51 protein-coding genes (2 of these 51 running past the window's edge) are annotated in these 57,671 nt (G+C 73.2%); 18 read left to right on the plus strand and 33 right to left on the minus strand.

All coding sequences use genetic code 11. From position 1 onward, the window contains the following. A protein-coding gene (locus O7611_RS18815) for a TetR/AcrR family transcriptional regulator (protein ID WP_194803169.1) crosses the window boundary here: on the plus strand, positions 1-2 show a 2-nt sliver of it. Its footprint begins 592 nt before the window's first position; a 2-nt sliver of its 594-nt coding sequence is all that appears in the window; its start codon lies off the left edge, out of view; the stop codon is cut by the window's left edge — 2 of its three bases fall inside, at positions 1-2. A gap of 28 nt (positions 3-30) precedes the next feature. On the opposite strand, the gene O7611_RS18820 is transcribed toward O7611_RS18815, so the two are convergent. The 3 genes from O7611_RS18820 to O7611_RS18830 form a co-directional block, all read right to left on the minus strand. Beyond that, a complete protein-coding gene (locus O7611_RS18820; RefSeq protein ID WP_269697322.1) occupies positions 31-945 on the minus strand; it encodes an ATP-grasp domain-containing protein in 915 nt (304 codons plus the stop codon). A 10-nt stretch (positions 946-955) separates the two neighbouring features. Continuing rightward, on the minus strand, positions 956-1,288 hold the full coding sequence (locus O7611_RS18825) for a hypothetical protein (protein WP_013287454.1): 333 nt from the start codon (positions 1,286-1,288) through the stop codon (positions 956-958). Positions 1,289-1,507: 219 nt separating this feature from the next. Continuing rightward, on the minus strand, positions 1,508-2,467 hold the full coding sequence (locus O7611_RS18830) for a heme o synthase (protein ID WP_194803171.1): 960 nt from the start codon (positions 2,465-2,467) through the stop codon (positions 1,508-1,510). A gap of 263 nt (positions 2,468-2,730) precedes the next feature. On the opposite strand from O7611_RS18830, the gene tkt reads away from it, so the two are divergent. The 6 genes from tkt to pgl all read left to right on the plus strand — a co-directional run bounded on the left by tkt (position 2,731) and on the right by pgl (position 11,188). Next, complete coding sequence (gene tkt / locus O7611_RS18835; protein ID WP_194803172.1) at positions 2,731-4,869, plus strand: transketolase; 2,139 nt, start codon at positions 2,731-2,733, stop codon at positions 4,867-4,869. A gap of 16 nt (positions 4,870-4,885) precedes the next feature. Further along, positions 4,886-6,064: a transaldolase gene (tal, locus tag O7611_RS18840; RefSeq protein WP_194803173.1), complete on the plus strand. Its 1,179-nt coding sequence runs from the start codon at positions 4,886-4,888 to the stop codon at positions 6,062-6,064. 99 nt (positions 6,065-6,163) lie between these two features. Further along, a complete protein-coding gene (locus O7611_RS18845; protein ID WP_194803174.1) occupies positions 6,164-7,735 on the plus strand; it encodes a glucose-6-phosphate isomerase in 1,572 nt (523 codons plus the stop codon). A gap of 50 nt (positions 7,736-7,785) precedes the next feature. Continuing rightward, positions 7,786-9,300, plus strand: a complete 1,515-nt coding sequence (gene zwf, locus O7611_RS18850) for a glucose-6-phosphate dehydrogenase (protein WP_194803175.1) — start codon at positions 7,786-7,788, stop codon at positions 9,298-9,300. A 31-nt stretch (positions 9,301-9,331) separates the two neighbouring features. After that, the gene (locus tag O7611_RS18855; RefSeq protein WP_194803176.1) at positions 9,332-10,348 is read left to right on the plus strand and encodes a glucose-6-phosphate dehydrogenase assembly protein OpcA; all 1,017 of its coding nucleotides are present in this window, start codon (positions 9,332-9,334) and stop codon (positions 10,346-10,348) included. A 69-nt stretch (positions 10,349-10,417) separates the two neighbouring features. Beyond that, positions 10,418-11,188 carry a 6-phosphogluconolactonase gene (pgl, locus tag O7611_RS18860; RefSeq protein WP_269697323.1) on the plus strand — a complete coding sequence of 257 codons (771 nt, stop codon included), beginning with the start codon at positions 10,418-10,420 and terminating at the stop codon, positions 11,186-11,188. Between the two features lie 133 nt (positions 11,189-11,321). Here pgl and O7611_RS18865 read toward each other — a convergent pair whose 3' ends face one another. From O7611_RS18865 to rapZ, 8 genes are all read right to left on the minus strand, one after another. Beyond that, entirely contained in the window at positions 11,322-11,666 is a 345-nt protein-coding gene (locus tag O7611_RS18865) for an RNA polymerase-binding protein RbpA (protein ID WP_018788218.1), read from the minus strand. 130 nt (positions 11,667-11,796) lie between these two features. Then, positions 11,797-12,057: a preprotein translocase subunit SecG gene (secG, locus tag O7611_RS18870; protein ID WP_091420428.1), complete on the minus strand. Its 261-nt coding sequence runs from the start codon at positions 12,055-12,057 to the stop codon at positions 11,797-11,799. Between the two features lie 95 nt (positions 12,058-12,152). Further along, positions 12,153-12,944, minus strand: a complete 792-nt coding sequence (gene tpiA, locus O7611_RS18875; RefSeq protein WP_135241179.1) for a triose-phosphate isomerase — start codon at positions 12,942-12,944, stop codon at positions 12,153-12,155. Next, complete coding sequence (locus O7611_RS18880) at positions 12,945-14,144, minus strand: phosphoglycerate kinase (protein WP_194803178.1); 1,200 nt, start codon at positions 14,142-14,144, stop codon at positions 12,945-12,947. Positions 14,145-14,196: 52 nt separating this feature from the next. Next, positions 14,197-15,201, minus strand: a complete 1,005-nt coding sequence (gene gap / locus O7611_RS18885) for a type I glyceraldehyde-3-phosphate dehydrogenase (protein ID WP_013287466.1) — start codon at positions 15,199-15,201, stop codon at positions 14,197-14,199. A 264-nt stretch (positions 15,202-15,465) separates the two neighbouring features. Beyond that, positions 15,466-16,446, minus strand: coding sequence for a DNA-binding protein WhiA (whiA, locus tag O7611_RS18890; RefSeq protein ID WP_018788213.1), 981 nt, complete (start codon positions 16,444-16,446; stop codon positions 15,466-15,468). A gap of 54 nt (positions 16,447-16,500) precedes the next feature. Beyond that, on the minus strand, positions 16,501-17,505 hold the full coding sequence (locus O7611_RS18895) for a gluconeogenesis factor YvcK family protein (protein WP_135241181.1): 1,005 nt from the start codon (positions 17,503-17,505) through the stop codon (positions 16,501-16,503). Continuing rightward, positions 17,502-18,398, minus strand: coding sequence for an RNase adapter RapZ (gene rapZ, locus O7611_RS18900; RefSeq protein ID WP_135244018.1), 897 nt, complete (start codon positions 18,396-18,398; stop codon positions 17,502-17,504). Before rapZ ends, O7611_RS18895 begins: the two co-directional genes overlap by 4 nt. Before the next feature lie 198 nt (positions 18,399-18,596). On the opposite strand from rapZ, the gene recQ reads away from it, so the two are divergent. Next, positions 18,597-20,468: a DNA helicase RecQ gene (gene recQ, locus O7611_RS18905; protein WP_194803180.1), complete on the plus strand. Its 1,872-nt coding sequence runs from the start codon at positions 18,597-18,599 to the stop codon at positions 20,466-20,468. Positions 20,469-20,566: 98 nt separating this feature from the next. On the opposite strand, the gene O7611_RS18910 is transcribed toward recQ, so the two are convergent. The 5 genes from O7611_RS18910 to rsgA form a co-directional block, all read right to left on the minus strand. Then, positions 20,567-21,223 (minus strand): C39 family peptidase, encoded by a 657-nt coding sequence (locus O7611_RS18910; protein ID WP_194803181.1) that lies wholly within the window; start codon positions 21,221-21,223, stop codon positions 20,567-20,569. Positions 21,224-21,905: 682 nt separating this feature from the next. Continuing rightward, on the minus strand, positions 21,906-23,858 hold the full coding sequence (uvrC, locus tag O7611_RS18915) for an excinuclease ABC subunit UvrC (protein ID WP_194803182.1): 1,953 nt from the start codon (positions 23,856-23,858) through the stop codon (positions 21,906-21,908). Positions 23,859-23,941: 83 nt separating this feature from the next. Beyond that, entirely contained in the window at positions 23,942-24,430 is a 489-nt protein-coding gene (locus O7611_RS18920) for a Rieske (2Fe-2S) protein (protein WP_194803183.1), read from the minus strand. Positions 24,431-24,530: 100 nt separating this feature from the next. Beyond that, complete coding sequence (gene uvrA, locus O7611_RS18925; protein ID WP_194803184.1) at positions 24,531-27,473, minus strand: excinuclease ABC subunit UvrA; 2,943 nt, start codon at positions 27,471-27,473, stop codon at positions 24,531-24,533. Positions 27,474-27,682: 209 nt separating this feature from the next. Then, positions 27,683-28,762, minus strand: coding sequence for a ribosome small subunit-dependent GTPase A (gene rsgA / locus O7611_RS18930; RefSeq protein ID WP_194803185.1), 1,080 nt, complete (start codon positions 28,760-28,762; stop codon positions 27,683-27,685). A 238-nt stretch (positions 28,763-29,000) separates the two neighbouring features. On the opposite strand from rsgA, the gene O7611_RS18935 reads away from it, so the two are divergent. Both O7611_RS18935 and O7611_RS18940 read left to right on the plus strand, forming a co-directional pair. Further along, on the plus strand, positions 29,001-29,717 hold the full coding sequence (locus O7611_RS18935) for a maleylpyruvate isomerase family mycothiol-dependent enzyme (protein ID WP_269697324.1): 717 nt from the start codon (positions 29,001-29,003) through the stop codon (positions 29,715-29,717). A gap of 8 nt (positions 29,718-29,725) precedes the next feature. Then, positions 29,726-30,379: an MBL fold metallo-hydrolase gene (locus tag O7611_RS18940; protein ID WP_269697325.1), complete on the plus strand. Its 654-nt coding sequence runs from the start codon at positions 29,726-29,728 to the stop codon at positions 30,377-30,379. Positions 30,380-30,424: 45 nt separating this feature from the next. Here the strand turns inward: O7611_RS18940 and O7611_RS18945 are convergent, their stop codons facing one another. Beyond that, entirely contained in the window at positions 30,425-31,033 is a 609-nt protein-coding gene (locus O7611_RS18945; protein ID WP_194803188.1) for a DedA family protein, read from the minus strand. Positions 31,034-31,131: 98 nt separating this feature from the next. Next, complete coding sequence (locus tag O7611_RS18950) at positions 31,132-31,806, minus strand: class I SAM-dependent methyltransferase (protein WP_194803189.1); 675 nt, start codon at positions 31,804-31,806, stop codon at positions 31,132-31,134. 181 nt (positions 31,807-31,987) lie between these two features. Between O7611_RS18950 and O7611_RS18955 the strand changes: the two genes are divergently transcribed. Beyond that, positions 31,988-32,191 (plus strand): cold-shock protein, encoded by a 204-nt coding sequence (locus O7611_RS18955; protein ID WP_013287480.1) that lies wholly within the window; start codon positions 31,988-31,990, stop codon positions 32,189-32,191. Positions 32,192-32,240: 49 nt separating this feature from the next. Here the strand turns inward: O7611_RS18955 and O7611_RS18960 are convergent, their stop codons facing one another. From O7611_RS18960 to O7611_RS18980, 5 genes are all read right to left on the minus strand, one after another. After that, positions 32,241-33,515, minus strand: a complete 1,275-nt coding sequence (locus O7611_RS18960; protein WP_194803190.1) for an MFS transporter — start codon at positions 33,513-33,515, stop codon at positions 32,241-32,243. Further along, positions 33,512-34,084, minus strand: a complete 573-nt coding sequence (locus tag O7611_RS18965; RefSeq protein WP_269697326.1) for an ArsR/SmtB family transcription factor — start codon at positions 34,082-34,084, stop codon at positions 33,512-33,514. Before O7611_RS18965 ends, O7611_RS18960 begins: the two co-directional genes overlap by 4 nt. Positions 34,085-34,181: 97 nt before the next feature. Beyond that, positions 34,182-35,090 (minus strand): hypothetical protein, encoded by a 909-nt coding sequence (locus O7611_RS18970; RefSeq protein ID WP_194803192.1) that lies wholly within the window; start codon positions 35,088-35,090, stop codon positions 34,182-34,184. 170 nt (positions 35,091-35,260) lie between these two features. Next, positions 35,261-36,916: a CocE/NonD family hydrolase gene (locus O7611_RS18975; RefSeq protein WP_194803201.1), complete on the minus strand. Its 1,656-nt coding sequence runs from the start codon at positions 36,914-36,916 to the stop codon at positions 35,261-35,263. Beyond that, positions 36,913-37,428, minus strand: a complete 516-nt coding sequence (locus tag O7611_RS18980; RefSeq protein ID WP_194803202.1) for a MarR family winged helix-turn-helix transcriptional regulator — start codon at positions 37,426-37,428, stop codon at positions 36,913-36,915. Before O7611_RS18980 ends, O7611_RS18975 begins: the two co-directional genes overlap by 4 nt. Positions 37,429-37,566: 138 nt before the next feature. On the opposite strand from O7611_RS18980, the gene O7611_RS18985 reads away from it, so the two are divergent. Next, a complete protein-coding gene (locus O7611_RS18985; RefSeq protein WP_194803193.1) occupies positions 37,567-39,693 on the plus strand; it encodes an MMPL family transporter in 2,127 nt (708 codons plus the stop codon). Positions 39,694-39,763: 70 nt separating this feature from the next. Here O7611_RS18985 and O7611_RS18990 read toward each other — a convergent pair whose 3' ends face one another. Then, the gene (locus O7611_RS18990; RefSeq protein WP_194803194.1) at positions 39,764-40,633 is read right to left on the minus strand and encodes a lytic transglycosylase domain-containing protein; all 870 of its coding nucleotides are present in this window, start codon (positions 40,631-40,633) and stop codon (positions 39,764-39,766) included. Between the two features lie 32 nt (positions 40,634-40,665). Next, positions 40,666-42,111: a DedA family protein gene (locus tag O7611_RS18995; RefSeq protein WP_269697327.1), complete on the minus strand. Its 1,446-nt coding sequence runs from the start codon at positions 42,109-42,111 to the stop codon at positions 40,666-40,668. Between the two features lie 131 nt (positions 42,112-42,242). Between O7611_RS18995 and typA the strand changes: the two genes are divergently transcribed. Continuing rightward, complete coding sequence (typA, locus tag O7611_RS19000; RefSeq protein ID WP_269697328.1) at positions 42,243-44,111, plus strand: translational GTPase TypA; 1,869 nt, start codon at positions 42,243-42,245, stop codon at positions 44,109-44,111. Positions 44,112-44,396: 285 nt separating this feature from the next. On the opposite strand, the gene O7611_RS19005 is transcribed toward typA, so the two are convergent. After that, positions 44,397-45,062 carry a class I SAM-dependent methyltransferase gene (locus O7611_RS19005; RefSeq protein ID WP_269697329.1) on the minus strand — a complete coding sequence of 222 codons (666 nt, stop codon included), beginning with the start codon at positions 45,060-45,062 and terminating at the stop codon, positions 44,397-44,399. Positions 45,063-45,134: 72 nt separating this feature from the next. Between O7611_RS19005 and O7611_RS19010 the strand changes: the two genes are divergently transcribed. Beyond that, positions 45,135-46,001, plus strand: a complete 867-nt coding sequence (locus tag O7611_RS19010) for a serine hydrolase (RefSeq protein WP_194803507.1) — start codon at positions 45,135-45,137, stop codon at positions 45,999-46,001. 5 nt (positions 46,002-46,006) lie between these two features. Here the strand turns inward: O7611_RS19010 and O7611_RS19015 are convergent, their stop codons facing one another. After that, positions 46,007-46,804 (minus strand): tyrosine-protein phosphatase, encoded by a 798-nt coding sequence (locus O7611_RS19015; RefSeq protein ID WP_194803508.1) that lies wholly within the window; start codon positions 46,802-46,804, stop codon positions 46,007-46,009. Positions 46,805-46,848: 44 nt separating this feature from the next. On the opposite strand from O7611_RS19015, the gene O7611_RS19020 reads away from it, so the two are divergent. Both O7611_RS19020 and O7611_RS19025 read left to right on the plus strand, forming a co-directional pair. Continuing rightward, entirely contained in the window at positions 46,849-47,946 is a 1,098-nt protein-coding gene (locus O7611_RS19020) for a mandelate racemase/muconate lactonizing enzyme family protein (RefSeq protein ID WP_194803509.1), read from the plus strand. A 57-nt stretch (positions 47,947-48,003) separates the two neighbouring features. Then, entirely contained in the window at positions 48,004-49,065 is a 1,062-nt protein-coding gene (locus O7611_RS19025) for a C40 family peptidase (protein ID WP_194803510.1), read from the plus strand. A gap of 57 nt (positions 49,066-49,122) precedes the next feature. Here the strand turns inward: O7611_RS19025 and O7611_RS19030 are convergent, their stop codons facing one another. Next, positions 49,123-50,121 carry a TerC family protein gene (locus O7611_RS19030; protein ID WP_194803519.1) on the minus strand — a complete coding sequence of 333 codons (999 nt, stop codon included), beginning with the start codon at positions 50,119-50,121 and terminating at the stop codon, positions 49,123-49,125. A 390-nt stretch (positions 50,122-50,511) separates the two neighbouring features. Between O7611_RS19030 and O7611_RS19035 the strand changes: the two genes are divergently transcribed. Beyond that, positions 50,512-50,805: an antibiotic biosynthesis monooxygenase family protein gene (locus tag O7611_RS19035; protein WP_013287496.1), complete on the plus strand. Its 294-nt coding sequence runs from the start codon at positions 50,512-50,514 to the stop codon at positions 50,803-50,805. 109 nt (positions 50,806-50,914) lie between these two features. Here O7611_RS19035 and O7611_RS19040 read toward each other — a convergent pair whose 3' ends face one another. The 4 genes from O7611_RS19040 to uvrB all read right to left on the minus strand — a co-directional run bounded on the left by O7611_RS19040 (position 50,915) and on the right by uvrB (position 55,262). Continuing rightward, positions 50,915-51,814, minus strand: a complete 900-nt coding sequence (locus O7611_RS19040; RefSeq protein WP_194803511.1) for a DUF5753 domain-containing protein — start codon at positions 51,812-51,814, stop codon at positions 50,915-50,917. Between the two features lie 86 nt (positions 51,815-51,900). Next, the gene (locus O7611_RS19045; RefSeq protein ID WP_269697330.1) at positions 51,901-52,269 is read right to left on the minus strand and encodes a VOC family protein; all 369 of its coding nucleotides are present in this window, start codon (positions 52,267-52,269) and stop codon (positions 51,901-51,903) included. A 25-nt stretch (positions 52,270-52,294) separates the two neighbouring features. After that, positions 52,295-53,131 (minus strand): helix-turn-helix transcriptional regulator, encoded by an 837-nt coding sequence (locus tag O7611_RS19050; RefSeq protein WP_269697331.1) that lies wholly within the window; start codon positions 53,129-53,131, stop codon positions 52,295-52,297. Between the two features lie 25 nt (positions 53,132-53,156). Continuing rightward, entirely contained in the window at positions 53,157-55,262 is a 2,106-nt protein-coding gene (uvrB, locus tag O7611_RS19055; RefSeq protein WP_187690918.1) for an excinuclease ABC subunit UvrB, read from the minus strand. Positions 55,263-55,645: 383 nt separating this feature from the next. On the opposite strand from uvrB, the gene O7611_RS19060 reads away from it, so the two are divergent. After that, the gene (locus O7611_RS19060; protein WP_269697332.1) at positions 55,646-57,184 is read left to right on the plus strand and encodes a hypothetical protein; all 1,539 of its coding nucleotides are present in this window, start codon (positions 55,646-55,648) and stop codon (positions 57,182-57,184) included. Positions 57,185-57,209: 25 nt separating this feature from the next. On the opposite strand, the gene coaE is transcribed toward O7611_RS19060, so the two are convergent. Further along, positions 57,210-57,671, minus strand: partial view of a dephospho-CoA kinase gene (gene coaE, locus O7611_RS19065; protein WP_269697333.1) — the final stretch only. 717 nt of this gene lie beyond the right edge of the window; 462 of the gene's 1,179 nt are visible here — the last part of the coding sequence; the start codon falls outside the window, past its right edge — the gene reads right to left on this strand; its stop codon occupies positions 57,210-57,212.

The raw sequence follows: 57,671 nt of genomic DNA on the forward strand, positions 1-57,671 counted from the left end.
AGCCAGCCGGGCTCCCCCGGCCGATCCAGGTCAGTGGCGGGCCAGGTGGGTGAGCACCGCGTCGGCGAGCCGGTCCGGGGCGCCGTCGGCGTACCCGACGAACAGACTCGGCTCGGTCAGCTCCAGCTCGACCAGCACGGGCTCGCCGTCCGGGCCGGGGATCAGGTCGACGCGGGCGTAGAGCAGGCGGTCCGGGCCGCCGGGCACCACCGCGAGCACCTTCTCGGCCACCGCGCGCTGCTCCGCCGTGGCGACGCGGGCGTCGATCCGCTCCTCCTTGTAGAGCGCGGCCTCGCCCAGGTCCGGCCCGGTCAGCATCGGACCCTTGCGGATCGCGTGGCTGAACGCCAGGCCGCCGGGACCGGCCAGGAACAGCAGCGCGGTCTCCCCGGCGGTGTCCACCGCGTCGAGGTACGGCTGCACCATCGTGACCCGCCCGGCGTCGGAGAGCCGCCGCACGTGGGCCGGCGCCAGCTCGCGGTGCTCCGGGTCGGTCAGGTCGTAGCGGCCGGTGTCCTGGCTGCCGGCGCTGACCGCCGGCTTGATCACGTACTCGCCGCCGGCCGGTGGGGTCCACTCCCGCCCGGGCTCGACCCACTCGGTCGGGACGGTGGGCACTCCGGCTGCGGACAGCTCGGACAGGTAGCGCTTGTCGGTGTTCCAGGCGACCACGTCGGCCGGGTTGACCAGGGCCGGCACGGTACGCGCCCAGGCCACGAACTCGTCCCGCCGCAGCACGTAGTCCCACGGGGAGCGGAGCACGACCAGGTCGTACCCGGACCAGTCGACTGCCGGGTCGTCCCAGACGGCGATCTCGGCGGTGACGCCGCGGGCGGCGAGCGGGCCGAGCGCGAGCCGGTCGTCCGGGTCGAGGTCGGGCAGTTCGGCGCAGGTGACGAAAGCGACCCGGGGTCTCCCCCGGGTCGACTGGTGGTGGTCGGTCATTCGGTATATGTCAACGGGCCATCGTGCGCCGGGCCATCGACCGCCACAGGTCGTTGCTCGGACGCATCTGGTCCATCAGTTCACGCTCCCAGGCGTTCTCGACGTCGACCCCGGCCTTGGCGCAGGCCTGCCGCGCGACGTCCGTGCCGTCGGCGAACTGGTCCGCCCATACCCCGTCGGAACCCACGAGGACGATCCGTGCGCCGCGCTTGCCGACGTACTCGATGACCGCCTTCGCGCCGCCGTGTCCGGCGGCGAACGACTTGATGCCCGCGACCAGGCCGTTGGGGGCCTGCTCGGCGGTCTTGTCAGCCGTCAGCGTCGTATCGGAACCATCTGCCATGACGCGAAGCCTAAGCAGAGTTCCACCCGGATGTGCGAGAACCATGAACTGAATGTGATGCCAATTACCCATCGGTTTAAGAAGAACCACAGGTAATTCGCCCGTACATGTCGCTTATATCTGGGCGAAGCGGGCGGGCTGGATCGTCACAATCTGTCCGGGTTGAACACGTCCGGGGAAGCCCGAAAAAAATTTCTGATGAACCGCCGGACGGGCGGGTCAGAGCAGCGCGTCGAGCGCGACGGCCGCGAAGAGAATCGTGAGGTACGTGGTGGACCAGTGGAACAGCCGCATCGGCTTGACCGCCTCGCCACGCGTCGCGCGCCGGCACAGCTTGTGCGCCTCGACGAGGAAGATCCCGCCGACCACGAGCGCGGTGACGCCGTAGATCGGGCTCATCCCGAGCGGCCACACCGCCAGCGAGGAGAGCACCGTCAGCCAGGAGAAGCCGATGATCTCCGCGTTCACCCGCCGGACCGAGGCCACCACCGGCAGCATCGGCACCCCGGCGCGGGCGTAGTCGGCCTTGTACTTGATGGCCAGCGCGTAGAAGTGCGGCATCTGCCAGAAGAAGACCACAGCGAACAGGCCCCACGCGGCCGGCGCCAGCGTGCCGGTGACAGCGGCCCAGCCGATCAGCACCGGCGCGGCGCCGCAGATGCCGCCCCAGAACGTGTTCGCGGCCGTGGTCCGCTTCAGCCACAGCGTGTAGACCAGGTCGTAGTAGGCGATCGCGGCCAGCGTCAGCACCGTCGCCAGCCAGTTCGTCGCCACCGCCATCAGCGCCACCGACACGACCGCCAGCACCAGGCCGAAGACCAGCGCGCTGCGCGGCGACACGGTGTGCGCGGGCAGCGGGCGGCGCTTGGTACGCCGCATGAGCTGGTCGATGTCGCGGTCGATGTAGCAGTTGATGACGCTCGCCGCGCCGGCCGCGAGCGACCCGCCGACCAGCACCACGGCGACCAGCCACAGCGACGGCATCCCGCCGTGGGCGAGCATCATCGCCGGCACGGTGGTGACCAGCAGCAGCTCGACGATCCGCGGCTTGGTCAGCGTCACGTACGCCGCCACCACGGCGCGTACGTCCCGCCGGCCGCTCGCCGGCGCCTCCGCCACCGCGCCCACCGGCGACTGCCCGGCAGGGTTGCTGACGGGGCGCTCGGTGATCATGCTCACGGATTGCCACCTTCCGGCATCGGCGGGGGAGGTCGTTCGGCCCGGACCGCTGCGGGTCCACACACCGCCCCACACACTACGCGGCGTCGTTTTCGCTGCCCCGTGGACCCGGCAACGGTGCGAGCCGTCACACCTGCGGTTGAACGACCGGACGTCCGCGATCCGTACAGAACAGCATGCTGAGATCCCCGGGCGGACGTTTAGCGCCGCTCGATAGGGTCATCAGTGAGGGTTCCGCCCATCTGCCGAGGAGCACAACCATCGTGGCTGCCAACCGACCCGAGCTTCCCGCTCTCAACTGGTCCGACCTCGACCGCAGGGCCGTCGACACGGTCCGCGTGCTGGCCATGGACGCCGTGGAGAAATCCGGCAACGGCCACCCGGGGACGGCGATGAGCCTCGCCCCGGTGGCGTACCTGCTCTTCAACCGGGTCATGCGGCACAACCCCGCCGACCCGAACTGGGCCGGACGCGACCGGTTCGTGCTGTCGGCCGGGCACTCCAGCCTGACGCTCTACATCCAGCTCTTCCTCTCCGGCTACCCGCTGGCGCTGGACGACCTCAAGGCGCTGCGCCAGTGGGGCTCGCTCACCCCGGGCCACCCGGAGCACGGCCACACCCCGGGCGTGGAGACCACCACCGGTCCGCTCGGCCAGGGCCTCGGCAACGCGGTCGGCATGGCGATGGCGGCCCGCCGCGAGCGCGGCCTGTTCGACAGCGAGCCGGACCGCGCCGACTCGCCGTTCCGGCACGACATCTGGTGCATCGCCTCCGACGGTGACATCGAGGAGGGCATCACCCACGAGGCCAGCGCGCTCGCCGGTCACCAGCAGCTCGGCAACCTCTGCGTGATCTACGACGACAACGAGATCTCGATCGAGGACGACACCCGCATCGCCAAGAGCGAGGACGTCGCGGCCCGCTACGAGGCGTACGGCTGGCACGTGCAGACCGTCGACTGGCGCCGCGGCGACGCCGACCAGGGCGACTACCACGAGGACGTGGAGGCGCTGTACCAGGCGCTGCTGGCCGCCAAGGCGGAGACCGGCCGGCCGTCGTTCATCGCGCTGCGCACGATCATCGGCTGGCCCGCGCCGAACAAGAAGAACACCGGCAAGATCCACGGCTCGGCGCTCGGCGCGGACGAGGTCAAGGCCACCAAGGAGATCCTCGGCTTCGACCCGCAGCGCACCTTCGAGGTCGACGAGGAGGTGCTCAAGCACGCCCGTCAGGTGCTGGAGCGCGGCGCGCAGGAGCAGGCCGAGTGGACCACCGGATTCGACGCGTGGGCGCAGGCCAACCCGGAGCGCAAGGCGCTGTGGGACCGGATGGCCACCCGTACGCTGCCGACCGGCTGGACCGACGCGCTGCCGACCTTCCCGGCGGACGCCAAGGGCGTCGCCACCCGGGCCGCATCCGGCAAGATCCTGGAGGCCCTGGCGCCGGTGCTGCCGGAGCTGTGGGGCGGCTCGGCCGACCTGGCCGAGAGCAACAACACCACGATGAAGGGCGAGCCGTCGTTCGTCCCGGCTGCGCACGCCACCAAGGACTTCCCGGGCGACGAGTACGGCCGCACGCTGCACTTCGGCATCCGCGAGCACGCCATGGGCTCGATCCTCAACGGCATCGCCCTGCACGGCGGCACCCGCCCGTACGGCGGCACGTTCCTGGTGTTCAGCGACTACATGCGCCCGGCGGTACGGCTGGCCGCGCTGATGAAGCTGCCGGTGACGTACGTCTGGACGCACGACTCGATCGGCCTCGGCGAGGACGGCCCGACGCACCAGCCGATCGAGCACCTGACCGCGCTGCGGGCCATCCCCGGCCTGGACGTGGTCCGCCCGGCCGACGCCAACGAGACGGTCTGGGCCTGGCGGCAGGCGCTGGAGCACACCGACCGGCCGACCGCGCTGGCGCTCAGCCGCCAGGCGCTGCCGACGTTCGACCGCACCGACCTGGCCGGCGCCGAGGGCGTCGCCAAGGGCGGTTACGTGCTGGCCGAGGCGTCGAACGGCAAGCCGCAGGTGATTCTCGTCGGCACCGGGTCGGAGGTGCAGCTCTGCCTCACCGCGCGGGAGCGGCTGGAGGCCGACGGCACCCCCACCCGGGTCGTCTCCATGCCCTGCCAGGAGTGGTTCTTCGCCCAGGACGAGGCGTACCGGGAGTCGGTGCTGCCTCGCGGGGTAAAGGCACGGGTGAGCGTGGAGGCGGGCATCGCGATGTCGTGGCGCGCGATCGTCGGCGACAGCGGCGAGTGCGTGAGCATCGAGCACTACGGCGCCAGCGCGCCGCACACCGTGCTCTTCGAGCAGTTCGGCTTCACCCCCGACCGGATCGTGGCCGCCGCGCACGCGGCGCTGACCCGGGTGGGCGACATCACCGGTTTCACGACCGGCAACTGAGGGGAGCGTGGACGGCATGACGGACAGGCTGAAGGACCTCCAGGGCGCCGGTGTGGCGATCTGGCTCGACGATCTCTCCCGGGTACGGCTGACCTCCGGCGGGCTGGACAAGCTGCGCCGGGAGAGCCACGTAGCCGGGGTGACCACCAACCCGACGATCTTCGCCAAGGCGCTGAGCGACGCCGACGAGTACGACTGGCAGCTTCGTGACCTCGCCGTACGCGGCGTGGACGTCGAGGAGGCGGTCCGCATGCTCACCACGTACGACGTGCGGTGGGCCTGCGACGTGATGCGCCCGTCGTACGACGTCAGCGGCGGCGTGGACGGCCGGGTGTCGATCGAGGTGGACCCGCGCTCGGCGCACGACGCGGCGAAGACCGTCGCCGAGGCCAAGGCGCTGTGGTGGCTGGTCGACCGGCCGAACCTGTTCATCAAGATCCCGGCCACCGAGGAGGGCCTGCCCGCGATCACCGCGACCCTGGCCGAGGGGATCAGCGTCAACGTCACGCTGATCTTCGGCCTGGACCGGTACTCGCAGGTGATGGACGCCTTCCTGGCCGGCCTGGAACAGGCGAAGGCCAACGGGCACGACCTGTCGAAGATCGGCTCGGTCGCCTCGTTCTTCGTCTCCCGGGTCGACACCGAGGTGGACAAGCGGCTGGAGAAGATCGGGTCGGACCAGGCCAAGGCGCTGCGCGGCAAGGCCGCTGTCGCCAACGCCCGGCTGGCGTACGAGCGCTACGGCGAGGTGTTCTCCTCGGCGCGCTGGCAGAAGCTGGCCGACGCGGGCGCCCACCCGCAGCGCCCGCTGTGGGCCTCCACCTCGACGAAGAACCCGGACTACCGGGACGTCATCTACGTCGAGGAGCTGATCGCGCCCGGCACCGTCAACACCATGCCGGAGCCGGTCATCCACGCCTACGCCGAGCACGGCGAGACGAAGGCGGACACCGTCACCGTCGCGTACGACGACGCCCGCCAGGTCTTCGACGACCTGCTGGCGGTGGGCGTGGACCTGTCCGACGTGATCGCCACGCTGGAGCGCGAGGGCGTGGAGAAGTTCGAGGCGAGCTGGGTGGAGCTGCTGGAGGGGGTCAAGAAGTCCCTCGCCGAGGCGGCCAAGGGCTCGGGCAGCCCGCACCGGGCCGCCGGGAAGAACGCGCAGGCGGCGCAGCAGGCCGGCGGCAACGCGTGACAGACGGCGTCCGACGCGTCCCGGGGCCCGGCCCCGGGACGCGTCGCGCCGTACCGTGGAAGCGGTGAGGGGGCGCTGTGTGGAAGCCGAGGTGGCGCCGTGAGTGACCTGCTGGCCGGGCGGGCGGACATGGCCGCCGGCCTGGCCGTGCGCGGAGCCGACGCCCTCGGTGCGTCCACCCGCGCCACGCTCGTCTCCCATGACGTCCCGGCCCGGCTCGCCGCCGCCGACCCGGCCCTCTGGGGACCCGCCGCCGAGCCGGCGGCCCTCGACGGGCTGGGCTGGCTGCACGCCCACCGGCGCAGCCGGGACCTGCTCCCCCAGCTCGCCGAACTGGCCGCCGAGCTGGGCGACCTGGACCACGTGGTGCTGGCCGGCGCCCGCGACGACACGCTCGCCGCGGAGGTGCTGGCCGAGTGCCTGGGCCGGCCGCTGACGGTGCTCGACACCGCCGACCCGGGACCGGTCCGGGCCGCGCTCGCCGACCGCCCGGCGCGGACCCTCCTGGTGCTCGCCGCCCGGCGCGGCCTCGACCGGACCACCGACGCCCACCTGCGGGTCTACCGGCAGGCGTGGGCGGACGAGGGCCCCGACGCCGCCCGGCACGTCGTGGTGGTCACCGAACCCGGCTCCGACCTCGCGGCGCGCGCCGACGAGCTGGGCGCGATGGTCATCCCGGCCGAGTCCGGCGTGGCCGGGCCGTGGGCCGCGCTCACCGCGTCCGGTCTGGTCCCGGCGGCGCTGGCCGGCGCGGCGGTGGCCGAGGCGCTGGACGAGGCGGAGGCGCTCACCGGCGTGCTGGACCGGGACCGGGACAACCCGGCCCTGGCGCTCGGCGCGGCCCTGGGCGCGGCGCCCGGCGCCGGACGGGACACGATCGCGCTGGTCCCGGACGGCACCGGCCTCGACGGCCTGGGCCGCTGGGCCGGCGCGCTGCTCGCCCGGGCCACCGGTGGACGGCTGCTGCCGGTGGTCGCGGAGTCCCCCGACTCCCCCGGCGCCACCGGGCCGGGCGTGCTCACAGTCGGTCTCGGCGGCGCCCTCGGCGCCGGCGTCGGGCCGGGCGTGGCGGCCGACGTGGCCGTCAACGGCCCGCTCGGCGCGCACCTGCTCACCTGGGCCTACGCGGCCGCCACCGCCGCGGTGACGCTGCGGGCCGACCCGTTCGCCGCGCCGCCGGACCCGGTGGGCGACGACGCGGCGCCGGAGAGCGGGCCGCCGTCGTCGGTCGAGGGCGCGATCGAGGTGTACGCCCCGAGCGGCGCGCCCGCCGACCTGACCGGCGCGCTGCGCTGGCTGCTCGACGGGCTGGGCGAACGGGAGCACCTCGTGGTGACCGCGTACCTCGACCGGCACGCCGACGCGTCGGTCGCCGGGCTGCGCCCGCTGCTGGCGCGGGCCGCCGGCCGTCCGGTCACCTTCGGCTGGGGACCGCGCCGGGCCGAACACACCGACCCGCACGGCCGGTACCTCCAGATCACCGGTGCGGTCACCGATGATCTGGACGTGCCCGGTCGTCCGTACACCTTCGCGCAGCTCCAGGCGGCCCAGGCCGCCGGCGACCGGCGGGCCCTGGCCGGCCGGGAGCGACCGGTGCTGCGCCTGCACCTGACCGAGCGGGCGGCGGGTGCCGCCCAGCTCCTGGAAACGGCCGGACGGACACGCACGTGACGATCAACGACCTGGAATCAGCGGACCGAGACGCAGGAGGAGGTGGCCCGGTGAACCCGCTGCGCGATCCGCAGGACCGGCGACTACCCCGGATCCCCGAGCCGTGTGCCCTGGTGATCTTCGGGGTGACCGGCGACCTGGCCCGCAAGAAGCTGCTGCCGGCGGTCTACGACCTGGCCAACCGAGGGCTCCTGCCGCCCGGCTTCGTGGTCCTGGGCTTCGCCCGCCGGGACTGGGGCGACGGCGACTTCGAGTCGGTGGCGCACGACGCGGCCAAGAAGCACGCCCGCACCCCGTGGCGGGAGGAGGTGTGGGCCCGCCTCGCCGGCAACATCAAGTTCGTCGGCGGCTCGTTCGACGACGACGCGGCGTTCGACCACCTCGCCGCCACACTCGACGAGCTGCGCGACTCGCACGGCATCGCCGGCAACGCGGCCTTCTACTTCTCCATCCCCCCGGCGGCCTTCCCGGTGGTGCTCAAGCAGCTCGCCCGCACCGGCATGGCCGACAACGCCAAGTCCGGCGGCTGGCGGCGCGTGGTGGTGGAGAAGCCGTTCGGCAACGACCTGCCGTCGGCGAAGGCGCTCAACGACCTGGTCGACGACGTCTTCACCAGCAAGGACGTGTTCCGGATCGACCACTACCTGGGCAAGGAGACGGTCCAGAACATCCTGGCGCTGCGCTTCGCGAACAACCTGTTCGAGCCGCTGTGGAACTCCAAGTACGTCGACTCGGTGCAGATCACCATGGCCGAGGACGTCGGCATCGGCACCCGCGCGGCCTTCTACGACTCCGTGGGCACCGCCCGCGACGTGCTCCAGAACCACCTGCTCCAGCTGCTCGCCCTGGTCGCGATGGAGGAGCCGACGAGCTTCGACGCCGACGAGATCCGGGCCGAGAAGCTCAAGGTGCTCAAGGCGATCACCGTGCCGCGGGACGTCACCGAGGACACCGTGCGCGGCCAGTACCTGCCCGGCTGGGTGGGCGGCGAGCGCGCCAAGGGCTACCTGGAGGAGGAGGGCGTCCCGGAGGGCTCCACCACCGAGACGTACGTGGCGGTGAAGCTGGGCATCCAGAACCGCCGCTGGGCCGGGGTGCCGTTCTACATCCGGGCCGGCAAGCGGCTGCCCCGGCGGGTCACCGAGGTGGCCATCATGTTCAAGAAGGCGCCGCACCTGCCGTTCAACGCCGCCGACATGGAGTCGCTCGGCCCCAACCAGCTCGTCATCCGGGTGCAGCCGGACGAGGGCGTGGTGCTCAAGTTCGGCTCCAAGGTGCCGGGCACCACGATGGAGGTCCGCGACATCGCGATGGACTTCCAGTACGGCGAGGCGTTCACCGAGTCCAGCCCCGAGGCGTACGAGCGGCTGGTGCTGGACGTGCTGATCGGCGACCGGACGCTGTTCCCGGACGCCGCCGAGGTGGAGCAGAGCTGGCAGGTCGTCGACCCGCTGGAGCACGCCTGGGAGGGCACGACCCCGGAGCCGTACCGGGCCGGTGAGTGGGGGCCCCGGGCCGCCGACGAGATGCTGGCCCGCGAGGGCCGGGCTTGGCGGAGAGCGTGAGCGAGCACTGCGAGCGAACCAGGAGGCTCCATTGATCGGGCTGTGGGACACCACCGGCAACGAGGTGGTCAAGGCGCTGGCCGCGGAACGGCGCAGCGCGGGCGGGGTCGCCAGTGGCATGGCGCTCACGCTGATCGTGGTGGTGGACGAGAAGCGGGTACGCGAGGCCGAGGCGGCGGCCACCATCGCCGCCGCGGCGCACCCGTGCCGGCTGCTCGTGGTGGTCCGCTCCGACGTCGAGCGGGACCGCAACCGGCTGGACGCGGAGATCGTCGTGGGTGGCCGGCTCGGGCCGTGCGAGGCGGTGGTGACCCGGATGTACGGGCGGCTCGCGCTGCACGCCGAATCCGTGGTGATGCCGCTGCTGGTGCCGGACGTACCGGTGGTGACGTGGTGGCACGGCGAGCCGCCGGAGGAGATCGCCACCGACTTCCTCGGTGTGGTCGCGGACCGGCGGATCACCGACTCGGCGCAGGCCGCCGACCCGATCGCCGCGCTGCGGCAGCGGGCGCACGACTACGCCCCGGGCGACACCGACCTGGCGTGGACCCGGATCACCCCGTGGCGCACGCTCGTGGCGGGCGCGTTCGACACCACCCAGGCCCGGGTCACCGAGGCGAGCGTGGTGGCGCCCCCGTCGGATCCGACGGCGGCACTGATGCGCGGCTGGCTCAACGCCCGGCTCGGCATCGACCCGATCCTGACCGCCACCGAGGAGTTCCCGCGGATGCGTCAGGTGCAGCTGCGCTGCGCCAACGGCGACGAGCTGACGCTCACCCGGGACGACAGCATCGCGGTGTTCCGGCGTACCGGGCAGGAGGACCGCACGCTGCCGCTGGTGCGCCGGCCGCTCGGTGACGAGCTGGCCGAGGAGCTGCGCCGCCTCGACGCCGACCAGGTGTACGCGGAGGCGCTCGGCGCTGCGGCCGGGATCACCGGGCTCGACCAGCGCCCCGCCCAGCGGGTGCACGTGTGGAAGGATCCGGCGACCGCCCAGCGGGCCGAGGCCGGCGTGACCGCGCACGCGGGCGCGACCGCGAACGAGTGACCACCCGGACCGGGTGGTCGGAGGCACAGTTGACCGCCGGTGGGCGGTCGGAACACGAGGGCTCGACGGATGACTGAGGCGAGTGTCGCCGTACACGCCGACCCCGACCTGCTGGCGCAGGCGGTGGCGGCCCGGTTGGTGGTGAAGCTGCTCGACGCGCAGGCCGAGCGCGGCCAGGCGTCGGTGGTGCTGACCGGAGGGCGGATCGCCGCGGCGGTGCACCGGGCGGTCGGGCAGCTGCCCGCCCGGGACGCCGTCGACTGGTCCCGGGTCGACGTGTGGTGGGGCGACGAGCGGTTCCTGCCCGCCGGTGACCCGGAGCGCAACGAGACGCAGGCCCGGGCGGCGCTGCTGGACACGGTGCCGCTGGACCCGGCCCGGGTGCACCCGATGCCGGCGTCGGACGGCCCCGCGGGTGACGACCCGGAGGCGGCTGCCGCCGGGTACGCGCGGGAGCTGGCCGCCGCCGCCCGGCCCGGGAACGCGATCGTGCCGCACTTCGACGTGCTGATGCTCGGCGTCGGCGAGGACGGGCACGTGGCCTCGGTGTTCCCGGAGCACCCGGTGCACCACGACAAGCGGCCGGTCAGCGCGGTACGGGGCAGCCCGAAGCCGCCGCCGGTGCGGACCACGCTGACGCTGCCGACGATCAACACGGCCGAGGAGGTGTGGCTGATCGCCGCCGGGGCGGACAAGGCCGGGGCGGTGGGCATGGCGCTGGCCGGGGCCGGGCCGGTGCAGCTTCCTGCCGCCGGGGTGCGGGGCGTCTCGCGTACCCTTTGGCTGCTCGACCGGGCCGCCGCGGCGAACGTGCCGCCGCGGCTGCGCAGCCTCCGCTGATCCCGGTCGTGGTCGGGCCCCTGCCGGGGCCCGTCCACGATCTGGCGATCGACGACACCAGCTCGCCGGCATCCGGGGCACCCCGACACGACCACCACCCCGATCTGGCGATCGGCGACGCCAACTCGCCGGCTCAGGCGCGGCCGCGGCGCCGCCGCAGCGCGTCGAGGGCCTCGGCGAGCAACGCCTCCCCCTCCTCCGGCGTGCGCCGCTCCTGCACGTACGCCAGGTGGGTCTTGTAGGGCTCGGCGCGCTGGCGGCCCGGCGGGTCGCCCGGGTCGGGGCCGGCCGGCTCGCCGCAGCGCGGGCACTCCCAGGTCGCGGGCGTCTCCGCCTCGGCGGCGATCAGGAACTCGACCCGGTGCCCGTGGCGGCACCAGTAGACGACCGGGCGGCGCGGCGCGGGCTCCACCCGCTGGTCGAACCGCTCGGGGGCGGACCCGATCCGGGTGCCGCGGATGACGTTGTTGCTGGGCACGGTTGCTCGCTCCCTGTCGTCGGAGGGGACCGCCGCCGGAGGGGGTGGGCGACGGACGACGTGCGGAGAAACAAAACTGCGCGCGGTCCGTGACGGACCGCGCGCAGATTGTACGCTTCTCAGCGCCGACTCAGGTGCCGCTGGCCATCTGCAGCCGCAGCCAGAGTCCGAGCCCGACGATGCACGCGAACCAGACGATTCCCACCAGAACGGTGTAGCGGTCGAGGTTCTTCTCGGCCACCGACGAACCGGCCAGGCTGGAGCTGACGCCGCCGCCGAACATGCTCGACAACCCGCCGCCCTTACCGCGGTGCAGGAGGATCAGCAGGGTGAGCAGGACGCTCGTGATGACCAGCAACGTGATCATCGTGTAGGCGAACCAGATCGGCATGGCGGGGGTCAGTCCTCTCGTTGCGATCACTGCCCGGACCTGTCGGGCACTGCGGCACCGACCGGTGGACGGGCAGCGTCAAGGATAGCGAGCGATCAGCGGGTGATGTGCTCCGGGAACCGGCAGATCTGCGCGAACTCCTCCGCGTCCAGGCTGGCGCCCCCGACCAGAGCCCCGTCCACGTCCGGCTGCGCCATGATCGCGGCGACGTTCGACGCCTTGACCGACCCGCCGTACAGGATCCGGACCTGCTCGGCGGTGCCCTCGTCGTAGGTCTCGGCGATGCGCTTACGCACCGCGCCGCAGACCTCCTGGGCGTCGTCCGGGGTCGCCGTCTTGCCGGTGCCGATCGCCCAGACCGGCTCGTACGCGACGACGACCTTGGTGACCTGCTCGGCGGTGAGCCCCTTCAGCGCGCCGTCGAGCTGGTCGCAGCAGTGCCGCACCTGACCCGACTGCTCCCGGACCTCCAGGCCCTCACCGATGCAGAGGATCGGGGTGAGCCCGTTCGCCAGCGCCGCCGACACCTTCGCGTTGACGAGCGCGTCGTCCTCGTGGTGGTACTGCCGCCGCTCGGAGTGCCCGACCACCACGTAACCGCAGCCCAGCTTGGCGAGCATCGGACCGGCGATGTCACCGGTGTACGCGCCGGACGGGTGCGGCGACAGGTCCTGCGCGCCGTAGCCGATCAGCAGCTTGTCGCCGTCCACCGCGGTCTGCACGGTACGCAGATCGGTGAAGGGCGGCAGTACCACGCACTCGACGTCGGTGAGCTGCTTCTCGTTCAGGCTCGCGGCCAGCTTCTGCACCAGCAGGTTGGCCTCGAGGTGGTTCAGGTTCATCTTCCAGTTGCCGGCCATCAGCGGCCGGCGGGTCGTGCTCGCCATTCAGTTCTCCAGGGCCGCGATGCCGGGGAGGGTCTTGCCCTCCAGGTATTCCAGGGAGGCGCCACCACCGGTGGAGATGTGCCCGAAGGAGGACTCGTCCAGGCCCAGCGCGCGCACCGCCGCGGCCGAGTCGCCGCCGCCGACCACGCTGAACGCGTCGGCCTTGGTGATCGCCTCGGCCACTCCCCGGGTGCCGTTGGCGAACGCCGCCATCTCGAACACGCCCATCGGGCCGTTCCAGAAGACGGTCTTCGCCTGCGACAGCGCGGCGGCGAAGCCGGCCACCGTCTCCGGGCCGATGTCCAGGCCCAGCCGGTGGCTGGGGATGCCGTCGGCGGGCACGGTGTCGTGCGCGGCATCAGGCGCGAACGCGTCGGCCACCACCACGTCGACCGGGAGCAGGATCTTGCCCGGCGCGCGCTCCATCAGGTTGCGGCAGGTCTCGACCATGTCCTTCTCCAGCAGCGACGTGCCCACCTCGTGGCCCTGGGCCTTGAGGAAGGTGAAGCACATCCCGCCGCCGATGAGCAGCCGGTCCACGGTCGGCAGCAGCGCCTCGATCACTGCGAGCTTGTCGGAGACCTTCGAGCCGCCCAGCACCACCACGTACGGCCGCTCCGGCTCGCCGGTGAGGCGGCTGAGCACCTCGACCTCGCGCAGCACCAGCCGGCCCGCGAAGTGCGGCAGCCGGGCCGGTACGTCGTGCACGCTGGCGTGCTTGCGGTGCACCGCGCCGAACGCGTCGTCCACGTAGGCGTCACCGAGCGCGGCGAGCTGGTCGGCGAACGCGCCCCGCTCCGCGTCGTCCTTGCTGGTCTCGCCCTTGTTGAACCGCAGGTTCTCCAGCAGCGCGACCTGACCGTCGGCGAGGTCGGCCACGGTGGACCGCGCCGAGTCGCCGACGGTGTCCTCGGCGAAGTGCACCGGGGCGCCGAGCAGCTCACCGAGCCGCCCGGCGACCGGGCGGAGGCTGAACTGCGGGTCCGGCGCGCCCTTCGGGCGGCCCAGGTGCGAGCAGACGACCACCTTCGCGCCGGCCTGCACCAGCGCGCTCAGCGTCGGCAGGACGGCCCGGATCCGGCCGTCGTCCGTGATGTCCCCGGTCTGCTTGTCGAGCGGGACGTTCAGGTCGGCGCGCACCAGCACGCGCCGACCCGACACCCCCTCGGCGAGCAGGTCGTCGAGGTTGCGGATGCTCACAGAGCTAGCCCTCCGTTCGTGACTGCGGGGCTCGCAAGCTCGCTCCTCGCACTCACAGGGACTGACCCACCAGCTTGACCAGGTCGACGAGGCGGTTCGAGTAGCCCCACTCGTTGTCGTACCAGCCGACGACCTTGACCTGGTTGCCGATCACCTTGGTCAGCGGCGCGTCGAAGATGCACGACGCCGGGTCGGTCACGATGTCGGCGGAGACGATCGGGTCCTCGTTGTAGGTGAGGATGCCCCGCAGCGGGCCCTCGGCGGCGGCCTTGAGCGCGGCGTTGACCTCGTCCACAGTGGTCTCCCGGCCGACCTCCACGGTCAGGTCGGTGGCCGAGCCGGTCGGGATCGGCACACGCAGCGCGTAGCCGTCCAGCTTGCCCTTGAGCTCCGGCAGCACCAGGCCGATCGCCTTCGCGGCACCGGTCGAGGTCGGCACGATGTTGAGCGCGGCGGCCCGGGCCCGGCGCAGGTCCTTGTGCGGCGCGTCCTGCAGGTTCTGGTCCTGCGTGTACGCGTGGATGGTGGTCATCAGACCCTGCTTGATGCCGAACGTGTCCTGCAGGACCTTCGCCATCGGCGCGAGGCAGTTGGTGGTGCAGGAGGCGTTCGAGATGATGTTGTGCTTGGCCGGGTCGTACTGGTCCTGGTTGACGCCCATGACCACGGTGACGTCCTCGTTCTTCGCCGGCGCGGAGATGATGACCTTCTTGGCCCCGCCGTCGAGGTGCGCCTTCGCCTTGGTGCCGTCGGTGAAGAAGCCGGTGGACTCGATGACCACGTCGGCGCCGACCTCGCCCCACGGCAGCTTCGCCGGGTCCTTCTCGGCGTACGCCTTGATGGTCTTGCCGCCCACGGTGATCTCGTCGGCGGTGGCCTTCACCTCGTGCGGGAGGCGGCCCAGGATGCTGTCGTACTTGACAAGGTGGGCGAGCGTCGCGTTGTCGGTCAGGTCGTTGACCGCCACGACCTCGATGTCAGCGCCGGACGCCAGCACTGCCCGGAAGAAGTTGCGGCCGATCCGGCCGAAGCCGTTGATGCCAACCCGGATGGTCACAGGTCCCATCTCCTCGCGTTCTGGTCCGCCGGCGCCAGACCGGGGCCGGCGGAGGTGTGTGCGCCGACCGTTGGAGCCGGCCGTCGACATGTCATCTCGGCCACCCCGCCGCGGTCACGGAGACCTGACCGCCCGAGGCGGTGAGCACGGCGAGGAGCGCCTGTTCCGGCCCCCTTGCCGTACGCAGCGACCATATCCGAGCGCGCGGCGTCGCGCTGCGGCGGGTGGTGATCCCGCACGCGGTGCGCTGCCGCCCGAGTCCTATCAGACCACGAGCATGTCCGGCGTGACTGCCGCTTCCGTATCCGGGATGCCCAGGTCACGGGCACGCTTGTCGGCCAGCGCGAGCAGCCGGCGGATCCGGCCGGCGATGGCGTCCTTGGTCAGCGGCGGCTCGGCGAGCGCGCCCAGTTCCTCCAGCGAGGCCTGACGGTGCTCCAGGCGCAGCCGCCCGGCCGAGGTCAGATGGTTCGGCGCGTCGTCGGCGAGGATCTCCAGCGCGCGGGTCACCCGGGCGGCGGCGGCCACCGCGGCACGGGCGGAACGGCGCAGGTTGGCGTCGTCGAAGTTGGCCAGCCGGTTCGCGGTGGCGCGCACCTCCCGGCGTACCCTCCGCTCCTCCCAGGCCAGCACGCTGGAGTGCGCGCCTATGCGGGTGAGCAGCGCGGCGATCGCGTCACCGTCCTTGACCACCACCCGGTCCACGCCGCGCACCTCGCGGTTCTTGGCGGTGATACCGATCCGGCGGGCGGCGCCGACGAGCGCCAGCGCCGACTCCGGGCCGGGGCAGGTGATCTCCAGCGCGCTGGAACGGCCCGGCTCGGTGAGCGAGCCGTGCGCCATGAACGCGCCCCGCCACGCCGACACGGCACAGCAGACGTTCGCGGCCACCACATGCGGCGGCAGGCCGCGCACCGGGCGGCCCCGCACGTCGAGCAGGCCGGTCTGCCGGGCGAGCGCCTCGCCGTCCTTGACCACCCGCACGATGAAGTGGCTGCCCTTGCGCAGCCCGCCGGAGGCGAGCACGTGGATCTCGCTCGGGTAGCCGTACACCTCGGCGATCTCCCGCCGCAGCCGGCGCGCGACCGCGCCGGTGTCCAGCTCCGCCTCGACCACGACGCGGCCCGACACGATGTGCAGGCCGCCGGCGAAACGCAGCAGGGCGGCCATCTCCGCCCGCCGACAGCAGGGCTTGGGCACGTCGACCCGACTCAGCTCGTCCTTGACCGCAGCCGTCATCGCCATAGTGCGCCCCCTCACGGACCGGTTCCGGCGTGTCGCCGGTGATTACGTACGTGTCTAACGATCGGCGCGCAGGACAGGCACCAGCGCGGCGCCCAGTGCGGCTGGATCATGACGGGGCGTGCCGTCGAGGACGGCGACGGGAGCGAGGACCAGCCGGGCACCAAGCGATTCTGCCGCACGTTCGACCGCCGCGGGATCACCCACCGCCGTGGAGTCGGCGAGCACCCGGTCCACCTTCAGCTCGGGCAGATAGCGCCGCAGGGTGTCCAGATGGTCGGGCAGGGAGAGCCCCGAGGTCTCCTTCTCGGCCACCAGGTTGAGCGTCACCAGCCGCCGCGCCGGGCTGGACACGATCGCGTCCGCAAGCCCCGGCACCAGCAGGTGCGGCAGCACGCTCGTGTACCAGCTACCAGGTCCGAAGATCAGCCAGTCCGCCGCGCGTACCGCTGTCACTGCCTCGGCGCACGCGGCCGGCGCGGACGGGCTGAGCCGCAGCGACTCGACGGTGCCCGGGGTGACCGCGACCTGGTGCTGGCCGCGCACCGTGGACACCTCGTCCGGGTGCTCCGGGTCGGCGCCGCGGACCCGGGCCTCGATCCCCACCGGCTGGCGGGACATCGGCAGCACCCGCCCCACCGCGCCGAGCATCGCCCCGGCGTGGTCGAGCGCCGCCACCGGGTCGCCGAGCAGTTCGGTGAGCCCGTGCAGGAGCAGGTTGCCGACCGCGTGGCCGGCGAGCGAGTCGCCCACCGCGACAGGTACCGGCGCGGCGATCGTCGGCGCCGGCGGCACGGCGGCGGCGAAGCGGTGCTGGAACAGCGCCGCGCTGCGCCGGGTGGCCGGATGGTCACCGGCCAACGCGACGAGCGCCTGCCGCAGGTCACCCGGTGGCAGGCCGCCGCGCTCGGCGCGCAGGCGGCCGCTGGAGCCGCCGTCGTCACCGACGGTGACCACCGCGGTGATGTCCAGGTCCAGTTCGGGTACGCAGTGACGCAGCGCCCGCAGCGACGCCGAGAGCCCGTGCCCGCCGCCGAAGGCGACCACCCTGGTCGGGGTCACTCCCGCCCCAGGTCCCGGTGCTGGGCGTTGGCGGCGATGCCGGAATGACGCAGCCGGGAGGCCAGCTCCTCGGCGATGGCCACGCTGCGGTGCTTGCCGCCGGTGCAGCCGACCGCCACGGTCAGGTAGCGCTTGCCCTCCCGCTCGAACCCTGCGGTGGTGGCGTTGACCAGGTCGGCGTAGCCGGCCACGAACGCGTCGGCGCCCTCCTGGCCCAGCACGTACGCGCTCACCGCCTCCTCCCGGCCGGTGTGCTCACGCAGCTCCGGCACCCAGTACGGGTTCGGCAGGAACCGGGCGTCCATCACGAAGTCGGCGTCCGGCGGCAGGCCGTACTTGAAGCCGAACGAGATCACGGTGATCCGCAGCCGGCGGGCGTCCTCACCGCCGAACAGCTCCTCGACCCGGCGACGCAGCTGGTTCACGTTCAGGTGGCTGGTGTCGATGATCACGTCGGCCTGCTCGCGGGCCTCCTCCAGCAGCGTCCGCTCGACCGCGATGCCGTCGGCCAGCCGCCCGTCGCCCTGCAACGGGTGCGAGCGGCGCACGCTCTCGAACCGGCGGATCAGCACCTCGTCGTCGGCGTCGACGAATACCACCCGGGGCTGGAAACCGCGCTCGCGCAGCTCGCGGATCGCCCCGGCCAGGTCGGTGGAGAACGCGCGCGAGCGCACGTCCAGCACCATCGCCGTACGCCGGGCCGCGCCGCCGGCCTTGAACGCCAGCTCGGCCATGTCCAGCAGCAGCGCCTGCGGCAGGTTGTCGACCACGTAGTAGCCGACGTTCTCCAGCGCCCGCGCCACAGTGCTGCGCCCGCCGCCGGACAGGCCGGTCACCACCACCAGGGAGGTGTCCGACTCGGCCGGCGCCGTCTCCCCCTCGGTCCGCCCCAGGTCACCCGCTGTACGCGCCTCGCTCACCCGCTACCCCCAGCCGTGGCGCCGCGGCCGGTCGGCCGCGCATGGTCAATCAGCGACTCTAACGGCTGCGACCCGGCCCGGGATTCCACGGGGTGACCACCGGAACATGTCGCCGCCCCCGGAACGGCTCGCCGGACGGGCGCTGTCGGGGGACGCTCGTAGACTGCGCGGATGGTCTCCCCCACCGATGAGCGGACCACCTCCGCACCGGCCGGCTCCCCACCGACCGGCGACGCGCTCGACGTGTTGCGGCGGGTCTTCGGGTACGACGCCTTCCGCGGCTTCCAGCAGGAGGTCGTCGAACACGTGGTGGCCGGCGGCGACGCGCTGGTGCTGATGCCCACCGGTGGCGGCAAGTCGCTGTGCTACCAGATCCCCGCGCTGGTCCGCGACGGCGTGGCGGTGGTCGTCTCGCCGCTCATCGCGCTCATGCAGGACCAGGTCGACACGCTCACCGCGGTCGGCGTCCGGGCCGGGTTCCTCAACTCGACCCAGGATCCCGCGCAGCGGCGCCGGGTCGAGGCGGCCTACCTCGCCGGTGAGCTGGACCTGCTCTACCTCGCCCCGGAAGGGCTGGCCGTGCGATCCACGCTCGGCCTGTTGGAACGCGGCCGGATCGCGCTGTTCGCGATCGACGAGGCGCACTGCGTGTCGCAGTGGGGGCACGACTTCCGCCCCGACTACCTCAACCTGTCGATGCTGCACGAGCGCTGGCCGGACGTACCGAGAATCGCGCTGACCGCCACCGCGACGCGGGCGACCCGCACCGAGATCGCCACCCGGCTGCGGCTCACCGAGGCCCGGCACTTCGTGGCCAGCTTCGACCGGCCCAACATCCAGTACCGCATCGTCCCCAAACGGGAACCACGCAAGCAGTTGCTGAGCCTGCTGCGTGACGAGCACCCCGGCGACGCCGGCATCGTCTACTGCCTGTCCCGCGCCTCGGTGGAGAAGACCGCCGAGTTCCTGGTCGCCAACGGCATCCCCGCGCTGCCGTACCACGCCGGGCTGGACGCCTCGACCCGCGCCGCCAACCAGCAGCGGTTCCTGCGCGAGGACGGCCTGGTCATGGTCGCCACCATCGCGTTCGGCATGGGCATCGACAAGCCCGACGTACGCTTCGTCGCCCACCTGGACCTGCCGAAGTCGGTGGAGGGCTACTACCAGGAGACCGGCCGCGCCGGGCGCGACGGGCTGCCGTCCACGGCCTGGCTGGCGTACGGGCTCCAGGACGTCGTGCAGCAACGCAAGATGATCGAGACGTCCGAGGGCGACCTGGCGCACCGGCGTAACCTCGCCGCCCACCTGGACGCCATGCTGGCGCTCTGTGAGACGGTCCGCTGCCGCCGTTCCCAGCTGCTCGAATACTTCGGCGAGACCGAGGTGGCCGACTGCGGCAACTGCGACACCTGCCTCGAACCGCCGGAGTCCTGGGACGGTACCGTCGCCGCGCAGAAGCTGCTGTCCACCGTCTACCGGCTCGACCGCGAACGCAACCAGCGGTTCGGTGCCGGGCACAGCATCGACATCCTGCTCGGCAAGCACACCGACAAGATCGATCAGCACGGCCACGACGCGCTCAGCACCTTCGGCATCGGCACCGAGCTGCGCGAGGCGGAGTGGCGTGGCGTGGTGCGGCAACTGCTCGCCGAGGGCCTGCTCGCCGTCGAGGGCGACTACGGCACGCTGGCACTGACCGACGCGAGCGCGGACGTGCTCGGCCGCCGCCGTACCGTCACCCTGCGCAAGGAGCCGGAACGTCCGGCGGGCGGCCGGTCCGCCAAACCCCGGGGCGCCGCCACAGTGGTCGCCGACCTGTCCCCCGCCGCCGCGCCCGTCTTCGAGCGGCTCCGCGCGTGGCGCGCGGCCACCGCCAAGGAGCAGGGCGTCCCGGCGTACGTCATCTTCCACGACGCGACCCTGCGGCAGATCGCCGCCGAGCCGCCCGCCTCGCTGGCCGAGCTGTCCCGGGTCAACGGGGTCGGCGAGAACAAGCTCGCCAAGTACGGCGAGGCGATCCTGGCCGTGCTCGCCGAGTCCTGACGCACGCGAAAAGGGCCCGGCCCCCGTGGTGGGGGTCGGGCCCTTTCGCGTGCGCCTTGCTCTTGCTCTTGCTCTGCAGCCGTTGGTGCGGCGGTTGGTCAGCTGGTGCTGTAGCCGCGGGTGGCGATCCAGTCGGCGAGGTTGTCGATGCTCATGCGGTAGGTGGCGGTGTTCGGGTCGGCGCTGTCGGCGATGGTGACGGTCTTGCCGTCGTCGCGGTAGCCGATGACGCTGATGTAGTGGCCGCCCTCGAAGGAGTGGGTGTTGCCGTCGGTGTCGGTGGCGGTGCCGGCGATGTTGGCGACCACGGCCCGGCCGGCGTCGACGGTCTTGACCACGTCAGCGCGAAGCTTGTCGGTCTGCTTGTCGTCGGCCTTGGGGGTGCTGATCTCGACCGACTTGTAGGCGTCCTTCGCGCCGGTCTCCTTGTTCAACACCGGGGTGATGTCGTTGATGGAGTTGGTGCCGGCCTCGGTGGTGCCCATCTCGCGGGCCATGGCGTGCACGTCGATGTTCTTGCCCTGTACGGACAGGGCGTTGCGGGCGGCGGCGGGGCCGCAGAAGTAGAAGTTGGGCTGCGCCTCGTAGCGGACGTCGAGTTCCCGCTCGCCGTGGCCCTTACGGTCGGTGGTGATCTGAGCGGTGCGCTCGGCCGGGGCGGCGTGGGCGGCGATCGCGGGGCCGGCGATGCCTCCGGTGGTGGCGGCGATACCGGCAGCGGTCAGAACGGTCTTACGCAGCAGAGTGGTAGCCATGATGGTTGCCTCCCTGAAGTGGGGGATAAGCGCGGCAGGGGGTGCCGCGAAGGGGGAAAGTCTTGAGGGGTGCCCGTCGGACGGGCGGCACGCGGGCGGCCCGGAGGGCCTGCTCTGCGCGGCTCGGGGATATAACGACCACCGGGCCGGGGTCATTCCGGGACGGCGGTGCCCGTCGCTCGGGGATGTAACGACGACCGGGCCGGACCGATTCCCTGACCAATCCGGGCGCCTCGGCGGACCGGTGTCCGGCGCTCGACTTGGTGCCTGGGCGGTCAGCCATGTACAACGCCTGCACCCCACCCCCGATTCCGCCGTGAGCATGGCGCCGACCACAACGCGCCACCCCGGCAAACCGGACACCGGTCCCAGGGCGCGCTGGGCGGCGCCTTCGCGCGGTGCACGCGCACGGCGATCTTGCAGTTTGGCGCCCGACAAGCCTCGCAAATCGGGCACTTGTTGGGCACCAACTGCAAGATCAGGGGACGGGATGGCGGTTTCGCCCATCAGGAACAGGCGTGGCTGGAACGTCGTAGGTGTCAAAGGCGGGCGGAGACACCCACGGCGTTCCACCCACGGCAGCGACGGTGGTGGCGGGCCGGCGGACCGGACAACGGGCGTTTGTTGACGCACGCTGGACACCGGCCGGGGCCTACGACGGCAGGCGCGAGCAAGAGAAGGGTCAGGAACGGGGGGCGGCCGTGGGGGCGTCGGCTGGGGAGCCGTCCAGTGCGGCCAGGATCGCCTCGGCCGTACGCCTGCCCACCCCGGGCACCTCGGTGATCTCCTCCACGGTGGCGGACGACAGCCGCTTCAACGAGCCGAAGTGCCGCAGCAGCGCCTTGCGGCGTACGTCGCCGAGGCCGGGGATGTTGTCAAGCGCGGATTCGGTCATCCGCTTGGAACGCCGCTGCCTGTGGAACGTGATGGCGAACCGGTGCGCCTCGTCGCGGACCCGCTGCAGCAGGTAGAGCGCCTCGGAGGTGCGCGGCAGGATCACCGGGAACTCGTCGTCGGGCAGCCAGACCTCCTCCAGCCGCTTGGCCAGCCCGCACAACGCCACGTCGTCGATGCCCAGTTCGGCGAGCGCCTTCGCGGCGGCGGCGACCTGGGGCGGGCCGCCGTCGACCACGACGAGCTGCGGCGGGTACGCGAACTTGCGCGGCCGCCCGGTGGTCGGGTCGATGCCCGGCCGGTCGGGGTCGGAGGCGGTCTCCTCGCCCAGCTCACCGGTCTCGGCGCGGGCGTCGAGGTAGCGGGCGAAGCGCCGCCGCAGCACCTCGGACATGGCCGACAGGTCGTCGGTGGCGCCGCGCACGATGAACCGGCGGTATTCGCTCTTGCGAGGCAGCCCGTCCTCGAACACGACCATGCTGGCGACCACGTCGGTGCCCTGGATCTGGGACACGTCGAAGCACTCGATGCGCAGCGGTGAGGTGTTCATGGCGAGCGCGTCGGCGATCTCGTCGAGCGCCTGACTGCGGGTGGTCAGGTCACCGGCCCGCTTGAGCTTGTGCCGGGCCAGCGCGTCCTTGGCGTTGCGCTCGACGGTCTCCAGCAGCGACCGCTTGTCGCCGCGCTGCGGCACCCGCAGCGACACCCGGCTGCCCCGGCGGGCGGTGAGCCAGTCGGCGAGCGCCTCGGCGTCGCCCGGCAACTCGGGCACGAGCAGCTCGCGGGGCACATCGGCCTCGCCCTGCTCGCCGCCGTACACCTGGGTGCAGAAGTGGTGCACGAGGTCACCGGTGGTCAGTTCCTCGGTCTTCTCCACCACCCAGCCGCGCTGGCCGCGCACCCGGCCGCCGCGCACGTGGAAGACCTGCACGGCGGCTTCGAGCGGGTCGTCGGCGAACGCGACCACGTCGGCGTCGGTGCCGTCGCCGAGCACCACCGTCTGCTTCTCCATCGCCCGGCGCAGCGCCGCGACGTCGTCGCGCAGCCGGGCGGCCCGCTCGAACTCCAGCTGCTCGCTGGCGTCGAGCATCTCCTTCTCCAGCCGCCGGACCATGCTGTCGGTGCGGCCGGCCATGAAGTCGCAGAAGCCGTCCACGATCTCCCGGTGCTGTTCGGCGGTGACGCTGCCGACGCACGGCGCCGAGCACTTGCCGATGTAGCCGAGCAGGCAGGGCCGGCCGACCTGGCCGGCCCGCTTGAACACCCCGGACGAACAGGTCCGCGCCGGGAAGACCCGCAGCAGCAGGTCGAGCGTCTCGCGGATCGCCCAGGCGTGCGAGTACGGCCCGAAGTAGCGCACGCCCTTGCGCTTCACCCCGCGCATCACCTGCAACCGCGGGTATTCCTCGTCGAGCGTGACCGCGAGATAGGGGTAGGACTTGTCGTCGCGGTAGCGGACGTTGAACCGGGGGTCGTACTGCTTGATCCAGGTGTATTCCTGCTGGAGCGCCTCGACCTCGGTGGCGACGGTGATCCAGTCGACCGACTCGGCGGTGAACACCATCTGCCGGGTGCGCTGGTGCAGGCCGACCGGGTCGGCGAAGTAGGAGTTGAGCCGGCTGCGCAGGTTGCGCGCCTTGCCGACGTAGATCACCCGGCCGGTGCCGTCGCGGAAGCGGTAGACCCCTGGCGACTCCGGGATGGTGCCGGGCGCGGGACGGTAGGTCGAGGGGTCAGCCACGGCGTCAAGCCTAGTCCGCACCCCTGACACGCGACCGTCGCCGCGCCCCCGCCGACGGCGTGCCGACGGGGGCGCGGAACGGGTCAGGCCAGCTTGATCTGGTCGCCGTCGACCTTGATCTCCTTCGCCGCGAGCGGCTTGGTGGCCGGGCCACCCTTCACCGAGCCGTCGACGATCGAGAACCGGCTGTTGTGGCAGGTGCAGTTGATCGTGCCGCCGTCGACGTTCGACACCGGGCAGCGCTGGTGCGTGCAGATCGGGTCGAACGCCTTGAACTGGCCGGCCTCGGGCTGGGTGATCACCACACCCTGGCTGGCGAAGACGGCGCCGCCGCCGACCGGGATGTCCGAGGTGCGCGCCAGCGCGCTGCTGCCGTCCCGGTCGCCGCCGCCCGCGTCGCCGGTCGCGGTGGCGCCGGGCGGGCCGCCGCTGGTCGGGGCCGCCCCGGGGGACGCGTCGTCGTCACTGCCGCAGCCCGCGAGCACCACGGCTGCGCCCACCGCGCCGGCTCCGGCGAGCAGACTGCGGCGGCTCTGGGTGAACGGTCGGGTCAGCGCCTGATCATCACTCATGTCCGGCCTCTCTCTCGGCTTACTGCGGAACACGCACCAGCTTGCGGCACGGTTCATATTGACGCGTCAACGAACCGGGAGCCGCGTTGAAGGACGCCGGTCAGCGTGCCCCGGCGGGGACCTTGCGGGTCCGCGACTTGGCGCTGCCGTTGGCCTTCGCCGCCCGGGTGGTGGCCGCCTTGGCGCCCTTGGCCTCGCCGTCGAGCTTGAGGATCGGCCGCAGGAACTGCCCGGTGTGGCTCTCCGGCACCTCGGCGACCTCCTCCGGCGTGCCGGTGGCGATGACGGTGCCGCCCCGGTGACCGCCCTCCGGGCCCATGTCGATGAGCCAGTCGGCCGTCTTGATCACGTCGAGGTTGTGCTCGATGGTGATGACCGTGTTGCCCTTGTCGACCAGGCCCTCCAGCACCATCAGCAGCTTGCGGATGTCCTCGAAGTGCAGGCCGGTGGTGGGCTCGTCGAGCACGTAGACGGTGCGGCCGGTGGAGCGCTTCTGGAGTTCGGAGGCGAGCTTGACGCGCTGCGCCTCGCCGCCGGACAGCGTCGGCGCGGGCTGGCCGAGGCGGACGTAGCCGAGGCCGACGTCGACGAGCGTCCGGAGGTGCCGGTGGATGGCCGGGATGGCGGAGAAGAACTCGGCCGCCTCCTCGATCGGCATGTCCAGCACCTCGGCGACCGTCTTGCCCTTGTAGTGCACCTCGAGCGTCTCGCGGTTGTAGCGCGCGCCCTTGCACACCTCGCAGGGGACGTAGACGTCCGGCAGGAAGTTCATCTCGATCTTGATCGTGCCGTCGCCGGAGCACGCCTCGCAGCGCCCGCCCTTGACGTTGAACGAGAACCGGCCCGGGCCGTACCCCCGGACCTTGGCCTCGGTGGTCTCGGCGAACAGCTTGCGGATGTGGTCCCAGACGCCGGTGTAGGTGGCCGGGTTGGAGCGCGGCGTCCGCCCGATCGGCGACTGGTCCACGCCGACGACCTTGTCCACGTTCTCCAGGCCGGTGATCCGAGTGTGCCGGCCGGGCACCAGCCGGGCACCGTTGATCTGGTTGGCGAGCACCGTGTAGAGGATGTCGTTGACGAGCGTCGACTTGCCCGAGCCGCTGACGCCGGTGACCGCGATGAGCTGGCCCAGCGGGAAGCTCACGGTGAGGTTGCGCAGGTTGTGCTCGCGCGCGCCGTGCACCACCAGTTCGCGGCCCGGGGTCTGCGGCCGGCGGCCGGCCGGCGTCGGGATGGCCTTGCGCCCGGCCAGGTACGCCCCGGTGACCGACTCGGTGTTGTCGAGCAGCGCCGGCACCGACCCGCTGTGCACGATCTTGCCGCCGTGCTCGCCCGCGCCCGGGCCGATGTCGACGATCCAGTCCGCCACCCGGATGGTGTCCTCGTCGTGCTCGACCACGATCAGCGTGTTGCCCAGGCCGCGCAGCCGCAGCAGCGTCTCGATGAGCCGGTGGTTGTCGCGCTGGTGCAAGCCGATCGACGGCTCGTCGAGCACGTAGAGCACGCCGACCAGGCCGGAGCCGATCTGGGTGGCCAGCCGGATGCGCTGGGCCTCACCGCCGGAGAGCGTGCCGGCCGGGCGATCCAGCGAGAGGTAGTCCAGACCGACGTCGAGCAGGAACTTCAGCCGGGCGTTGATCTCCTTGAGCACGCGCTCGGCGATCATCTTCTGCCGGTCGGTCAGCTCGATGCCGGCGAGCAGGTCGGCCGCCTCGCCGACGGAGAGGTTGCAGACCTCGGCGATGCTCTTGCCGGCCAGGGTGACCGCGAGCACCTCCGGCTTGAGCCGGGTGCCGCCGCAGGCCGCGCAGGGCACGTCCCGCATGTAACCCTCGTACTTGTCCCGGGACCACTCCGACTCGGTGTCGGTGTGCCGACGCTCGATCCACTGCACCACACCCTCGAAGCCGGTGTAGTAGGAGCGCTCGCGGCCGTACTTGTTGCGGTAGCGCACGTGCACCTGGTCGTCGGAGCCGTGCAGGATCGTCTTCTGCGCCCGCGACGGCAGCGCCCGCCACGGGGTGTCGATGTCGAAGTGCTCGGCCTCGCCGAGCGCCTCCAGCAGCCGCAGGAAGTATTCGAGGTTGTGCCCGGTGGCCCAGGGCTGAATCGCACCCTCGCGCAGCGTGCGCTCCGGGTCGGGGATGACCAGCTCCGGGTCGACCTCCTTCTTGGTGCCGAGGCCGGTGCACTCCGGGCAGGCGCCGTACGGGGCGTTGAAGGAGAAGACCCGGGGTTCCAGGTCCTCGATCGCGAGCGGGTGGTCGTTCGGGCAGGCCAGGTGCTCGGAGTAGCGGCGTTCCCGGGCCGGGTCGTCCTCCGGCAGGTCGACGAAGTCGAGCAGCACCAGGCCGCCGGAGAGACCGAGCGCGGCCTCGACCGAGTCGGTCAGCCGCTGCTTGGCGCTGGGCTTGACGCTGAGCCGGTCGATCACCACCTCGATGGTGTGCTTCTCCTGCTTCTTGAGCTTCGGCGGCTCGGTCAGCGGGTGCACCACGCCGTCGACCCGGGCCCGGGCGTAGCCCTTGGCCTGGAGCTCGGCGAACAGGTCGACGTACTCGCCCTTCCGGCCGCGCACCACCGGCGCGAGCACCATGAACCGGGTGCCCTCGGCCATGGCCAGGACCCGGTCGACGATCTGCTGCGGGCTCTGCTTGGAGATCCGCTCGCCGCAGATCGGGCAGTGCGGCTCGCCGATGCGGGCGAACAGCAGGCGGAGGTAGTCGTAGACCTCGGTGATGGTGCCGACGGTGGAGCGGGGGTTGCGCGAGGTGGACTTCTGGTCGATGGAGACGGCGGGACTGAGGCCCTCGATGAAGTCGACGTCGGGCTTGTCCATCTGGCCGAGGAACTGCCGGGCGTACGACGACAGCGACTCGACGTAGCGGCGCTGCCCCTCGGCGAAGATGGTGTCGAACGCCAGGCTCGACTTGCCCGAACCGGAGAGCCCGGTGAAGACGATCAGGGCGTCCCGGGGCAGGTCGAGACTGACGTCACGCAGGTTGTGCTCGCGCGCGCCACGGATGATCAGTCGGTCGGCCACGGTGCGTGTGCTCCCGGAAGAAGAATATGAGGCGGATCTGTGCACCAGACGCCGGGTCTGGGTGGTTTTCACAGGTTGTCGGGGGCGCAGAGAAGACGCCCCGGCAACTCTAGCCCCGACGTATGACAACTTCCGTCGCGCGAACATTCCCCCAGCTCAGGCCGGTCGGGCGCGAACCACGCAGGTCCACCCGACCGGCCCGGGCCGGCTCAGAATGCCCCGGGAGCGGGCGGAGTCGCCGGACGTCCGGTGCGTCGCCGACCGGCCCGCCATCCTCCCCGCCGTTCGGCCGCCAGCCGGGCCGCGCGGCGACCGCCCTCGTGCTCGATCTCCCGCTGCAGCCGCCGCCAGCTCTCCCAGCGGCGCACCGGCAGCTCGCCGTCGTCCAGCGCGGCCCGCACCGCGCAGCCCGGCTCGGCGTCGTGGGCACAGTCGGCGTACCGGCAGCCGGCGGCCAGCTCGGTGATGTCGGCGAACGCCCGGTCCAGCCCGGCCGCGCCGTCGAGCAGGCCGACCGCCCGTACCCCGGGGGTGTCCAGCACCGCTCCCCCACCCGGCAGCGGCACCAGCGACCGCCAGGTGGTGGTGTGCCGGCCCTTGCCGTCGACCCGGCGGATCGCCTGGGTGCGCATCACGTCCGCCCCGGCCAGCGCGTTGACCAGGCTCGACTTGCCGGCCCCGGAGGGGCCGAGCAGGCCGAGCGTGCGGCCCGGGGCGACGTGCCGGCGCAGCGGCGCCAGGCCGGTGCCCCGCTCGGCGCTGACCGGCAGCACCGGCACCCCCGGCGCGAGGTCGGCCAGTTGCCGGGCCACCGCCGCCGGGTCGGCGGCCAGGTCGGCCTTGGTGAGCACGACGAGCGGCTCCGCCCCGGATTCGTGCGCCAGGGAGAGCAGCCGTTCGATCCGCGCGGCGTCCGGTTCCGGGTGCACCGGCTCGACCACCGCGGCGGCGTCGAGGTTGGCGGCCAGCACCTGGCCGCTGGAGTCCTTGCCCGCGGTGCGCCGCACCAGCGCGGTACGCCGCGGCAGCACCACCTCCACCGTGACCGGGCCGTCCGGCCAGGTGGACAGCAGCACCCAGTCACCCGCGCAGGGCAGCGCGGTCAGGTCGCGGGCGGCGGCGGACAGCACGCCGCCGCCGAGGCTGGCCCGCACCGGCCCTTGCGGGCACAGCACGGTGCAGACGCCCCGGTCCACCCGGGCGACCCGCCCGGGACGGTGGCCGGCGCGCCGGTCGAGACGGTCCGCCCAGCCGGCGTCCCAGCCGAGGGCGGTCAGATCGAGAGTCATGGTGTCCTCATCGGTGTCGAGGGGAGATACGGCGGAACACACGCGCTGCGACCGGCATGCACACCACCTCCCCTCCGACTCCCGGTGCCGCGTTCGCGACGACGTGGACGCCTGGCGCGTGCGGCGCCGGTCCGATGTCGTCGGCCCCGACGGTAGGTGTCCCGCCGACGCGCCGAAAGCGATTTCCCCCCGGGCACGGCCCGGTCCGGCCCGCTAGGGTCGGACGGGTGAGAACGCGATGACCGCCGACCCCCTGCTGCTGACCGGCCCGCTGGCCGAGGCGAACGACCGGCTGCTGCGTACCGTGTCCGGCCTGACCGCCGCGGACGTCGCGGCGCCCTCCCTGCTGCCGGGCTGGTCCCGCGCGCACGTGCTCACCCACCTGGCCCGCAACGCCGACGGGTTCGTCAACCTGCTCACCTCGGCGCGCACCGGCGAGGAGATCCCGATGTACGCCTCGGCGCAGGCCCGCGCCGACGACATCGACGCCGGCGCCGGGCGCGGCCCGGCCGACCTGCTGGACGACCTGCGCCGCAGCGGCCAGCGCTTCGACGCGGCGGTCGCGGCGATGCCCGCCGACGCGTGGGGCGCCACGGTGCAGACCCGGCGCGGCCCCTGGCCGGCGGCGATGCTGGTCTGGGGCAGGCTGCGCGAGGTCGAGGTGCACCACGTCGACCTGGCGGCCGGTTACCGGCCCGCGGACTGGCCGGACGCGTTCGCCCAGCGGCTGCTGCACGAGGTGGTGACCGGGCTGGCCGGTAACCCGGCCGCGCCGGCCATGGTGCTGCGTTTCGACGGCGCGGCGTCCGAACTCGTCGTGGGTGACCCCGAGGGGGCGCCCACGGTCACCGGCCCCGCGCCGGAACTCGCCGCCTGGCTCACCGGCCGGGGCGCGGGCGAGCTGCTCACCGTCGAACCCGACGGTCCTCTGCCGAACCCACCGGAATGGATCTGAACATCGTCATGACCTACACCGGAGACGTCACGCCCGGCGGTCCGCCGGCCGTGCGCGAGCTCGACCGGCTCACCGTCACCAAGCTGTCGGTGGGCCCGATGGACAACAACGCCTATCTGCTGCGCTGCAACGCCACCGGCGAGCAGGTGCTCATCGACGCCGCGAACGAGGCGCCGCGCCTGCTGGAGCTGGCCGGCGACGGCGGGCTGGCCGCCGTGGTGACCACCCACCAGCACATGGACCACTGGGTCGCGCTGGAGGAGGTGGTGGCCAAGACCGGGGCGCGCGCGCTGGTCCACGCCGACGACGCCGAGGGTCTGCCCATCTCCGCCGAGCGGCTCGCCGACGGCGACACGGTGCCGGTCGGCGACTGCGCGCTGGAGGTCATCCACCTGCGCGGGCACACGCCGGGCTCGATCGCGCTGCTCTACCGCGACCCGGCCGGCACCCCGCACCTCTTCACCGGTGACTCACTTTTTCCGGGCGGCGTGGGCAACACGGACCAGGACCCGGAGCGCTTCGGCCGGCTCATCGACGACGTCGAGGCCAAGCTCTTCGACCGGCTGCCGGACGACACCTGGTTCTACCCGGGCCACGGCAAGGACAGCACCATCGGCGCCGAGCGGCCCGCGGTGCCGCAGTGGCGCGCACGCGGCTGGTGAGCACGCCCGGTCCGGCCTCCCCCGTGACGGCCGGGCCGGGCGCGGTCAGCCGGTGACCGCCCGCAGCCGCCGCCGGGTGGCGAGCAGCACCGGGCCGGCCAGCAGCAGCCCGACCGCCATGGTCAGCACCGTGGGGTTCAGCGCCGCGGGCAGCAGGCCGGTCAGTGCCCGTGCGGCGAGCCCCAGCGCCACGTAGAGCCCCGCCCAGGCGGTGGCTCCGGCCGCCGCGCAGACCAGGAACCGCCGGTACGACATCCGCAGCCCGCCCGCGGCCAGCGGCAGCAACGCGTTGAACACCGGCAGGAACGGCGCCACCAGCACGATCCGTCCGCCGCCGCGGTGCAGCAGCGTCTCGGCGGCGGCCCAGCGGGACTCGCCGATCCAGCCGCCCACCCGGCTGTCCCGCAGCCGCCCGCCCCAGCGCCGGCCGGCGAAGAAGCTCAGCGACCAGCCGGCCAGGCAGCCCGCGACCACCGCCGCGACGGTGAACGCCCCACCGGCCGGACGACCCGCGCCGACCGCCGCGAGGACCGCGGCGTCGCCGGGCACCAGCACCCCGATCAGGGGTACGGCGTCGGCGAGCATGACCACGCCGAGCAGCCCCATCAGCAGGGTGGTGGGCAGCTCACCGGCGGCGGCCACGAGTTCGTTCATGAGCTGCACGCTATGCGGCGGGGGCACGCCGGCACATCGGGCATGATCCCCCAGTGGTCCCCGACACCCGGCCGGGGAGACCCCTAGGGTCAGGCGGGTCAGCGGGGGCGGAGCACCTGCACCCGGCGTACCGGGGAGTCGACGTAGGGTTCCGTGGTCGGCACCGGATAGCTGGCCACCAGTTCCAGCCCGTCCGGCGGCAGGTGGCCCCGGTCCGGGTCGCCGACCAGCACCTGTACGCCGTGTGCGGCGCAGCGCCGCAGGTACGGCAGGACCCGGGCGGCCAGGCCCGCGTCGTAGAGCGCGTCCCCTGCCACCAGCAGGTCGGCGCCCGCCACCCCGTCGAGCAGGTCGGCGCCGTCGGCCGTCACCCGGACCCGGTTGGCCCGCGCGTTGACGGTGACCGCCGCCACCGCGTACGGGTCGATGTCGTTGGCGACCACCTCGTCGGCGCCGGCGAGCGCGGCGGCGATGGCGACCAGCCCCGATCCGGCGCCCAGGTCGAGCACCCGTCGCCCGGCGGCCAGCTCCGGGTGGTCCAGCAGGTGCCGGGCGAGCGCCTGCCCACCGGCCCACACCGACGCCCAGTACGGCGGCGGCAGCGACCGCCCGGCGGCGGCCTCCATCCGGGCCCACCACAGGATGGCGTCCTCGGCCAGGTGCAGACGCACCTCCGGCACGAACGGCGTACCGACCAGGCGCAGGCGGTCCGGCCCCGCGCCGGGCGCCGCGATCTCCTGCTCCAGGTCGGCCAGAGCCGTCTGCCTGCTCATCGGGGCAAGCATGCCGCGCCCCGCCCGGCGGCGGGGTCTTTTTCCGGTCCCGCACGTATTCACGGGCGCGCCGCGCGCTTCCGGCAGCGGATTCCGGTCCGGACGGTTACTGTCGGGGTGGTACAGGGCGATCACCGGCCGCGGAGCCGATGCTCGCCCGCATTGGAACAGGGAGAGACGCATGGCAACCGGCACGGTCAAGTGGTTCAACTCGGAAAAGGGCTTCGGCTTCATCGAGCAGGACGGCGGAGGCCCGGACGTGTTCGTCCACTACTCGGCCATCCAGAGCAGTGGCTACCGCGAGCTGAACGAGGGCCAGAAGGTCGAGTTCGAGGTGACCCAGGGCCAGAAGGGCCCGCAGGCGGACAACGTCCGTCCGATGTAACGCGTGCCGGTGGCGGCGGTCGGGATCCGACCGCCGCCGCAGTGCATCCTCAGGACGGCGCGGCCGGCAGGTCGCGCCGTTTCCGTAGTGGCCCGGCCAGCAGGATCAGCGGGGTCAGCGCCAGCCAGGCGGTCATCGCCCGGATCGCGCCGCCCGGCCCCCAGACCGCGCCCAGCGCCCCGGCGAGCAGAGCGGCCAGCGGAATGGTGCCGTAGTTGAGCAGATGCATGCTCACCGTCACCCGGCCGAGCAGCCGGTGCGGCGTGTACGTCTGCCGGAAGCTGCCCTTCACCACGTTGCCGACGGCGACGCCGAGGCTCACCAGCACCCCGCCGAGCACCAGCCAGCCGGTGCGCGCGCCGGGTCCGGCGAGCGGGATGAGCAGCGCGGGCGGGCCGGTCAGGACGCCGGCGACCAGCAGCGTACGGGCGCTGCCGAGCCGGCGGGACAGGCGCGCGGCGAGCGCGGCGCCGATCACGCCCCCGAGGCTGGCGAGTCCGATCAGGAGGCCGACGAGGCCCGCCGGAAGGTCGGCCGAGCGGACCAGGAACACCACGAGCACCGCCTGGTAGCCGGTGAGGCCGATGTTGCTCGCCGCCCCGAAGACCGTCAGAACCCGCAGGTACGGGTCGCGGACGACGAACCGCAGCCCGGCGGCGACCTCGCGGCGCAGCGACGTCGACCCGGCCGGACGGTGCGGGCGGGGTTCGGAGGCACGGATGCGACGCAGGCACAGCGCGGACAGCAGGAAGCTGAACGCGTCCAGCGCCACCGCGGTCACCGCGCCGACAAGCTGGGCGACCAGACCGGCCAGTCCCGGCCCGACCAGGTAGCTCGCCGTCTGGGTGGCGTGCAGCCGCGCGTTGGCCTCGGGCACCTGCTCGGGACGCAGCAGCGTGGGCAGGTAGACCTGGTCGGCGGTCTCGAAGAAGACCCGGGCCAGGCCGGCGCCGAGCGCCACGATCAGCAGGTGCCCGACGGTGAGCAGCCCGGCCAGGGCGGCCACCGGCACGCTCGCGAACAGCGCCGCGGCGGCGAGGTCGGCGGCGATCATCACGGGCCGGCGGCGGACCCGGTCGACCCACGCCCCGACCGGCAGGCCGGCGAGCAGCCACGGCAGCCAGGCCGCGGCGGTGAGCACCGCCACCTGGAACGTGGTCGCGTCGAGCACCGCGACCGCGACCAGCGGCAGCGCCACAGCGGTCATGTTGCTGCCCACGGCGCTGACCGTGTGACCGGTCCAGAGCAGCCGGAAGTCGCGGTGCCGGGACAGCCGGGCGGGCGGCACCTCGACCGGCCCGGAGGTGCGCGCGGGAGCGGTCACGGCCGGCCCGGCACGCCGTGGGCGAACACGAAGACCGGCTCGCGGCGCTGCCCGTCCTCGGGCACCGGCCGGTCGGCCCACCTGGCGAACAGCGCGATCACCTCGCGGCTGAGTTCGGCCAGCTCGTCGGGGGTCAGGTGCAGCCACTTGTCGGTGCTGAACGGCCCCTCGCCCCACGCGGCGTGGGCCTCGTCGGAGGCGGCGTGCCAGGCGCGGACCAGCTCGGCGTGCCGCTCCAGGTTGAGCGAGCTGGCCGCGTCGGCCACCAGCCGGGCCGCCGGGTCGTCGTCGAAGTCGCTGTTGGACCAGCGCACCCCGCGGTCGCGCAGCCGCCACCAGCGTTCCCGGCGGTCGCGGGCCAGCTCGGGCGCCTCGACCAGCAGGTCGGCGGCGGCGAGCACCTTGAGGTGGTGGCTGACGTTCGCGGGCGCCTGGCCGGTGTGCTCGGCGAGCATGCCGACGGTGCACGGGCCGTACACCTTGAGGACGTCCATGAGCCGGCGGCGCAGGGGGTGGGCGAGCGCGGCGAGCACCCGCGAGTCGGTGACCTGCCGGACGGTGGGTTCCATGCGGCGAGTCTGGCATTCGCAAGAGCTGTTGCGCAACAGCTCTTGCCGAATTGCCCGGACCGCGGCGCCGCGACGCGACGGTCGCGGCGCCGGGCGGTCAGGCGGTCAGCCGCCGGGACAGTTCGTCGGCGACGTCCCGGGCGATCTGCGGCGGGATGGCCTCGGCGATCTTCTCCGGCGGCAGCCCGGCCAGCACCCCGGAGACGATCTGCTCCTCGTCGGTGAAGTCCTTGCCGGACAGTTCGTTCACCTGCGCCACCAGCGCCGGCCAGGCGCGCAGCATCGCCAGCATCTGCTGCAACGGCGAGTTCGCCATCGGCGGATTGACCAGCCCGGTGGTGTTTGCCGGCGAGATGAGCCAGTTGCGCAGGTTCTGCAGGTCGGCCAGGACGTCGCCGACGGTACGGTTCTTGGCGCCGGTGTCGCGGATGAGCTTGTCGGTCTGTTCCATGTCGTCCTCCGGTTTCGCGATGGCGATCATCCCGATCGCGGTCAGATAGCGGCGGAACAGCGGGGTCTGGTCCCGGCCCGCCTTCGTGGAGTCGCGGAAGAAGCTGAAGTGGGTGTGGAACAGGTGGCTGCTGTCGCCGCCGGTGCGCCGTCCCAGCCGGTCCCAGCGGCGTACGGTCCGCCCGTCCGGCGAGTAGATGACCTCCCGGATGTCCCGGGTGTCCGCGGCGTTCGCCACGCACTGCGCCACCATCCAGGTGGAGAACGTCCGCAGATTGTGCGTGCCGCCACCGGAGCGGACGGAGAACGTGCCGACGTCCAGCGCCGACGCGTACAGCGTGAGCCCCGACCGGTCCCGGTTGGACTCCACCACCGAGTAGTCGTTCGTGACGACCCGGTCGGAGCCGCAGTGGTAGCCGCCGCGGTGGTTGACGTCTCCGACGATGCCGACCTCCGCCGGCTCCAGGTCGTCGGCGCGTACGGCGTTCTTGTCGACGTTGAGGTAGGTGAGTAAGAGATTCCGGACGGCCAGCAGGTTCGCCGGGGCCGACGTCATGACAGATCCCCTTCCGATCGATGACCGGCGAGGGCACGAAAATCACACCGCGTGATGACATGCGATCCGCGGACGCGCCCCGCCGGATAACTGCACGGCACCGGGCACTTGCTCCGAGCTTAACCACGGTTAGGCAGAAGTGCCCAGCTCAGAAGCGGTTTTTTGAACTATCAGCCCGCTGTGGACGGTGCCGGAACGAGCGGCAGCACCAGTGCCGAGGGATGCTCGCGATCGTGGAGGATCTCCCGCCATCCAGCACGGAGGGTCACGGCGGTGCCGAGCGGCTCACCGGTGCCGGGATTGCGCGCGTATCGCGGGTGAGCGCCGCCGGAGACCTGCACGCGCAGCCGGTGCCCGGGCGCGAATCGGTACGCCGTGGGCCAGAGCGTGACCGGCACGGTGACCACGCCGGACGGATCGCGCGGGAACCGGCCTGGCTCGACGCGGACCAGGCCGTCGCAGACGTTCCACGAGCGCCCGCGCCGGTCCACGTCGCACAGACGCACGAACACGTCCAGGTACGACAGTTCGCTGCGCAGGTGGATCTCGGCGCGTACCGGCCCGGCCACCTCGACCGGCTCACGTAACCGCTCAGTGGTGTAGGTCAGCACGTCCGGGCGCGCCTCGACCGGCCGGTTGTCCACCGCGCCGGCCCGCTGGGCCACCAGCAGCGGGCCGCCGAGCGACGGGGTGGGGTCGGCCGGGTCGTACCAGATCCGGTCCGGTGCGCCGTGCTCCTGCGGTTCCGGGGCCAGCCCGCCGGCGGATCGCAGATGCCATCGCGCGGGGGTGGCCGGTGGCGGCCAGTCCGGCAGGTCGCGCCAGCCGCCGCCGTCGCCGCCGACGTGCACCCGCACCGGCGCGCGGTCCGGCCCGGGCCGCCCGGCCAGGTGGGTGTCGAGCCAGTCCAGGCCCTCCCGCAGCGACGCCAGGAGCAGCCCCGGGCTGCCGTGCGTCCACGGCCCGACGACCAGGCGGGTACGCGTCCCGGCGGCCCGCAGGCGGGCGTAGTCGTCGAGCTGGGCCGGCAGGAAGATGTCCTGCCAGCCGCTGACCATCGCCACCGGGGCGCGGACCTCGGTGATCCGGTCGCCGAAGACCCGGGTACGCCAGTAGTCGGCGCCGGGCGTGTGGTGGCGCAGCCACTCCTGGAAGAACGGCACCGTGACGCCGGTGGCGACCCGGTCGGCCTCGGCCAGCGGCAGATGCGCCAGGGCCCGGGCGAGGCGGGGCTGGCCGCGCTTGAGTTCCCACTGCCGGGCCAGCCAGGGCACGGTCTGCGCCTGGAGCAGCTCGGCCCACGTGAGCACCGTGTCGAGGGCGAACGACTCCCCCGCGTACGTCGAGTCGCGGGTGCCCGAAGCGGTCACCACGGCGACCATCGCGCGCAGCTCGTCGCCCGCCTCGGCGGCGAGCGCCCACTGCACGAAGCCCTGGTAGCTGGCGCCGAACATGCCGAACGCGCCGGTCCACCACCGCTGGCGGCGCAGCCAGTCGAGCGTGTCGAGACCGTCGTCGCGCTCGTGCACCAGCGGCGCGAACTCGCCGCCGGAGCCGAACGTGCCGCGGCACGACTGGATCACCACGTGGAAACCCCGCTCGGCGATCAGGCGGCCCAGCAGCCGGACCGGTCCGCCGCGCCCGTACGGGGTGCGGATCAGCACGCACGGCGCGGCGGGCAGGCCGGGCGCGTAGTGGTCGGTGCGCAGCGTCACTCCGTCGCGTACCCGGACCGGGATGTCCCGGGTGACGGTGACCCGCCCGGTGCGGGCGGCGGGCAGTCGCAGCGCCGCGGTGGCCGCCCGGGTGGCGAGCCGCACGATCAGGCGTCTCCGGACCCGGCGCCACGGCGGGGCGCGGCGCGGATCTCGTCCCGGTGGGTACGCATGGAGTGCACCATCTCGGCCATGAACCGGTGCACCACGGCCAGCTCGTCGTCGCTGAAGCGTTCCATCACCTCGTCGGTACGGCGGCCGAGCGGCCCGAAGAAGCTCTGCGCCAGCGTGGCGCCCCGGTCGGCGTAGTGCAGGAGGATCTTGCGGCGGTCGGCGGTGTCCCGGTCGCGCCGGATGTGGCCGCCGCGCTCCAGCCGGTCGACGAGCGCGGTCACGGAGCCGGAGGAGAGGTTGAGCGCCTCGCCGAGACGGCCGGGGGTGATCGGGTCGCCCACCAGCTCGGCCTCCATGACCGCGATCAGGGCGTACAGGTCGGTGGCGTTGAGCCCGTGCAGCCCGGCGAACGCGTGCCCGATGTGCTGCGCGTCGACCGAGTAGCGGCGCAGGTCGTTTGTGATGTCGGCGACCATGCGACCGCGCGGGTCGTCGCGTCGCCGGTACATCCTGTGCGCCGCCACCGCTTGCCGCCACCCCCCCTGTCGAACAGTTCCGGTTGCAGCATAGAACCACCCCGGATAATCTCGCTCATCAAGATACTCGTTTAGAGAGAATCCCCCGCGACCAATATGTGAGGGCATCAGATGTCTCTGTTCACCCGCGTCGTCCGGGGCCGGCTGGCCGCCTGGCTCACGCTGGCCGCCGCACTCGTCGTCGGCGTGGTCGCCTTCGGGCTTCCGAAGCCGGACAATCCGGCGCCCGTCTCCGACACCGGCCTGTCCGTGGAGTGGCAGTCGACACAGGTCGAGCGGCTCCAGGAGCAGTTGCCCTCCAAGGACGCCCAGACCGCCCTGGTGGTGGTCAGCCGCGCCGACCGGGCTCCGCTGAGCGGGGCCGACCGCAGCGTGCTCGACGGCCTCGGCGGCGAGTTGAACTCGCTCGCCGCCGGCGGCCGGGTCTCCCCCGCCCAGGTCTCCCCGGACGGCACTGTGGCGCTGGTCGCGGTGCCGCTGTCCACCGAGGGCGGCCCGTCGGCGGTGGTCGACGAGGTGGAGAAGCTCCGCGAGGCGGTCGGTGACCTGCCCGGCGAGCTGACCGTCGAGGTCACCGGCGGCCCGGCGTTCACCGCGGACCTGGGCAAGGTGTTCCAGGGCGCGGACACCACGCTGCTGCTGGTCACCGCCGCCGTGGTGGCGGTGCTGCTGCTCGTCACCTACCGCAGCCCGTTCCTGTGGCTGGTGCCTCTGCTGGTCGTCGGCGCAACCGAGCAGATCACGCTGCGCGTGGTGGAGTCCCTCGTCCCGGCCTTCGGCATCTACCTGCCCAGCGGGCAGGTCACGGGCATCGCCAGTGTGCTGGTGTTCGGTGCCGCCACCAACTACGCGCTGCTGCTCATCGCCCGCTACCGGGAGGAGCTGCGCCGCGAGGAGGACCGGTTCGCCGCCATGCGCTCGGCGCTGCGCCGCACCGCCGAGCCGATCCTGGCCAGTGGCAGCACCGTCGTCCTCGGCGTGCTCACGCTGCTGCTGTCCGAGCAGGAGACCAACCGGGCGCTCGCCCTGGCCTGCGCCACCGGTGTGATCCTCGCCATGCTCTCCGCCCTTTTCGTGCTCCCCGCCGCCCTGCTGCTGTTCGGCCGGGGCCTGTTCTGGCCGTTCGTCCCCCGCGTCGGCAGCGCCGCCCGCGAGGGCCGGATCTGGGGCCGTCTCGGCGAGATGGTGGTCCGCCGGCCGCTGCCGGTCGCCGCGCTCGCCGTCCTGCTGCTCGCCGGCCTCGCCCTCGGCGGCCTGGGCATCCGCACCGGGCTGTCCGAGACCGAGCAGTTCAGCGAGAAGCCCGAGGCGGTCGCCGGAGCCGAGACGCTCGCCCGGGCGTTCCCGGCCGGCAGCACCCAGCCGGTCGCGGTGCTCACCACCCCGCAGGCCGCTCAGGCCGTCCTGGCCGCGGCGGGCGGCGTCGACGGGGTCGCCTCGGCCCGGCCCGGCGCCGCCGGGGACCGGGTCGCCCAGATCGACGTGGTGCTCACCGCCGAGCCGGGCAGCGCCGCCTCCGACCGGGCCGTGGTGGCGCTGCGCGACGCCGTGGCCGCCGTACCGGACTCGGCACCGCCCGCCGTGGACGGAGCGGACGCCCCCGGCGGTGCCCTGGTCGGTGGTTCGGTCGCCGCGACGTACGACTCGAACGAGGCGAACACCAAGGACCTCAAGCTGATCCTGCCGCTGATCCTGCTGCTGGTCGGCGCGGTGCTGGTGCTGCTGCTGCGCGGGCTCCTGGCGCCGCTGCTGCTGGTGCTGACAGTCATCGCCTCGTTCTTCGCCAGCCTCGGCGCGGCCTGGCTGCTCTTCGACCACGTGCTGGACTTCCCGGCGCTGGACAGCGGGGTGCTGCTGCTCGCGTTCGTGTTCCTGGTGGCGCTCGGCGTCGACTACAACATCTTCCTGGTCACCCGGGCCCGGGAGGACGCCCGGCGCACCGGCACCCGCGACGGGATGCTGTCGGCGCTGCGGGTCACCGGCGGCGTGATCACCAGCGCCGGCATCCTGCTGGCCGCGGTGTTCGCGGTGCTCGGCGTGCTGCCGCTGATCACGCTCACCCAGATCGGCATCATCGTCTGCATCGGTGTGCTGCTGGACACGCTGCTGGTCCGGACGGTGCTGGTGCCGGCGCTGGCGTTCCTGCTCGGTGACCGGTTCTGGTGGCCGGGACGGATCAAGCGGGACGCCGACGCGCCCGCCACGACGCCGGCCGAGCCGGTCGCCGCGCGGGACTGACCGGACGGGCGGGGGCCGGCGCGTACGCCGGCCCCCGCCCGTTCGTCCGGTCGCCCGTTCGTCGGTTCGCTCAGAAGCTCAGGCACTCGCACTCGGTCATCAGCGCCCGCACGTTGCGCACGTACTGCGGGTTGGGGATGGTCAGCGGCTGATCCTCCCGCGCCACCGCGCCGTGCCCGTAGTTGTAGGCCGCGATCACGGCGTTGAGCAGGCAGGAGTTCAGCTCGCTGGTGCACAGCGAGGCGTCGAGCCGGTAGTCGGACTCGAAGTACATGTCGCCGATGTACTTGGTCAGCCAGGCCAGGTAGGTGCCGCCCAGGTAGGCGTTGTCCCGGTAGGCGTCGATGTCGTACGACTGGCCGAACCGCTGGTTCATCCACTCCGCCGTGGCCGGCATGACCTGCATCAGCCCGACCCCGCCGTCACAGGCGATGATGTTGGACTGCCACCCGCTCTCCTGCCAGGCGGTGGCCTTCAGCAGCGCCGACGGGATGCGGATGTCCGGCGCCGAGGTCGGCCAGTAGGTCCGCGCCGCGGCGTCGGCGAGCGCCGCCTTCACCTGGCTCTGGCTGGCCTTGGTGCCCCGGTAGCTCGGCTTGCAGCCGTCGTCGGCCGGCTTCGGCGGCGCCGGTGGCACCTGGGTCTCGGTCGGCGGCTTCGGCCGGGCCAGCGGCGCCGTCGACGTGCGGGACGGCTTCGCCCGCGGCTTCGGTTTCGCCGACGCGCTCGGGCTGGGCCGTCCGCCCATCGCCGCGACCGCCGGTGGCTCCTCGCTCGGCGCGTCGGCGGGCGCCTCCTGCGGCTGGTCCGCCGGGGCCGCAGTGGGCAGGTCCGCAGCGACCTCCCGGACCGGCCGTTCCTCCTCGCCGCACGCCGTGAGCGTGGCCGCCGCGACCAGTGCCACCACTGTCACGGCCCACCGGCCGAGTCCTCGCCGCATCGGACCTCCCCGTAGTCCCCCGTCGGCGCACCCTAGCAAGGATCGACAGGTCCGGGGGGTACCCGGAACGCGGACCGGCGCCGCCGGGGCCGGGGCGGCGACTCCCCCGCCACCGCGCCGGCCGGTCGCTCGTCCCGGTCGGCCAGGCGGTCCCGGGTCGCCCACGCCACCACGAACACGGTGGTCCAGGCGACGCCCAGCAGGACCGCGGTAACGGTGCCGCTCGCCGTGCTGAAGCCCAGGTAGAGCCGCGCGCCGGTGACAGTCACCACGCCCGCCGACGCGACCGTCCAGACCGCCGCGCCCACCGGCCAGCGGGCGCCGCGCGACAGCAGCCAGGCGAGCGTGCCGAAGCTCGCGGTCACCACCGCGTTCTGCGTCGGGAACAGGTCACCGGGGCGGTCCGGGCCGCCCGGGCCGGTCAGGTCCGCGACGACGACGAGCAACACCAGCGGCACGGCCGCCCCGACGGTCCCCAGCACCCCGAGCGGGTCCGCCCGCCAGGCCCGGCCGCGCCGGGCGACCACGGCGGCCACCACCGCCACCGCGGCGATCAGCACCCAGCCGCGCAACACCGACACCGCCAGCAGCGCCGTGTCGTCCACCCCGGGGGTACGCCGGGCGGCGAACCAGCCGGCGACCAGCCCGTCGAGGACGTACAGCCCGCTCTGCGCGACCACCGCCTCCAGCAGGACCGCCACGGCCAGCCCGGCGACGAACAGCAGCGCCAGCCCCAGCGCCAGGTTGAACAGCAGCGTCCAGGCCGGGCCGACCCGCATGGCGACCAGGAAGAACAGCACCCCGTACCGGGCCCGCAGCCAGCGCAGCGGCGGCAACGCGGCGGCCCGTGCGGCCAGCGCGCGTACCGGGTCCGGGTTGCGGCCCAGCCAGCGGCCGGCCAGCACCACGGCGAGCAGGCACAGCAGCAGGACCAGCACCGCGCCGGTGGCCCGGCCGAGCAGCTTCGACACCCGCTCGTACGACTCACCGGCGAGGTAGCCGGCGAGCACCGAGGCGCCGACCCAGCTCGCCACCCCGGCCAGGTTCCACGGCGCGAACCGCCGGTACGGCATCCCGGCCGACCCGGCGAGCCGGGGCGCCAGCGTGCGGGCGAACGCGATCCAGCGGGCCGCGAGCACACCCCGGCCGCCGAGGCGCTCCAGCAGCGAGTCGGCCCGCCGCCACCGGTGCGCGCCGATCCGGGCACCCACCCCGGAGGCACGCAGACGGGGGCCGTAGCGGCGGCCGGCCCGCCACGCGAGTGTGTCTCCGATCACGGCGGCGGCGGTCATCGCCACCAGCACGGGCGCGAGGCGCAGCGTCCCCGCGTACGCTAGGAAGCCGACCAGAAGCAGGGTCGCCTCGCCGGGCATCAGCAGCCCGACGATCACCGCGGTCTCCGCCGCGACGATCGCCGCGGCGGCCACGTAGATCAGCAGGGGCGGCAGCTCCTGCAGCCAGCTCAGCAGGTCAGGCATCGGGCACCCCGCACGGGTGTCAGCATGCCAGTCGCTGGAACGGTCGGCACAGCACTTTCGACGCAGATCCGGGTTGTCTCGGGGTGACCCCGAGGCGTGCCCCGGCAACCGCAGACAGGAGTATGGAGGGTATGCAGCTACGCACCGACCTCCGCAACGTCGCCATCATCGCCCACGTCGACCACGGCAAGACGACCCTGGTCGACGCCATGTTGCGGCAGGCCGGCGCCTACGGCGCCCGTGGTGAGACCACCGAGCGGGTCATGGACTCGATGGACCTCGAGCGCGAGAAGGGCATCACCATCCTCGCCAAGAACACCGGCGTGCGGTACATGCCGGCGGACGGCTCGGAGCCCGTCACCATCAACATCATCGACACCCCCGGTCACGCCGACTTCGGCGGCGAGGTCGAGCGCGGCCTGACCATGGTCGACGGTGTGGTGCTGCTCGTCGACGCCAGCGAAGGCCCCCTGCCGCAGACCCGGTTCGTGCTCCGCAAGGCGCTGCGCGCCCGGCTGCCGATCATCCTGGTGATCAACAAGGTGGACCGTCCGGACGCCCGGATCAAGGAGGTCGTGGACGACACGTACGAGCTGTTCCTCGACCTGGACGCCGACGAGGAGCAGATCGACTTCCCGATCGTCTACGCCTGCGCCCGCGACGGCATCGCCTCGCTGACCCAGCCCGCCGACGGCGCCGTCCCGGACGACAGCAGCAACCTGGAGCCGCTGTTCCGCACGCTGCTGGACACCATCCCCGCGCCCGCGTACGACGAGGACGCGCCGCTGCAGGCCCACGTCACCAACCTCGACGCCTCGCCGTTCCTGGGCCGGCTCGCGCTGTGCCGGGTTCGCCAGGGCACCATCAGCAAGGGCCAGACCGTGGCCTGGTGCCGCACCGACGGCAGCACCCAGCGGGTACGCATCTCCGAGCTGCTGATGACCGAGGGCCTGGAGCGCAAGCCGGCCGACTCCGCCGGGCCGGGCGACATCATCGCCGTAGCCGGCATCCCGGAGATCATGATCGGTGAGACGCTCGCCGACGCCGAGAACCCGGTGCCGCTGCCGCTGATCACCGTGGACGAGCCGGCCATCTCGATGACCATCGGCACCAACACCTCGCCGCTCGTCGGCCGGGTCAAGGGCGCCAAGGTCACCGCCCGGATGGTCAAGGACCGGCTCGACAAGGAGCTGATCGGCAACGTCTCGCTGCGGGTGCTGCCCACCGAGCGGCCGGACGCCTGGGAGGTGCAGGGCCGTGGCGAGCTGGCCCTGGCGATCCTGGTCGAGCAGATGCGCCGCGAGTCCTACGAGCTGACCGTCGGCAAGCCGCAGGTCGTCACCAAGGAGATCGACGGCAAGACCTGCGAGCCGGTCGAGCGGCTGACCATCGACGCCCCGGAGGAGTACCTCGGCGCCATCACCCAGCTGCTGGCCACCCGCAAGGGCCGGATGGAGCAGCTGGTCAACCACGGCACCGGCTGGATCCGGATGGAGTGGCTGGTCCCGGCGCGCGGCCTGATCGGGTTCCGGACCGAATTCCTCACCGAGACCCGCGGCACCGGCATCCTGCACCACGTCTTCGAGTCGTACGAGCCGTGGTTCGGCGAGCTGCGCACCCGCAACAACGGCTCGCTGGTCGCCGACCGCGCCGGTTCGGTCACCGCGTTCGCGATGACCAACCTCCAGGAGCGCGGCCAGCTCTTCGTCGAGCCGGGCACCGAGGTGTACGAGGGCATGATCGTCGGTGAGAACTCCCGCTCCGACGACATGGACGTCAACATCACCAAGGAGAAGAAGCTCACCAACATGCGCTCGTCGACCGCCGACGAGACCGAGAAGCTGATCCCGCCGCGCAAGCTGTCCCTGGAGCAGGCGCTGGAGTTCTGCCGCGAGGACGAGTGCGTCGAGGTCACCCCGGCCGCGGTGCGCATCCGCAAGGTGGTGCTCGACCAGCAGCAGCGTGGCCGGGCCGCCGCCCGCCGCAAGCACGCCGGCTGACCCACCACCGCTCATAAGCCCCACCCGGAGCCCGGCCCGCCCTCAGCGGACCGGGCTCCCCCCTTCCCACCGCCTCCTCCCCACTCACCCGCTCACCCGCTCACCCATCTCCGCCCGGTCGCCGGTCGATCATGAGGTTGGCGGCAGTTCTGGAGATCGAGTCCGCCGCCAACTTCATGATCGACGCGGTCAACGGGAGGGCTGCGCGACAGATGCGAGACGGCGAGACGCGCCACGGGGCCGGTACCGTGCCTCAGACGCGAGGCGAAGTCACAGCCAGCGGGGTCAGTGAGGTTTGGTGGCCTCCAGGGCCAGGACGTCGGGGACCGGACCGGAGCCGGACTCGACCACCCGGGTCAGCCGCAGGTCGGTGGCCGCCACGGCGTTCAACAACCCGGCCAGGGGCAGGTGCCAGGCGCCCACCCGGGCGCGGACCCCGACCGAGTTCCACGAGCGGACCGTGTGCTCCCGCGAGGCGTACCCGCCATCGATCACGATCCGCTCCGGCTCGGACCGGTCGGCGAACGCACCCACGAAACACGGGTGCACGCCGACGTGCACCAGCCGGCCGCCGGGTGCCAGCACCCGCGCCGCCTCGGCGACCGCCGCCGGATAGTCCGGCATGTCGGTGTGCGCGAGCACGCAGACCACCGCCGGTACGGCGCCGGTGGCGAGTGGCAACGCGGTCGCGTCGGCCCGGGCCACCGGCAGCCGGGCGCGGGCGTGGCGTAACTGCCCGCCGGACAGGTCCACCCCCACCGGTGTCCACCCGAGACGCTTCAGCTCGGCCGCGTGCGCCCCGGTGCCGCAGCACAGGTCCACGCAGCGGCCGGGGCCTTCGCCCAGCAGGTCGGCCAGCACCGACCGGACCCGGTCCATGTAGACCGACGAGGTCTCGCTGGCGTACTCCTCGTACCAGTCGGCGATGTCGTCGTACAACGGGGTCGTCATCTCCGCACGCTAGCCCCGCACCGGGCCCGCCGCTGCCCCGCGTACGCCACGAAGATCCGCTACGGTGCGGTCATGACCTGGGAGGACCTCGACGCACACCTGGACCGGGTGCCCGGCACCGTCTCCGCGTACGTGGGCCGCCCCGGCGCGCGGCCGGCGTGGACGCGGCGGGCCGACGCCACCCACTACGCGGCGAGCACCATGAAGCTCGCCGTGCTGGTTGCGCTGTTCCGCGCCGCCGAGGCCGGCCGGCTCGACCTGGACGCGCCGGTGCCGGTGCGCAACTCGTTCGACTCCGCGCTGCCCGGCGCGCCCCGGTTCGCGAACGACCGCGACTACGACAACGACGAGGCGGTCTGGGACCGCGTCGGCGGTGAGGCGCCGCTGCGCTGGCTCGCCGAACGGATGATCGTCCGGTCCAGCAACCTCGCCACCAACATCTGCATCGGCCAGGTGGGGCTGCCCGCCGTGGCGCAGGCGTGGGCGCTCGCCGGTGCGCGGCACAGCGTCACCGGCCGCGGCATCGAGGACTTCGCCGCCCGCGACTCTGGCATCGACAACCTGGTCACCGCCGCCGACCTGGCCGCCCTGCTCGGTGAGCTGGCGCTCGGCGCGTCCCGGCCCGGCCCGCTCGCCTCGCCGGCCGGCTGCGCCGCCATGCTCGCCGTGCTCGTCGCGCAGGAACACCGCGAGGACCTGGCCGCCGGGCTGCCCGACGGCACCCGGATCGCGCACAAGAACGGCTGGGTACGCGGCGTACGCCACGGCGCGGGCGTGGTGTTCCCGGACGACTCGCCGCCGTACACGATCGTCGTCTGCACCACCACCGAGCTGGCCGACGGCGGCGCGGACGGCGACGAGGTCGAGGATGACGCCTGCCGGCTGATCGCGCACGTCTCCGAGCGGGTCTGGGCCGCGCGGCACGACCTGGCCGGCTGACCCGGCTACTCCAGCAGCCGCTCGCGCAGCGCGGCGCGGTGCGCGTCGGTCACCCCCAGACCGTCGCGCAGGTACGCGTCGAACGAGCCGTGCGCGCGGCGCACCTCGTCGTAGGCGGCGTCCAGGTATTCCGGGCGCACCTCCAGCAGCGGCCGGGCCACCGCCGGGTCCAGGTCCGGCCGGCGCTGGATCATCGCGGACAGCAGCACTTCGCGCAGGCTCTCGGTCAACTCGTTGTGCACGAGGTAGTCGGCGCGGATCGCCTCGTCCTCCACGCCCAGCGCGGTCAGCAGCACCACCGACAGCCAGCCGGTGCGGTCCTTGCCGGCCGAGCAGTGGAACAGCAGCGGCAGGTTCGCGCCCTCGGCGGCGAGCCGCACCGCCGCGCCGAACCCGGTCCGTGCCGACTCCCCGGTGACGAACCAGCGGTAGATCGCCGTCATCGCCCCCGGCATGCCCTCGCGGGCCAGCGCCGCGTACGCGTCCAGGTCGTGGCCCTGCAGCACCGCCGAGACGTACGTGAACACCGGGTGCGCCGCGTCGTAGACCGGCAGGTGCACGGTGCGGGGCTCGCCCACCAGCCGGTCCGGCGGGGCCACCGCCTGCTCGTGGACGTCGCGCAGGTCCACCACGCAGGCCGGGCCGAGCTTGCCCAGCACCGGCAGGTCCTCGTCGGTGAGCCGGCCCAGCGCGGGTGTGCGGATGAGCCGCCCCGCCCGTACCCGCCGCCCGTCGCTCGTCGGCAGTCCACCCAGGTCACGCGCGTTCGGCGCGCCCACCAGCTCCCATTCCCGCCCGGCCATCGGCCCTCCCCTGCTCGCCGCCAGTTGGCTATAGGGTGCCCCACATGACGATCGCCGCGGTACGCACCCACCGTCTGTCGGCCCCCTTACACACCCCGTTCGTCACCGCGCTGCGCCGTACCACCACAGTGGACACGCTGGTGGTGGAGGTGGTCGACGGCGACGGCCGGTCCGGTTTCGGGGAGGCGCCGCAGGTCTGGCAGGTCACCGGCGCGTCGGTGGCGGGTGCCGAGGCGTGCGTACGCGAACTGCTCGCGCCGCTGCTGATCGGCCGCGACGCCGACGACCTCCAGGCAGCAGGCGTGCTGGTGCGCCGTGCCGTGGTGGGAAACGAGTCGGCGAAGGCGGCGCTCGACGTGGCGCTGCACGACCTGGCCGCGCGGCGGCTCGGCGTACCCCTGGTGCGTCTGCTCGGTGGCACGGCGCTGCGCGTGCCGACCGACGTCACGCTGGCCGCCGGTGACGCGGTCGACCTGGCGGCGACGGCGGCGCGGCGCGGCGCCGAGGGGTTCGGCGTGCTCAAGCTCAAGGTCGGCACCGACGCCCGCGGCGACCTGGACCGGGTCCGGGCGGTGCGGGCCGCGGTCGGGCCGGACGTGCGGATCCGGCTGGACGCCAACCAGGGCTGGACGCCCCGGGAGGCGGTGCGGGTGATCCGCGCGATCGAGGACGCGGGGCTCGACGTGGAGCTGGTCGAGCAGCCGGTGCACCGCCGCGACCTGGACGGGCTGGCCTGGGTCAGCGACCGGGTGGACCTGCCGATCCTGGCCGACGAGTCCGTCTTCGACGTGCGCGACCTGGTCGAGGTGATCCGGCGGCGCGCCGCCGACATGGTCAACGTGAAGCTGGCCAAGTGCGGCGGCCTGCAACCGGCCCGCACGCTGCTCGACCTGGCCGCCGCGCACGGCATGGGCACCATCGTCGGTTCGATGATGGAGGGCCCGGTGGGGGTCGGCGCCGCGGCCAGCCTGGTCGCCGCGTCCGGCACCACCGCCGTGTCGGACCTCGACGCCGCCTGGTGGCTGGCCTGGTCGCCGGTCACCGGGGGCATCCGGTACGAGGGCGCGAGCGTGCTGCTGCCGGACGCTCCGGGCCTGGGGGTCACCGGCCTGCGTGAAGCTAAAATTCAGACACGTAGTTGAGCAACGTCAGAATTTTTCATATGGTCGCCCGGACGACCACCGGAGAGAGGGGTACGCGTGGCACCTCAGCCCGGCCGCCGGGCCGTCGTACGGGTACCGGTGGCGACCCTGTGGACCGCTCCCGAGGCGGTACGCCCGATCGACTGCCCCGCCCTCGCCGGCTCGCCCGACGTCGCCGCCTGGATCGCCGGCATGGACCGCGACCAGCTCGTCGGTGACTGCGTCCTGACCCAGCTGCTGCTCGGCGAGCCGGTGCGCGTCACCGAGTCCCGGCCGGACGGCTGGGTGCGGGTGGTGGCGCTGGGCCAGCCCGCGGCGAAGCTCGGCGCCGACGGCTACCCGGGCTGGCTGCGGGCCGCCCACCTGGCCGACGCCGACCCGGCCGACACCGTCCCGTCCGGCAGCGTCCCCGCCGGCCCCGCTCCGGCCGGCCCCGCCGCGTCCGGCACGGCGCGATCGGGCCCCGCTTCGGCCGGACCGGCAGCGGTCGGCACCGGTCCGGCCGGTCCCAGGCCGGCCGGTTCCGGCCCGGCGGCCGACGGTCCGCTGACGGTCGACGTGGCCCGCACCGCGTTGCGTGCCGAGCCCGGCGGCGGCGCCGCGCTCACCGGCGTGGTCCTCGGCACCCGGCTCACCCCGGCCGGGCCGGCGGTGAACGGCAGACGCCCGGTCCGCGTACCCGGGCGGCCCGACCCGCTCTGGGCCCCGGAGGACGACCTGGTGCCGCTGCCCGCCGAGCGTCCCGAGGCCGAGCAGGTGCTCGCGGTCGCCGAACGGCTGCGCGACCTCGTCTACGTCTGGGGCGGCATGTCCACCGACGGCATCGACTGCTCCGGGCTGGTGCACCTGGCCTGGCGACGGTACGGGATCACGCTCCCCCGCGACGCCGACGACCAGGCGGCGGCGACCTCGCGGGTGCCGCTGGACGCCGAACGCCCCGGCGACCTCTACTTCTTCGCCCGGCCCGGCCGGCGCATCCACCACGTCGGGATCGTGTCGGCCGAGCCGCGCGGCGGCCGGCGCCGGATGCTGCACGCCTGCTACCTGACCCGCCGGGTGATCGAGGAGGAGCTGCCGGCCGACCGGACCGCCACTCTCGTCGGCGCCCACCGCGTCTGACCGCTGACACGCCGCGGGGCGCCCCCGCACGGGAGCGCCCCGGACGGGACGGACGGGTCAGCGGCGGGCCTGGGCCAGTTCCCGGCGCCGGTCCCGCGACGACTTCGCCAGGCTGGCGGCGGTGGCCACACCCAGGGTGCCGAGGATGACCGTCAGCGACAGCCAGATCGGGATGTGCGGGGCCCACGCCACGTGCTCGCCGCCGTTGATGAACGGCAGGTTGTTCTCGGCCAGCGCCTCCAGCACCAGCTTCACGCCGATGAAGCCGAGCACCACGGCGAGGCCGTAGCTGAGGTAGATGAGCCGGTCCAGCAGGCCGCCGAGCAGGAAGTAGAGCTGCCGCAGCCCCATCAGCGCGAACACGTTCGCGGTGAAGACCAGGTACGGCTCCTGGGTGATGCCGAAGATCGCCGGGATCGAGTCCAGCGCGAAGATCAGGTCGGTGGTGCCGATCGCGATCATCACGATGAGCATCGGGGTGAACAGGCGCCGCCCGTGCTCGTGGGTGGTCATCCGCGCGCCGTCGTAGTCACGGGACAGCGGGAGTGCCTTGCGGCTCCACCGGATCAGCAGGTTCTCGCTGAACTCGTCCTCGTCCGGCTCGCCCTGCCGGGCCAGGTTCACAGCGGTGTAGATGAGGAACGCGCCGAAGATGTAGAACACCCAGGAGAACTGGGAGATCAGCGCCGCGCCCGCCGCGATGAAGCCACCCCGCATGATCAGCGCCAGGATGATGCCGACGAGCAGCACCTTCTGCTGGTACTGCCGGGGCACCCCGAACCGGGCCATGATGATCACGAAGACGAAGAGGTTGTCCACCGAGAGGCTGTACTCGGTGAGCCAGCCGGTGTAGAACTCGCCTGCGACGCGGCCACCCGCGGTCAGCCAGAGCACCACGCCGAAGATCAGCGCCAGGCCGACGTAGAAGCCCACCCACAGGCTGGACTCCCGGACGCTCGGCTCGTGCGGCCGCCGGCCGATGATGAACAGGTCGGCGAGCAGGACCGCGATCATCGCGATCAGCGTTACCGCCCACACCAATGCGGACACGTTCAAATCCATCCTCCGGCAGACACGCTGCGTCGGGCACACCGTACGCCGGGTGCGGTGCCGGGGTGCGTCGACGCTGACAGGGGTGACTGTCGGAGGTCTCTTCCGCCGGAGCCCGGGTGCCGGGTTCCGACCGGCGGAGCCGGGTCGGGCCACCGGGGGTGCCGGCGCTCTTCCGTGCTGACGACTCCGTCGCGGGGGAATACTCCCCTCCTCGGCCGCCATTGTTCACCATCGCACCCGGGTGGCGCATCTCCGGGCCGCCCATCGATCTCTCGACGTGCTGCGGCTCACGTCGCGCAGGGCGTCCTAGGAGGCTAGTCGTCCCCCTGGCGGGGCGCGCCGGGACGTCACCCGGGACGCACCGGCGGCGGGCCGGCATGGCAGGCTGCCTGCATGGTTCTTGAGGTCGCGCTGATCGATGTCACGCCCGGACACGAGGACGAGTTCGCCGCCGCGTACGCGCAGGCGCGGCCGATCCTCGCCGGCGCCGAAGGCTGCCGCTCCGTGCGGATGACCCGGGGCGTGGAGTCGCCCACCCGGTTCGTGCTGCTCGTCGAGTGGGACTCGGTCGAGGCGCACGACGTGAACTTCCGCCAGACCGAGCGGTTCGCGCAGTGGCGCGGGCTGATCGGCCCGCACTTCGCCGGCCCACCGCTGGTCGAGCACTTCATCGACGTGCCGGCCTGAACTGTCGTACCCCTGCCGTAGCCTGCGCGCTGCGCGGCCACCGGTCCCGACGGGCATCGGGGGCGCCGGGCCCGGTGGTCGCGCCGCACCGACAGCGGGCCGTACGGGCTCACTCCAGCTCGTGCGGATCGCGCGGCCGGGGCACCGGCGCCGCGCCGAGCCGCCGGGCGACCAGTTCGGCGGAGGCGTCCGCCGGCAGCGCCGCCGCCAGCAGCCGCTCGATGACCCGCTCGTAGTGGGCCACGTCCGCCTCGGCGACCAGCCGCAGGTCGGTGGTGAGCGTCTCCACCAGCACGGTGCGCGGGTCGTCCGGGTCGGGGTAGGCGTAGTACGAGAACGGCGCCAGCGGGTGCGGCCCGTCGCCGCTGGACGCCGCGGACCGCAGCACCCGGACGCTGACGCGGGGCCGTTCGGCGAGCGCGAGCAGGTGCCGCATCTGGTCGCGCCACACGTCGGCGGGCAGGCCGTCCGGGTCGCAGACGCGCTCGTCGACGAGGGCGGTGTAGTGCGGCGGGTCCGGCCGGATCAGCAGTTCCTGGCGTGCGACGCGGGCGCGCACGTCGGCCTCCACGTCCACCTCGCCGGTCAGCGCCGCGCCGGCCGCCACGCGCAGCCGGGCGTACGCCGGGGTCTGGAGCAGGCCGGGTACGAGCACGCACTGGTACTCCACGATGCGTTCCGCGCCCGCCTCCAGCTCGGCGTACGCCCGCTGGCGCTCCCCCATCTCGCCGAGCGCCTTGGACCAGCCCCGGCCGGTGGCCGCGTCGCGGGCGATGACGATCAGCTCGTCGCGCTGCGGCGGCGGCACCGCGTAGACGTCGAGCAGGTCGAGCACGTCGGCCAGGTCGGGCCGGCTCTGCCCCAGCTCGATGCGGGACAGCTTCGACGTGGACGCCCAGCCCAGCCGGGTGCAGACCTGTTCGAGCGTGAGCGACTCGCGACGACGCAGCCGGCGCAGCTCCACACCGAGCCGCGCCCTCCGGACCACAGGACTTGCTGACAACGGCATGCACGCCTCCCGGGAGGGAGCGTACGCATCACCGTCACGCTCGGCAATACCTCGCCCACACAGCGCAACCAGGCGGGCGGCGGCGCTCAGGGCCGGTAGGTGCCGAACGACCAGACCAACCCGGCGAGGTCGCGGGCGGCGTAGTCACGGGAGCCGTAGTCGGTGTCGAACGGCGCCCGGACGATCTCCGCGCCGGCCGACCGGGCACGCTCGTGGTGCGCGTCGACGTCGTCGAGCGCCACGTAGACCCGGTAGTCGTCGTCGGCCGGCCGGGACCGGGGCGCCGGCCCCGGGCCGAGCATCACCAGGTCGTCGCCGTACGCCAGCTCGGCGTGGCCGACCGTGCCGTCGGGCAGTTCGTGGGCCTCGCGCACGGTGAAGCCGAACGCGGAACAGAGGAAGTCGGCTGCGGCTCGCACGTCGGGATACCGCAGGAACGGATAGATGCTTCGCATGGCGGTCAGTCTGCCGCCGGAGCGGTCAGGCCGGATTGGACGAATGCGATCCGGGCCCGGTCAGCGCGGCCGGGGTGGCGCCGGCGAACTCGCGGAACTCCCGGATCAGGTGCGACTGGTCGTAGTAGCCCCACCGGGCGGCCCGCTCCGCCCACCCGGCGTCGTCCGGCACGGCGGCGTCCGCGGTGAGCAGCGTGCGGCCCAGGCTCGCGTACGCCCGCTCGAAACGCAGCAGGCGGGCGACCGTCTTCGGCGGCAGGCCGAACTCCCGCCGGAACCGGACCGACAGGTGACGGCGGGACCAGCCCAGCTCCCCGGCGAGCGCGGCCACGCCGACCGCTCCCCCGCTGCCGTCCAGACGCCGAAAGGCCGCCAGCAGGTGCGGGTCCACCGGCGCGGTCGCCGCCAGCCGCGCGGCCACTGCCGCGTCGAGCCGGGCGAAGCGTTCCGGCCAGCCCGGCTCGCCGGCCAGCTCGTCGCGCAGCCGGGCCAGCCAGCCCGCCACCGCGTCGAGCGGCACCACCCGGTTGGCCAGCTCGGCCAGCGGCAGCCCGAGCAGGCGGCGGGCCGCCGGGGCGGTCAGCAGCACCTGCACCCCGGTGCCGGTCCCGGCCGTCCGGGTGGCGCACCAGCCGTCGAACGGGCCGGCCAGGAAGGCGTTGGTGGCGGACCCGCCCTCACCGGGGGCACGCGGGTCGGTCACGGCGAGAGGGTCGCCCCAGCCGAGGATCAGCACCACGAAGGCGCCCGCGACCTCCCGGCGTACCAGCGGGACGGGCACGTCCTCGCGGTAGCCGAGGTAGCTGTCCACCCACCGGCGCAGCCGCGGGTCGGGGCGCCCGACGACGGCCTCGGTCAGCATCGCGCCGCCCCGGCCGTCGCGCCGGTCACCGGACCCCTGCGGCGTCCATCCCGCGTAGCTCCTTCTTGAGGTCGGCGACCTCGTCGCGGATCCGCGCGGCCAGCTCGAACTGCAGCTCCCGCGCGGCAGCGAGCATCTGGTCGTTGAGCTCCTGGATGAGGTTGGCCAGGTCGGCCCGGGCCATCCCCTCCCGCGACGGGGTGGCCGCGGCGCCCCGGCGGCTGCGGGTCTCCTTGACCGGAGCCTTGCCCCGGGACAGCTGCCGCACGGCACCGCCGACGTTGCTGTTCTCGGTGTCCTCCGCCTCGCGGTAGATGTCGTCGAGGATGTCGTGGATCTTCTTGCGCAGCGGCTCCGGCTTGATGCCGTTCGCCTCGTTGTGCGCGATCTGCTTGGCCCGGCGCCGGTTGGTCTCGTCGATCGCGTCCGCCATCGACGGCGTGATCTTGTCGGCGTACATGTGGACCTGGCCGGAGACGTTACGGGCCGCGCGGCCGATGGTCTGGATCAGCGACCGGCCGCTGCGCAGGAAGCCCTCCTTGTCGGCGTCGAGGATCGCCACCAGCGACACCTCGGGCAGGTCGAGACCCTCCCGGAGCAGGTTGATGCCGACGAGCACGTCGTAGTCGCCCTTGCGCAGCTCGCGCAGCAGCTCGACCCGGCGCAGCGTGTCCACCTCGGAGTGCAGGTAGCGCACCCGGATGCCGTTCTCCAGCAGGTAGTCGGAGAGGTCTTCGGCCATCTTCTTGGTGAGCGTGGTGACGAGCACCCGCTCGTCCCGCTCGGTCCGCAGCTTGATCTCGTGCATGAGGTCGTCGATCTGCCCCTTCGTCGGCTTGACCACCACCTCGGGGTCGATCAGGCCGGTGGGCCGGATCACCTGCTCGACGAACTCGCCCTGCGCCTGCTCCAGCTCCCACGGGCCGGGGGTGGCGGAGAGGAAGACCATCTGACCCACCCGCTCCAGGAACTCGTCGAAGCGCAGCGGCCGGTTGTCGGCGGCGCTGGGGAGCCGGAAGCCGTGGTCGATGAGCATCCGCTTACGGGAGGCGTCGCCCTCGTACATGCCGCCGATCTGCGGGATCGTCACGTGCGACTCGTCGACCACGGTGAGGAAGTCGTCAGGGAAGTAGTCGAGCAGGCAGTGCGGCGGGCTGCCGGGCAGCCGGCCGTCGATGTGCATGGAGTAGTTCTCGATGCCGGAGCAGAACCCCACCTGGCGCATCATCTCGATGTCGTAGGTGGTGCGCATGCGCAGCCGCTGGGCCTCCAGCAGCTTGCCCTGCCGTTCCAGCTCGGCCAGCCGCTCACCCAGCTCGGCCTCGATGTCGCGGATCGCCCGTTCCATCCGCTCCGGACCGGCGGCGTAGTGCGTGGCCGGGAAGATCATCAGGCTGTCGACCTCGCGGACCACGTCACCGGTCAGCGGGTTCAGGTAGTAGAGCTTCTCGATCTCGTCACCGAACAGCTCGATCCGGACCGCCAGCTCCTCGTACGCCGGGATGATCTCCAGCGTGTCGCCGCGGACCCGGAAGGTGCCGCGCTGGAAGGCCATGTCGTTGCGCGTGTACTGGATGTCGACCAGCCGGCGCAGCAGCTGGTCGCGGTCCAGCTCCTGCCCGACCTTGACCCGCACGGCCCGGTCGAGGTATTCCTCCGGCGTGCCCAGGCCGTAGATCGCCGAGACGGTGGCGACGACGATGACGTCCCGCCGGGTGAGCAGCGACATGGTGGCCGAGTGCCGCAGCCGCTCGACCTCCTCGTTGATCGAGGAGTCCTTCTCGATGTAGGTGTCGGTCTGCGGGATGTACGCCTCGGGCTGGTAGTAGTCGTAGTAGGAGACGAAGTATTCGACGGCGTTCTGCGGCAGCAGCTCGCCGAACTCCTTCGCCAGCTGGGCCGCGAGGGTCTTGTTGGGGGCGAGCACCAGGGTCGGCCGCTGGAGCCGCTCGACCAGCCACGCCGTGGTGGCGCTCTTGCCCGTGCCGGTCGCGCCGAGCAGCACCGTGTTGCGGTCGCCGCGCCGCACGCGACGCTCAAGCTCGTCGATGGCAGCCGGCTGGTCACCGGCCGGCTGGAACTCACTGACGACCTGGAAGCGGCCGTCGAGCCGGGGAATGTCGAGCGCCATGACACCAACCGTACGCCCGGGGTCCGACACTTCCGGCCACGACCACGGACCGTCCCTGATCGGCTTCGATATTCCCATTGTGTGGCTCATCTCACCGGTCTACCCTCGTACCGTAGGCCGCTCGCGGCGGCCGACCGGGCCGGTGATCGCCCCACGCGGGCCGGTCGCCCCCGGCGCCAGGGCCGCAGCACCCGGGACGACCGGCGTGCGCGCCGACGGTGGTCGCGCGCAGCGCTGACCGGCCGCCGCGAGCGCCCCTGCTCGTCACCGAAACCCCGCTCTCGCGTTCTCCACTCGTGGGGACCTCTCCCGAGCGCAGGCCGCGACGTGAGCCCGACACCGGCACGCCCCCGCCCGCCGACGAGCCGGGCCGCCAGCGCGGCGTGAGCCGCCCCCACCGGCTCTCCGCGCGGGGCGACGGCGACCAGGCCGTACCCCGGGAACCGGGTCGCGGCCACCGGCGCGGCCGCACCAGCACACCGACCCGGCCCGCCACCGTGGCCGGCCGGCGCCGCCGGGCCGGCCTCTTCGACGGCCGCCGTCCCCCGCTCACCACCCGGCCGGACGGCGACCCGGAACTGGACGGCGCCGACGACCCGCCGGACGGGCCGGACCGGCGCCGGATCGCCCTCGCCGCGCTCGTGGCCGCAGCCGCGATCTCCGCCGCGACGCTCGTCGCCGCCCTGCCGTCCTGGGTGCCCGGCCGCACCGACGACGCCCCGGCGACACGTGCCCTGACCGCCGCCGAGGCGGACCGGGTGGCCGCGCTGCGGGTCTCCAACCTGCGCGACGTACGCGCCGGTGTCCGGGTCACGGTCGGCGCCGACGGTGCCCGTACCGAACTGGTCGGCTGGGTCGACTGGGCCCGCCCCCTGGTCTACCTGGACGTCGGCGGCCCGGGCGCGGGCGACGACCGGGGCCTGGTGCAGGCCACCGCGTCCGCGCTGCTGGTACGGCCCGACCCGGGCGCGCTCCCCACCCCGGCCCGGCCGCCGCTGGTGCCGCCGGCGGACCGGTGGCGGATGCGTTCCCCGACCGGCGGGCACGGCCTGGGCGCGGTACGCGACCTGCTGATCGGGCTCGGCGCCGACCGGGTCGATCCACCCGCCACCGACGGCCGGTGGCTACGCGGCGACCAGGTGGGCGGCGTCCCGGTGGACGTGCTCCAGGCGCCCCTCGCGTCACTCGGTGACCCACTGCCCACGCTGTGGGTGGACGCGGACGCCCGGCTGCACCGGCTCACCGGCCGGCTGGCCGACGGCACGCCCGTCACCGTGGACCTGACCCGCGCCGACCGGCCCACGCTGCATCCGGTGGACGCGCTCGGCGGGCGGCCCGGCCAGCCCCGGGCACTCACCGACGACGAGGTCGCCCGGCTGGCCGCGCTGCCCGCCCGGCTCCGGGCAGTCGGCGGCGCGACGGTGACGGTGGCCGCGCCGCTCGGCCCGTCGGACAACCTGTGGGCCACCGGAACGGTGAACTGGACGAGCCCGTCGGCGTACCTCGCGGTGATCGAGGAGGGCAGCGGCCGGCGCACCCTGCGATGGGCCCGGCCGGGACGCGTGGCCGAGGTGCAGCGGTCCCCCGACGGGCCCGCGACGCCACCGGCACCGACGCCGGCCGCGCTGCTCGCCGCCCCCGCGCGGCCGCCCGGCGACGACCTGGACCGGCTGCTCGACGCGGCGCTGCGGGCGGCCCGGCGCGCGCCCGACGGGACCGCCGTCCGGATCCGGGAGGACCGGCTGGACGACCGGGCCGTCGACGTGTTCGAGCTGCCGGGCGGCCGCCGCCTGTGGCTGGACCGGGGCGGCCTGCCGCACCGGATGGAGCTGCGGGCCGGGTCGGGCGTGTGGATCCGGCTCGACCTCACGCCCGGTCGGGCGGCGGGCAGCGGCGGATCGGCGGCCTCGGCGCCGCGCTGAGCCCGGCCCGATCCCTACCGCCCGGTCAGGGCCGCCAGCCGGTCTGCCCGGCCCACTCCTCGGCGCGCAGGTGCTCCTCGTCGAACCAGGGATCGGTCACCGTGCCCCACGTGACGTGCTCCGGCGCCGCAGCCGCCAGTTCCCTCTTCACCTGCAGGTAGTCGGCCCGCCGTGCCGGGTCGGCGCGCAGGTGGTCGCGCATCAGCAGCGCGTACCGCCAGCCGGGCGAACCGGCCTCCCGCAGGTGCAGGCGCACCGGACGTGCCGGGTCCGCTCCGCCGTGCAGCCGCTTGGCCCAGCGCACCGGCTCCGGCTGCCGCGGCGCGTCCCACCACTCGCCCGGCAGCCGCGGGAAACCCGCCTCGGCCAGCCGCTGCGCGAGCGGCCCGTCCGCCTCGTCCAGGGAGGGCACCGTCACCTGGATGTCGATCACGTCCGGCGCGGCGAGCCCCGGCACGGCGGTGGAGCCGACGTGGTCGACCCGGAT

The sequence above is a fragment of the Micromonospora sp. WMMC273 genome, assembly GCF_027460285.1.
Lineage (GTDB): Bacteria > Actinomycetota > Actinomycetes > Mycobacteriales > Micromonosporaceae > Micromonospora > Micromonospora aurantiaca.

Coding starts and splice junctions, on each gene's coding strand:
- O7611_RS18820 (WP_269697322.1), bottom strand. CDS start 945: ATGACCGACCACCACCAGTCGACCCGGGGGAGACCCCGGGTCGCTTTC.
- O7611_RS18825 (WP_013287454.1), bottom strand. CDS start 1,288: ATGGCAGATGGTTCCGATACGACGCTGACGGCTGACAAGACCGCCGAG.
- tal (WP_194803173.1), top strand. CDS start 4,886: ATGACGGACAGGCTGAAGGACCTCCAGGGCGCCGGTGTGGCGATCTGG.
- pgl (WP_269697323.1), top strand. CDS start 10,418: ATGACTGAGGCGAGTGTCGCCGTACACGCCGACCCCGACCTGCTGGCG.
- secG (WP_091420428.1), bottom strand. CDS start 12,057: ATGCCGATCTGGTTCGCCTACACGATGATCACGTTGCTGGTCATCACG.
- tpiA (WP_135241179.1), bottom strand. CDS start 12,944: ATGGCGAGCACGACCCGCCGGCCGCTGATGGCCGGCAACTGGAAGATG.
- whiA (WP_018788213.1), bottom strand. CDS start 16,446: ATGGCGATGACGGCTGCGGTCAAGGACGAGCTGAGTCGGGTCGACGTG.
- recQ (WP_194803180.1), top strand. CDS start 18,597: ATGGTCTCCCCCACCGATGAGCGGACCACCTCCGCACCGGCCGGCTCC.
- O7611_RS18910 (WP_194803181.1), bottom strand. CDS start 21,223: ATGGCTACCACTCTGCTGCGTAAGACCGTTCTGACCGCTGCCGGTATC.
- O7611_RS18920 (WP_194803183.1), bottom strand. CDS start 24,430: ATGAGTGATGATCAGGCGCTGACCCGACCGTTCACCCAGAGCCGCCGC.
- rsgA (WP_194803185.1), bottom strand. CDS start 28,762: ATGACTCTCGATCTGACCGCCCTCGGCTGGGACGCCGGCTGGGCGGAC.
- O7611_RS18935 (WP_269697324.1), top strand. CDS start 29,001: ATGACCGCCGACCCCCTGCTGCTGACCGGCCCGCTGGCCGAGGCGAAC.
- O7611_RS18940 (WP_269697325.1), top strand. CDS start 29,726: ATGACCTACACCGGAGACGTCACGCCCGGCGGTCCGCCGGCCGTGCGC.
- O7611_RS18945 (WP_194803188.1), bottom strand. CDS start 31,033: ATGAACGAACTCGTGGCCGCCGCCGGTGAGCTGCCCACCACCCTGCTG.
- O7611_RS18950 (WP_194803189.1), bottom strand. CDS start 31,806: ATGAGCAGGCAGACGGCTCTGGCCGACCTGGAGCAGGAGATCGCGGCG.
- O7611_RS18955 (WP_013287480.1), top strand. CDS start 31,988: ATGGCAACCGGCACGGTCAAGTGGTTCAACTCGGAAAAGGGCTTCGGC.
- O7611_RS18965 (WP_269697326.1), bottom strand. CDS start 34,084: ATGGAACCCACCGTCCGGCAGGTCACCGACTCGCGGGTGCTCGCCGCG.
- O7611_RS18970 (WP_194803192.1), bottom strand. CDS start 35,090: ATGACGTCGGCCCCGGCGAACCTGCTGGCCGTCCGGAATCTCTTACTC.
- O7611_RS18980 (WP_194803202.1), bottom strand. CDS start 37,428: ATGTACCGGCGACGCGACGACCCGCGCGGTCGCATGGTCGCCGACATC.
- O7611_RS18985 (WP_194803193.1), top strand. CDS start 37,567: ATGTCTCTGTTCACCCGCGTCGTCCGGGGCCGGCTGGCCGCCTGGCTC.
- O7611_RS18990 (WP_194803194.1), bottom strand. CDS start 40,633: ATGCGGCGAGGACTCGGCCGGTGGGCCGTGACAGTGGTGGCACTGGTC.
- O7611_RS18995 (WP_269697327.1), bottom strand. CDS start 42,111: ATGCCTGACCTGCTGAGCTGGCTGCAGGAGCTGCCGCCCCTGCTGATC.
- typA (WP_269697328.1), top strand. CDS start 42,243: ATGCAGCTACGCACCGACCTCCGCAACGTCGCCATCATCGCCCACGTC.
- O7611_RS19005 (WP_269697329.1), bottom strand. CDS start 45,062: ATGACGACCCCGTTGTACGACGACATCGCCGACTGGTACGAGGAGTAC.
- O7611_RS19010 (WP_194803507.1), top strand. CDS start 45,135: ATGACCTGGGAGGACCTCGACGCACACCTGGACCGGGTGCCCGGCACC.
- O7611_RS19015 (WP_194803508.1), bottom strand. CDS start 46,804: ATGGCCGGGCGGGAATGGGAGCTGGTGGGCGCGCCGAACGCGCGTGAC.
- O7611_RS19020 (WP_194803509.1), top strand. CDS start 46,849: ATGACGATCGCCGCGGTACGCACCCACCGTCTGTCGGCCCCCTTACAC.
- O7611_RS19035 (WP_013287496.1), top strand. CDS start 50,512: ATGGTTCTTGAGGTCGCGCTGATCGATGTCACGCCCGGACACGAGGAC.
- O7611_RS19040 (WP_194803511.1), bottom strand. CDS start 51,814: ATGCCGTTGTCAGCAAGTCCTGTGGTCCGGAGGGCGCGGCTCGGTGTG.
- O7611_RS19045 (WP_269697330.1), bottom strand. CDS start 52,269: ATGCGAAGCATCTATCCGTTCCTGCGGTATCCCGACGTGCGAGCCGCA.
- O7611_RS19050 (WP_269697331.1), bottom strand. CDS start 53,131: ATGCTGACCGAGGCCGTCGTCGGGCGCCCCGACCCGCGGCTGCGCCGG.
- uvrB (WP_187690918.1), bottom strand. CDS start 55,262: ATGGCGCTCGACATTCCCCGGCTCGACGGCCGCTTCCAGGTCGTCAGT.